Source organism: Streptomyces chisholmiae (assembly GCF_031845445.1).
Taxonomy (GTDB): Bacteria; Actinomycetota; Actinomycetes; order Streptomycetales; family Streptomycetaceae; genus Streptomyces; species Streptomyces chisholmiae.
The window spans coordinates 173,015-216,590 of the sequence record NZ_JAVREO010000014.1 but is presented as its reverse complement, the minus strand read 5'-3'; the positions used below and the strand labels follow the sequence as shown (position 1 = coordinate 216,590).

Annotated in this window: 36 protein-coding genes and 1 pseudogene (1 of these 37 only partly in view); 17 read left to right on the top strand and 20 right to left on the bottom strand. The window is 73.2% G+C overall.

Annotated features, from left to right (window positions below):
• Positions 1-69: 69 nt before the first annotated feature.
• The 5 genes from RM844_RS22865 to RM844_RS22845 form a co-directional block, all read right to left on the bottom strand.
• Positions 70-864 carry an ABC transporter permease gene (locus tag RM844_RS22865; protein ID WP_311669217.1) on the bottom strand — a complete coding sequence of 265 codons (795 nt, stop codon included), beginning with the start codon at positions 862-864 and terminating at the stop codon, positions 70-72.
• Positions 861-1,616, bottom strand: coding sequence for an ABC transporter permease (locus tag RM844_RS22860; protein ID WP_311669216.1), 756 nt, complete (start codon positions 1,614-1,616; stop codon positions 861-863). Before RM844_RS22860 ends, RM844_RS22865 begins: the two co-directional genes overlap by 4 nt.
• Positions 1,613-2,434, bottom strand: a complete 822-nt coding sequence (locus RM844_RS22855) for an ABC transporter ATP-binding protein (RefSeq protein ID WP_311669215.1) — start codon at positions 2,432-2,434, stop codon at positions 1,613-1,615. Before RM844_RS22855 ends, RM844_RS22860 begins: the two co-directional genes overlap by 4 nt.
• A gap of 134 nt (positions 2,435-2,568) precedes the next feature.
• Positions 2,569-3,426, bottom strand: coding sequence for a hypothetical protein (locus tag RM844_RS22850; protein WP_311669214.1), 858 nt, complete (start codon positions 3,424-3,426; stop codon positions 2,569-2,571).
• Positions 3,423-8,663, bottom strand: coding sequence for a caspase family protein (locus RM844_RS22845; RefSeq protein ID WP_311669213.1), 5,241 nt, complete (start codon positions 8,661-8,663; stop codon positions 3,423-3,425). Before RM844_RS22845 ends, RM844_RS22850 begins: the two co-directional genes overlap by 4 nt.
• 186 nt (positions 8,664-8,849) lie before the next feature.
• Here RM844_RS22845 and RM844_RS22840 point away from each other — a divergent pair, with 186 nt between their 5' ends.
• Positions 8,850-9,476 (top strand): DUF1349 domain-containing protein, encoded by a 627-nt coding sequence (locus tag RM844_RS22840; protein ID WP_311669212.1) that lies wholly within the window; start codon positions 8,850-8,852, stop codon positions 9,474-9,476.
• Positions 9,477-9,675: 199 nt separating this feature from the next.
• On the opposite strand, the gene RM844_RS22835 is transcribed toward RM844_RS22840, so the two are convergent.
• Entirely contained in the window at positions 9,676-10,983 is a 1,308-nt protein-coding gene (locus RM844_RS22835) for an aspartate aminotransferase family protein (protein ID WP_311669211.1), read from the bottom strand.
• A gap of 392 nt (positions 10,984-11,375) precedes the next feature.
• Between RM844_RS22835 and RM844_RS22830 the strand changes: the two genes are divergently transcribed.
• From RM844_RS22830 to RM844_RS22820, 3 genes are all read left to right on the top strand, one after another.
• Positions 11,376-12,797 (top strand): RICIN domain-containing protein, encoded by a 1,422-nt coding sequence (locus tag RM844_RS22830; RefSeq protein WP_394814577.1) that lies wholly within the window; start codon positions 11,376-11,378, stop codon positions 12,795-12,797.
• A gap of 348 nt (positions 12,798-13,145) precedes the next feature.
• Positions 13,146-14,255: a non-reducing end alpha-L-arabinofuranosidase family hydrolase gene (locus tag RM844_RS22825; RefSeq protein ID WP_311669209.1), complete on the top strand. Its 1,110-nt coding sequence runs from the start codon at positions 13,146-13,148 to the stop codon at positions 14,253-14,255.
• 249 nt (positions 14,256-14,504) lie between these two features.
• Positions 14,505-14,819, top strand: a complete 315-nt coding sequence (locus RM844_RS22820; protein ID WP_311669208.1) for a hypothetical protein — start codon at positions 14,505-14,507, stop codon at positions 14,817-14,819.
• A 154-nt stretch (positions 14,820-14,973) separates the two neighbouring features.
• Here RM844_RS22820 and RM844_RS22815 read toward each other — a convergent pair whose 3' ends face one another.
• Entirely contained in the window at positions 14,974-16,764 is a 1,791-nt protein-coding gene (locus RM844_RS22815) for a thiamine pyrophosphate-requiring protein (RefSeq protein ID WP_311669207.1), read from the bottom strand.
• 394 nt (positions 16,765-17,158) lie between these two features.
• Here RM844_RS22815 and RM844_RS22810 point away from each other — a divergent pair, with 394 nt between their 5' ends.
• The gene (locus tag RM844_RS22810) at positions 17,159-18,574 is read left to right on the top strand and encodes a DUF6055 domain-containing protein (RefSeq protein ID WP_311669206.1); all 1,416 of its coding nucleotides are present in this window, start codon (positions 17,159-17,161) and stop codon (positions 18,572-18,574) included.
• A gap of 94 nt (positions 18,575-18,668) precedes the next feature.
• A complete protein-coding gene (locus RM844_RS22805; protein ID WP_311669205.1) occupies positions 18,669-19,151 on the top strand; it encodes a hypothetical protein in 483 nt (160 codons plus the stop codon).
• A gap of 18 nt (positions 19,152-19,169) precedes the next feature.
• Here RM844_RS22805 and RM844_RS22800 read toward each other — a convergent pair whose 3' ends face one another.
• Both RM844_RS22800 and RM844_RS33610 read right to left on the bottom strand, forming a co-directional pair.
• Positions 19,170-19,712, bottom strand: coding sequence for a zinc-binding dehydrogenase (locus RM844_RS22800; RefSeq protein ID WP_311669204.1), 543 nt, complete (start codon positions 19,710-19,712; stop codon positions 19,170-19,172).
• Positions 19,713-19,786: 74 nt separating this feature from the next.
• A pseudogene (locus RM844_RS33610) lies at positions 19,787-20,050 on the bottom strand (alcohol dehydrogenase catalytic domain-containing protein); the annotation flags it as partial.
• Positions 20,051-20,507: 457 nt separating this feature from the next.
• Here RM844_RS33610 and RM844_RS22795 point away from each other — a divergent pair.
• From RM844_RS22795 to RM844_RS22785, 3 genes are all read left to right on the top strand, one after another.
• Complete coding sequence (locus RM844_RS22795; protein ID WP_311669203.1) at positions 20,508-21,629, top strand: sporulation protein; 1,122 nt, start codon at positions 20,508-20,510, stop codon at positions 21,627-21,629.
• Between the two features lie 141 nt (positions 21,630-21,770).
• Positions 21,771-22,409, top strand: a complete 639-nt coding sequence (locus tag RM844_RS22790; protein ID WP_311669202.1) for a DUF998 domain-containing protein — start codon at positions 21,771-21,773, stop codon at positions 22,407-22,409.
• Positions 22,410-22,572: 163 nt separating this feature from the next.
• Positions 22,573-23,166: a 3'-5' exonuclease gene (locus tag RM844_RS22785; protein ID WP_311669201.1), complete on the top strand. Its 594-nt coding sequence runs from the start codon at positions 22,573-22,575 to the stop codon at positions 23,164-23,166.
• 30 nt (positions 23,167-23,196) lie between these two features.
• Here RM844_RS22785 and RM844_RS22780 read toward each other — a convergent pair whose 3' ends face one another.
• From RM844_RS22780 to RM844_RS22765, 4 genes are read right to left on the bottom strand one after another with little or no spacing between them, the layout of a single operon-like run.
• On the bottom strand, positions 23,197-24,459 hold the full coding sequence (locus RM844_RS22780; protein WP_311669200.1) for a sugar ABC transporter permease: 1,263 nt from the start codon (positions 24,457-24,459) through the stop codon (positions 23,197-23,199).
• Between the two features lies 1 nt (position 24,460).
• Entirely contained in the window at positions 24,461-25,222 is a 762-nt protein-coding gene (locus tag RM844_RS22775) for an ATP-binding cassette domain-containing protein (protein ID WP_311669199.1), read from the bottom strand.
• Positions 25,219-26,433: a substrate-binding domain-containing protein gene (locus RM844_RS22770; protein WP_311669198.1), complete on the bottom strand. Its 1,215-nt coding sequence runs from the start codon at positions 26,431-26,433 to the stop codon at positions 25,219-25,221. The genes RM844_RS22775 and RM844_RS22770 overlap by 4 nt, the downstream gene beginning before the upstream one ends.
• Positions 26,430-27,617 (bottom strand): ROK family transcriptional regulator, encoded by a 1,188-nt coding sequence (locus tag RM844_RS22765; protein ID WP_311669197.1) that lies wholly within the window; start codon positions 27,615-27,617, stop codon positions 26,430-26,432. Before RM844_RS22765 ends, RM844_RS22770 begins: the two co-directional genes overlap by 4 nt.
• 276 nt (positions 27,618-27,893) lie before the next feature.
• Between RM844_RS22765 and RM844_RS22760 the strand changes: the two genes are divergently transcribed.
• The 4 genes from RM844_RS22760 to RM844_RS22745 all read left to right on the top strand — a co-directional run bounded on the left by RM844_RS22760 (position 27,894) and on the right by RM844_RS22745 (position 32,919).
• Positions 27,894-29,189, top strand: coding sequence for an ABC transporter substrate-binding protein (locus RM844_RS22760; protein WP_311669196.1), 1,296 nt, complete (start codon positions 27,894-27,896; stop codon positions 29,187-29,189).
• Between the two features lie 119 nt (positions 29,190-29,308).
• Complete coding sequence (locus tag RM844_RS22755) at positions 29,309-30,208, top strand: carbohydrate ABC transporter permease (protein ID WP_311669195.1); 900 nt, start codon at positions 29,309-29,311, stop codon at positions 30,206-30,208.
• Complete coding sequence (locus tag RM844_RS22750; protein WP_311669194.1) at positions 30,208-31,110, top strand: carbohydrate ABC transporter permease; 903 nt, start codon at positions 30,208-30,210, stop codon at positions 31,108-31,110. Before RM844_RS22755 ends, RM844_RS22750 begins: the two co-directional genes overlap by 1 nt.
• Before the next feature lie 141 nt (positions 31,111-31,251).
• Positions 31,252-32,919 (top strand): serine/threonine-protein kinase, encoded by a 1,668-nt coding sequence (locus RM844_RS22745; RefSeq protein ID WP_311669193.1) that lies wholly within the window; start codon positions 31,252-31,254, stop codon positions 32,917-32,919.
• A gap of 82 nt (positions 32,920-33,001) precedes the next feature.
• Here the strand turns inward: RM844_RS22745 and RM844_RS22740 are convergent, their stop codons facing one another.
• Entirely contained in the window at positions 33,002-33,376 is a 375-nt protein-coding gene (locus RM844_RS22740) for a hypothetical protein (RefSeq protein ID WP_311669192.1), read from the bottom strand.
• Positions 33,377-33,960: 584 nt separating this feature from the next.
• On the opposite strand from RM844_RS22740, the gene RM844_RS22735 reads away from it, so the two are divergent.
• Positions 33,961-34,308 (top strand): MerR family transcriptional regulator, encoded by a 348-nt coding sequence (locus tag RM844_RS22735; protein WP_311669191.1) that lies wholly within the window; start codon positions 33,961-33,963, stop codon positions 34,306-34,308.
• Positions 34,309-34,544: 236 nt separating this feature from the next.
• Here RM844_RS22735 and RM844_RS22725 read toward each other — a convergent pair whose 3' ends face one another.
• Positions 34,545-35,270, bottom strand: a complete 726-nt coding sequence (locus RM844_RS22725; RefSeq protein WP_311669190.1) for an alpha/beta fold hydrolase — start codon at positions 35,268-35,270, stop codon at positions 34,545-34,547.
• 177 nt (positions 35,271-35,447) lie between these two features.
• Here RM844_RS22725 and RM844_RS22720 point away from each other — a divergent pair, with 177 nt between their 5' ends.
• Positions 35,448-35,846 (top strand): winged helix-turn-helix transcriptional regulator, encoded by a 399-nt coding sequence (locus RM844_RS22720; protein WP_311669189.1) that lies wholly within the window; start codon positions 35,448-35,450, stop codon positions 35,844-35,846.
• A 50-nt stretch (positions 35,847-35,896) separates the two neighbouring features.
• Here RM844_RS22720 and RM844_RS22715 read toward each other — a convergent pair whose 3' ends face one another.
• The 3 genes from RM844_RS22715 to RM844_RS22705 all read right to left on the bottom strand — a co-directional run bounded on the left by RM844_RS22715 (position 35,897) and on the right by RM844_RS22705 (position 40,204).
• Positions 35,897-37,369, bottom strand: a complete 1,473-nt coding sequence (locus tag RM844_RS22715; RefSeq protein WP_311669188.1) for a DEAD/DEAH box helicase — start codon at positions 37,367-37,369, stop codon at positions 35,897-35,899.
• A 369-nt stretch (positions 37,370-37,738) separates the two neighbouring features.
• Positions 37,739-37,942 (bottom strand): cold-shock protein, encoded by a 204-nt coding sequence (locus tag RM844_RS22710; RefSeq protein WP_006143946.1) that lies wholly within the window; start codon positions 37,940-37,942, stop codon positions 37,739-37,741.
• A gap of 348 nt (positions 37,943-38,290) precedes the next feature.
• Positions 38,291-40,204: a rhamnogalacturonan lyase family protein gene (locus RM844_RS22705; protein ID WP_311669187.1), complete on the bottom strand. Its 1,914-nt coding sequence runs from the start codon at positions 40,202-40,204 to the stop codon at positions 38,291-38,293.
• Positions 40,205-40,562: 358 nt separating this feature from the next.
• On the opposite strand from RM844_RS22705, the gene RM844_RS22700 reads away from it, so the two are divergent.
• Positions 40,563-41,699 carry a substrate-binding domain-containing protein gene (locus RM844_RS22700; RefSeq protein ID WP_311669186.1) on the top strand — a complete coding sequence of 379 codons (1,137 nt, stop codon included), beginning with the start codon at positions 40,563-40,565 and terminating at the stop codon, positions 41,697-41,699.
• 113 nt (positions 41,700-41,812) lie between these two features.
• On the opposite strand, the gene RM844_RS22695 is transcribed toward RM844_RS22700, so the two are convergent.
• A complete protein-coding gene (locus RM844_RS22695; protein ID WP_311669185.1) occupies positions 41,813-42,601 on the bottom strand; it encodes a class I SAM-dependent methyltransferase in 789 nt (262 codons plus the stop codon).
• Positions 42,588-42,986: a beta-galactosidase trimerization domain-containing protein gene (locus RM844_RS33605; RefSeq protein ID WP_394814576.1), complete on the bottom strand. Its 399-nt coding sequence runs from the start codon at positions 42,984-42,986 to the stop codon at positions 42,588-42,590. The genes RM844_RS22695 and RM844_RS33605 overlap by 14 nt, the downstream gene beginning before the upstream one ends.
• Positions 42,987-43,341: 355 nt before the next feature.
• Here RM844_RS33605 and RM844_RS22690 point away from each other — a divergent pair, with 355 nt between their 5' ends.
• Positions 43,342-43,576, top strand: the 5' portion of a protein-coding gene (locus RM844_RS22690) for a rhamnogalacturonan acetylesterase (RefSeq protein ID WP_311669184.1). Its footprint extends 836 nt past the window's final position; only the first 235 of its 1,071 coding nucleotides appear in the window; it begins with the start codon at positions 43,342-43,344; the stop codon falls past the right edge of the window.

Sequence of the window (43,576 nt, the reverse complement as noted above, 5' to 3'; positions counted from 1 at the left end):
CGGGGACGGGGGCGGGGGTCGTCGGCGGCGGGTCAGGTTCGGGGGCGCCGGTCAGGGTGGGGGCGGGGGTCAGCCGGGGGCGGCGAGGCGGGTCCGGACGGCCCGCTCGACCAGGGCGATCAGCTGGTAGATGGCGACACAGACCACGGTCAGCACCACCACCGAGGCCCAGAGCCTGGCGAACTGGAACTCGTTGGCGTCCCGCATCATCTGGCCGCCCAGGCCGGCGCCCGAGGCGAGCCACTCGGCGAGCAGCGCGCCCACGATGGAGGTGGTCACGGTGATCCGGGCCGCGGTGAACCAGGTGGGCACGGCGTGCGGCAGCGTCACCTTGAGGTACGTCTGCCAGGCGGAGCCGCCGAACGCCCGGCAGACGTCCAGGTCGGTGCGGGACGCCGAGCGCAGCCCCTGCAACATGGTCAGCAGCGCCGGCACGAACACGATGGCGGCGCCGATCAGGGCGGTCGCGGCCGGGCCCCGGCCGAGCGCCAGCACGATGATCGGGGCGAGCGTCACCATCGGGATGGCGCGCAGCGTGGTGAGCGTGGGCAGGAACATCTGCTCCAGCGGGCGGGAGAAGGCGAAGAGCGTGGCCACCGTGGCCGCCATGGCCAGACCGCAGACGAAGCCGAGCCCGGCGTCCGCGAGGGTGCGGCCCAACAGGGGCCACAGCACGGCCCGGTTCTCCGCCACCGCGAGGTGGCGCCACACATCCAGGGGCGACTTGGCGACATAGGGACTCACGTCCACCGTCGCCAGGAACAGCAGCCAGCCGACCAGGATGGCGGCGGCGCTGGCGGCCAGCACCAGCACCCCACGGGCGAGGCGGCGCAGGGCGGCCGGCGGGCCGAGGTGGGCACTCATCGGGCCTCCCCGGCGGTCGCGGACCAGGGGGTGACAAGCCGTTCGGCCAGGCCGACGGCGAGGAAGGCGAGCAGCGCGACGGCGGCGCAGACCAGGGTGATGCCCCAGGTGCGTTCCACGTCGCTGGTCTGCTGGGCGACGACCAGGGCCGCGCCCAGGCCGCGTTCCTGCCCCATGAACTCGCCGATCACCGTGCCCAGCAGGGCGGCCGGCACCGCGATCCGCAGCGCGGTCAGCACGCTGGGCAGCGCGGCCAGCGCCCGTACCTTGCGCAGCACCAGGTACCGGCCGCCGCCGTAGGCGCGGACCAGGTCGACGCTGGTGCGGTCGGCCTGCCGCAGCCCGTTGACGGTGCTGACCAGGGTGGTGAAGAAGACCGAGACGGCGGCCATGATCACGGCGGTCTCCGGGCCGCTGAAGATCGCCGCCAGGATGGGCGCGACCGCGATCAGCGGGACACAGGCGGAGGCGATGCCCACGTGCAGGATCACCTTCTCCAGGGAGGGCAGCACCACGACGGTCGCGGCGCAGACGATGGCGGCGAGGTTGCCCCACAGGTAGCCGACGCCGGCGGAGTGCAGGGTGATCGGGATGTGCAGCCCGTAGAAGTCGCCGCCGTCGTCGGCCAGGCCGGCGACGATCCGGCTGGGCGGCGCGATGCCGGCCCCCAACAGGCCGCTGGCGCCCACCAGTTGCCAGACCAGCAGGACCAGCGCCGTGCCGGCCAGCCGCAGCGGCAGGGCGCCGCTCACCGGACGCCGCCCGCCTGGCCGGCGGCGGCCGGGCGCGGACCGGCCTCGGCGTCCTGGAAGAGGAGCGCGGAGAGCCGGTCCACATAGCCGTGGAACTCGGGGGTGCGCAGCAGCTCGGCGGTCCGCGGGCGCGGCAGCTCGATCCGGACCTCCTCCAGCACCCGGCCGGGCCTGGCGGTCATCACGACCACGGTGTCGGAGAGGAAGACGGCCTCGGCGATGCTGTGCGTCACCATCAGGGTGGTGGCCGGCCGTTCGGTCCAGATGCGCAGCAACTCGCGGTTGAGGTTCTGTCGGGTCATGTCGTCCAGCGCGCCGAACGGCTCGTCCAGCAGCAGCACCCGCGGTTTGACCACCAACGCCCGGGCGATCGCCACCCGTTGCCGCATCCCGCCGGAGAGCTGACCGGGGCGGGCGTCCTCGAAGCCGGTGAGGCCGACCAGGTCGATCAGCTCCTGGAGCTGGCCCTCGTCGACCCGGGTGCGGGAGATCTCCAGCGGCAGCCGGATGTTGGCGCGCACCGACCGCCAGGGCAGCAGCGCGCTGTCCTGGAAGGCGATGCCGAGATGGTGGTGCCCGCGCATCTCGGCGGGCGTCTCGCCGTGCACCAGCGCGGTGCCCTCGGACTGGGCCTCCAGGCCGGCCAGGATGCGCAGGATGGTGCTCTTCCCGCAGCCCGAGGGGCCGAGGAGGGAGACGAACTCGCCCGCCCCCGACCGGATGTGGATGCCGTCCAGGGCGCGCACCGCGCGGCGCCCGACGCGGAACGTCTTGGTGAGGTTGTCGATGTGAATCCCGGGAGCCGATCGCGTAACCATGTCCCTCCTCGTTTGGATCCAAGTTCGGATCCAAACGCTAGGCGCGGGGTGTTACGGCCGGATGACGCCGGCGCTGGAGTGGGTAACGTTCTGCGCACAGGGAGCCGTTGGGCCCACCTTCGGAACGCGCGGGTTCAGTCCCCGGGCTGCTTCAGCCCGTCCGTGATCGCCTGGCCGGTCTCCCGGGCGGTGAGATAGGGGCGCACGTCGTGGGCCTTCGCGCCGTTGTGGACGCCGAGATCCACCACCCGCTCGCCGAACCGCGGAGCCAACTCCGCGACCAGCGCCACCGCGTCGCCCCGGTCGGCGACGTTGGTCCACTCCCGCACCGCCCCGGGCCAGCTGGCCCGCCCGTCGGCCGGCGCCGGGTCGAGCCGGTCGAAGACCAGGTTGCGGATGCCCAGCGGCGAACCCAGCGTCACCAGGGCGAGGTCACGGTGCCTGGTCTCCGCGCACAGCGCCTCGTAGGCCACCACCGTGCCCAGTGAATGGGCCACCACCACCCGGGTCTCGGCCGTGAGTTGGGCGGCCAGCCGGTCCCTGATCCGGGCACGCAGCGCCGGCTCGGTGAAGTAGCGCCGCACCTGCCGGGCGCTGAAGACCAGCAGCCGTTCGCTCACCCCGGCGAAGAACGCGGAGCCGCTCAGCGCGTTCAGCGCCCGCCGCACCAGGTGCGGGGTGCGCGCCCTGGCCCGCGCCTCCGGCCCCGGCACGGCCGGCTCGGCCGCGGCGGCGGCCCGCCACCAGGCCAGCAGCAGCTCGCGCTCCAGCTCGTCGGTGACGTCGGCGGCGGTCAGCTCGGGCACGCCGAGACCCCGGTGGCCGGGGGCGCGGAACAGATCACCGTAGAAGGCCATCGAGACCTCCTCCCGGGCGACCCGCCCCCCGGCCAGCCCGACTCCGTCGGCGAGCGCCGGGTACCAGTCGGCGAGCAACGTCTCGCCGCCCCTGAGCTGTTGGGCTATGCCGTGTACCAGGACCACCCGGCTCATGACGCGCTCCCGTTCTCGACGCCGGTCAGGTTGAGCCGGAGCAGCACGCCACCCATGGCCGTCGCGACCGCGACCCGTCCCGCGTCGTCCACCGCGATCCCGGAGACCGCGCTACCGATGTCGAGCTCCATCGTCCAGGACGGGGAGCGGGTGTCCCACACCCGCAGCAGCCCGTAGCTGTCCGCGGCGACCAGCACCGGGGCCCCGGGCACCTCCGCCGCCCGAACGTCCCGCACCGCGCCGGGGAACGGCGGCAGCTCGACCGCCAACTCGGACCGGTCGGCCACGTCGTATACCCGCAGCCGCCCGTCGCCGGCCCCGGTGACCAGCACGTCCCGGCCGTCCAGCCGGGTGAACTCCACGGCGAAGGCGCCGAGTTCCTGCCCCGCCAACGGCGCGTCCAGCGGCGTTCCGGTGGCCAGGTCCCACAGCCGCACCGTGCCGTCCCTGGAAGCGCTGGCCAGTGTGTGGACCTGGTCCACCACGGCCGTGCGCAGGGCGGTCACCTGCGCGGTGTGCCCGGCCAGGGGCGGACAGACCGGGCGTTGGGTCGCCAGCTCCCAGGCCTGCACCAGGAACTCGCTGTCGGCGGAGACCACGACAACGGTGTCCCCCATGGGATGCGCGGTGACGCTCCACGCCGTGCCCATCCGCCGACCGCGCAGCCGGCGGGACGTCAGGCCCCAGACTTGGGTGTCCCGCCAGGCGCCGCGCACCACCAGCGGCTCCTCGGGGGTGTCGACCACCCGCACCTCCAGCAGGGGGTCCTGGGCGGTGGTCAGGTGCGCGGCCACCTGCGCTCCGGTGTCCAGGGCGTGGGTGCGGGTCACCCCGTCGGCGCTGCTCGTGACAACGACGCCGGTGCCCCGGGAGTGGACGATCTCCACCGAGGTCAGCGACCGGTCGGCCCCGCAGAGCGGTTCGCCCCGGGGCACCATGGCGCGGAGATCCCAGACCCGCACGTCCCGTTGGCCGGCGATCACCGCCACGGGGACACCGGCCGCCCGGCCGAAGACCGGCGCGGGCCAGCCGAACTCGGAGAACCGGCCGTGGCTCGGCGCCTCCAGCAGCGGACCGAGCCGCTCCGCGCTCGCCAGGTCCCAGACACACACCGTACTCGTCCCGGTGAGCGCGGCGACCACAGGCCGCCGGCCGATGGCCCCGACACAGGCGGAGCGGACGTAGTCGGTGTGCCCCTGGTACGGGCCGCCCACCCGCTCGCGGCTGGCCACGTCGTAGGCGTGGACGTTGCTGTCCCCGACCTTGGCCAACACCAGCGGACGCCCCTCGTGCCAGGCGACACCCAGCGCGACCGCCAACGGGTTGAGGTCCTCCACATTGAAGTGCGCCTGTGGGCAGTTGGGTTGGGGGTCCTCCGGTGCGGTCAACCGCCAGTGGTAGGCGTGGTCCAGGGTGGTGGCCACCACGATCTCCAGGCCCCGGCCCACGCTCCGGACGGCCAGGTCTCGAACCCCGCCGATGTGCCCCGTCAACGGTTCTCTAACCGGCGTCCCCGAGGGCAGCTCCCAGAGCCGGACGGTGCCGTCCTCGCTGCCGCTGACCATCACGGGCGTGCCGTCCCAGGAGACGAATCTGAGGGCGCGGACGGCGTTGGTGTGCCCGCGGAGCGGTGGCCCCAGGGGCACGCCGCGGAACGGGTCCCAGAGTTGGAGCAGGGTGTCCGCGCCGCCGGTGGCCGCGACGAGCGAGCTAGCGACCCCGCCCAGGGCGATGGCCGGCACCGCGCCGGCGTGCAGGTCCATGGACTGTTGGCCGACGCACTGGCCGGTTTCCAGGTCCCACAGCTCGGCGCTGCCGTCCTCGCCGCCCGTGACGGCCAGCGACCGCCCCCCGAACTCGGCGACGGCCAGCGAGGAGACCGCACCGGTGTGCCCCTCCCAGGGCTGGTCGGCCGTCAGGTCCCAGATCCGCGCGGTGCGATCATCGCCGACGGTCACCGCCAGCGCGGTGTCGGAACGCGCGGTCAGAGCCCCGGCGTTGATGTCGGCGACATGACCGCGCAGCGGCGGGCCGAGCTGCTGGAGCGTGCGCAGGTCCCACAGGCGGGCCTCGCGGCGCCCGGCGGTCAACGCGACCGGTCGGCCGCCGTACTCCCCGACCACCGCCGAGGCGACACCACTCCCGACGTAGTACACGTGGGCCGGCACCGACTCGCCGAGCTGGCGGCGGGCGCCGAGGTCCCAGCGGCCCAACATGCCCGTGTCGTCGCCCACCAGGGCCACGGTCATCCCGTCCAGCTGGGCCAGACTGACGGCGGTGATGGCGCCCGCCGGGCCGATCAGTGGCGCCCCGTCCAGGCGAGCGTCGCCGCCGGCCAGCACCTCGCCCAGGTCCCAGACGTGGACGGCCTTGTCGTCGCCGCCGGTCACCGCGACCGGGCGGCCGGCCAGCTCGCCCAGGTCGACGTCGCGCACCGTCCGGCGGTGCGCCGCCAGTTCGGCGCCGAGCTGCCGCCTGGTCGCCAGGTCCCAGAGCCGCGCGGTGCCGTCCTCGCTGCCGGTGAGCACCACCGGGTGGCCGTCCAGCGCCCCGACCGCGACGCTGGTGACGCTGTTGGTGTGGCCCCGCAGCGGATCGCCCAGCTCCTGGCCGGCCGAGAGGTCCCAGACCCGGACCGTGCCGTCCTCGCCGCCGGTTAGGGCCACCGTGTAGTCGCCGAGGTCGCCGATGGCGATGGCGCTGACCGCCACGCCCACTGGCAGCGGCTCGCCGATGCCCCGCTGGGAGACCAGGTCCCAGACCCGCGCGGTGCCGTCGACGCCGCCGGTGACGGCGATCGGGCGGCCGTCCAGGTCACCCACCGCGACCGAACCGACGGCCTTGGTGTGGCCGCTGAGCAGCCGGTGCACCCCGCTGGTCGACCACCAGGCCCAGCACGCCGTCCACGGCAGGTCGATGGCCAGGTCGTCGATCCGCTCGGCGAGTTGGTCGGCGCCGCAGCGGCGGGCGGACAGCTGGAGGTCGGCGGCCCGCTCGCCCAGTGGCCGGTCGCCGTGCAGCCGGTGCGCCACCTGCTCGTAGGCGCCCCGCACCTGCCGCACGCCCGCCCCCTCGGTGGCGGCGAAGGCGCGCAGCAGCGCGAGCGGGTCGCTGGCCAGCAGGAAGCCCGGGTCCTCGACGAGCGCGTCCAGCACGCCGGCCTCGGCCGCGTGGGTGGCCAGGTGCTGCCGCACGTAGGGGGCGGCGGCGAACCAGTCGCGCCGTCCCTGGGCGGTGCCCGGCACCAGCGACAACAGCGCCTCGACGCTGGCCTGTTGGACGGCCCGCGCGGGCCGGTCGGCGGTGGCCCGCAGGTGCTCGGCCAGGGCCTTGTGGTAGAGGCGGTAGGCGGAGCGCCGGTCGTCGTCGATCACCTCGGCGATGTACGCCTCGGCGACGTCCAGCACCCAGGAGACGTCCTCCTCGGTGCACGGCACCCCGGAGAGCACCGTGCTGAGCGTCGTCCACACCCGGCCCCTGGGCAGCCCCTTGCCCTCCGAGAAGGCGAGGGCGAGCAGCATCCGGCGCACCCGCTGCTCGTCGGGGCCGAACCGGGCCAGGTAGTCGTCGAAGGCCTCGCCGACCTCGCTGGGCAGCGCGTCCGCCCAGCCCGGCCGGGTGACGTCGACGGCGACCCGGTCCGAGCGCAGGGTGCGGGCCGTGGTGCGGGCGTAGAGGTAGACGCCGGCGGCCTTGCGCGCCACGCCCCTGGCCACCTCGGCGGCGAGCGCGGGACGGTTCCGGTAGGGGGTGGGCACGTCCGGCTCGTCGGAGGCGAGCAGCACCCGGCCGACGTAGCCGGCGACGTCGTCCTCCGCCGCCCGGTAGCCGGGCTGGTCCAGGTCGAGGCAGGTGAACGTAGGGCCGAGCGGGGCGACCAGCTCGTGCCGGGTGCCGACCAGCAGCCGCACGCCCCGGATCTCGGCCATCGGGCGCAGCAACTCCCGGGTGATGCGCCGGGGTTCGCCGTGGCCGCCGGCGTCGGCGGCGGTGTCGGAGCCGGCCTCGTCGACCGCGTCCACGACGATGACCAGCGGCGGGCCCTGTCGGCCGCGCCGGGTCAGCTCCTGGAGCAGCGCGGCGGCGCCGTCGGCCTCCGCGTCGATGGCGGTGGCGATCCGCTCGACGATCTCCTCCAGCCGCTTGTGCCGGGCGTGCACGGCGGCGGTCACGCAGCCGGCGGGGACCACGGTGCGCGGGTCGACGTCCCGCAGGTCCAGGCGGGCCCGGTAGGGGCCGTCGGAGAGCGCCACCACCCGGCCCAGCACGGCCGACTTGCCGCAGCCCGGGCTGCCGGTCACCACCCGGCCCCGGCCGTCCTCCTCGGGCGCGGTCAACCAGTCCACCAGCTCGGACAGCACCCGGACCCGGCCGCTGAAGTACAGGCCCTGCTCGGACTCGAACTCGACACCGCGGGACCTGGGCCCGAAGTGCTCCGCCAGGTCGCGGGCCACCACCCGGCGTTGCACCTCCAGGTCGGTGCCGAGCGGCGGCAGCTCCTCCCGGTAGCCGGAGTTGGGCAGGAACGGGGCCAGGCCGGTGACCAACCCGCTGGCCAGCTCGGCCCGTTGACCGCGCCCCTCGGCGTCGAAGCCCTCGTTGACGGCCTTCACCAGCTCGGTCAGGTCCAGGTACTTCTGGCGCTGGCCGGTGCGGCCGGTGGTGGTCTCCAGCGCGGCCTGGAAGGTGGCGACGAAGGCGCCGTCCTCGGCGATGTCCCGGCGGCGGGCGGAGGCCAGGAACCACATGCCGGTGGCGGTGCCGCCGCCGGTGTTGCGGTAGGCGATGGTCTGGAGCGCGAGGGCCGCCGCCTCGGCGCTGCCGGCGCCGCCGGCGCAGGTGTCGAGGATCAGCAGCAAGTGGCGCAGCCCGCCCTTGCAGACGATCCGCACCAGGTCCTCGGTGGCCAGCGCGGTGGCGGCCAGGTCGGTGTCGTCGGAGTCCCAACAGAGCAGGTAGTGACGGTCGCGCTCCTCGACCGAGCCGTGGCCGGCGAAGTACATCACCACCACGTCGTCGTCGGTCAGTTCGGCGTCCGTGGTCCAGTGCCGCAGCTTCTGCCGGACCTGGTCGGCGCCGTCGTACTCCCCCAGCCCGGGCAGTACGGCGGCGTAGCCGAGCCTGTCGAAGAGCCGGGCCATGGCCCGCAGATCCGCCGGGACGCTGGGCAACTGCTCGTCCTCGCCAAGGCGTTGGTAGCGCCCGCTGCCGAACCCGATGAAGAAGCGCCGCCCCAACCGAACCGCCCCACTGGTCTGAGTTTCCCGCGTCCCGCCCCGTCACGCGAAGCCACCCCACTGTAGCGATCCGCGAGCGGTCCGTGGATACCGCGGCCCGGGCCGGCGAACGGACCGGCGGCGGGGCAGACTTGCCCGGGGCCCGCCCGCGGGCCCGCCCGTCGCCCACCCGCCAGGAAGGCCCCCATGTCCACCACGCACCAGGTTTCCGGCGTCCCGTTCCCGCTCACCACCCCCCAGGACAACGACTGGCACGTCGCGCCCGAGACGGGCACCGTGCGGGTCACGGCCGCGCCGCGGAGCGACATCTTCATCGACCCGGGCGCGGACCCGGCGCTGGCCACCGGGAAGGCGCTGAACGCGGTCACCCTGCTCGGCGACGCGCCGGCCGGCGACTTCCAGTTCCGGGCGCGGGTGTCGGTCGACTTCCAGGCGACCTTCGACGCCGGGGTGCTGCTGCTGTGGTTCGACGAGCGGCACTGGGCGAAGCTCTGCTTCGAGTACTCGCCGGACGGCGAGGCCATGGTGGTGTCGGTGGTGAACCGGGAGGTCGCCGACGACGCCAACGGCTTCGTCGTCGAGGGCGACGCGGTGTGGCTGCGTGTCTCGCGGATCGGCGGGGCCTTCGCCTACCACGCGTCGCTGGACGGCGAGAGCTGGCGGCTGATCCGCTACTTCGCCCTCGACGCCCCGGGCCGGCCGCTGCGGGTCGGCCTGGAGGCGCAGGCGCCCACCGGCGAGGGCTGCGCGGTCACCTTTGAGCGGATCGCGTTCACCGCTGATCGACTGGCCGAGCTGCGCGACGGTTCCTGACCGAACGCGCCCGCCCCGGGCCGGGGACGGGCCCGGGCGCGCCGGACGACGGCCGGCCCCGCCCGGCGAGCCGGCGGCCAGCGCCGGCCCGGCGTGCCGGCCCGGCGTGCCGGCGCCGCGTGCGGGCCACGCGTCGGGGCTCCCGGTCCAGGGCTCTCGGTCAGGGCCCCCGGCCTGGGCTCCCGGTCCGGGCCCCGGGTCAGGCTCGGCCGGCGAGGACCGACCGGAGGGCGTCGCCGAGGATGTCCATCCCGGTGTGCAGCTCGTCCTCGCTGACGGTCAGCGGCGGGGCGATGCGGAAGATGCCGCCCATGCCGGGGAGTTGGACGATGTTCAGGTGCAGCCCCCGGTCCAGGCAGGCCGCCGTGACGGCCTGGCCGAGGGCGTCCGCCGGGGCCTTGCTGGCCCGGTCGCGCACCAGCTCGATGCCGCGCAGCAGGCCGCGCCCCCGGACGTCGCCGACCACCTCGTGCTCCGCGCGCAGCGCCAGCAGCCGGGCCGCCAGCGTCTCGCCGAGTTTCGCGGCCCGCTCGACGAGCTGGTCGCGCTCGATGACGTCGAGGACGGTCAGCGCGACGGTGGCGGCCAGCGGGTCGGAGACGTGGGTGGTGAAGAAGAGGAAGCCGCGGTCCCGGCAGACCTCCTCGATCTCGGCGCCGGTGACCACGGCGGCGACCGGCAGGCCGGCGCCGAGCGTCTTGGAGAGGGTGAGGATGTCGGGCGCGACGCCGTCCCGCTCGAAGGCGTACAGGTGGCCGGTGCGCCCGAGTCCGGTCTGCGCCTCGTCGAGGACCAACAGCATGCCGCGCTCGTCGCACTTCTCGCGCAGCCGGGCGAGGTAGCCGGGCGGCAGGTCGATGATGCCGCCGGAGGAGAGGATCGGTTCGACCAGGCAGGCGGCGAGCGAGCCGGTGGACTGCTGGTCCACCAGGGCGAAGCCGTAGTCGAGTTCGGCCGCCCAGTCGTAGGAGCCGTCGGGCCGGCGGAACGGCGAGCGGTAGGCGTTGGGGGTGGGCAGGGTGAGGTTCCCCGGCAGGGTCGGGCCGTAGCCGCGGCGGCCGGCGGAGAAGGTCGCGGCGGCGGCGCCGGAGGTCATGCCGTGCCAGGAGCGGTCGAAGGAGACGATCTCGTAGCCGCCGGTGTAGAGCTTGGCCAGCTTGATGGCGGCCTCGTTGGCCTCCGCCCCGGTGGTCAGCAGCAGCGTCTTGCCCAGGGTGTCGGGGAGGGTGCCGGCCAGCCGGCGGGCCAGGTCGACGACCGGGCGGCTCAGCATGCCGCTGAACAGGTGGTCGAGCGAGGCGACGGAGGTGGAGACGGCGCGGACGATGTCCGGGTGTCCGTGGCCCAGGATCGCGCTCATCTGGCCGGAGGTGAAGTCGAGGACGGCCGCGCCGTCGCTGTCGTAGACGTACGCGCCGGCCGCCCGCTCGATGACGCGTGGGGTGAACGTCGCGCCGTAGCGGACCACGTGGCGTTCGACGTCGTCCCAGAAGTCTTCGGTGCCCACGGTGGTCTCCCGGTTGGTTCCGCACCCGCGGGCACCGCGGCGGTTCCGGGGTGCGGGTGTCCGTGCCCGGCGCAGACGGGCGTCCGTGCCTGGCTCAGCAGGTTAGGGCATCGGCGGCGGCCCGACGAGAGGGGCGACGCGTTGGTTTCTCACCGAAGTTGCTTGGTTCTGAGGGGTTTTGCCGCGCGAGGGCTTGACGCTCCGGACGGCCGCCGCATACTGAACGACACCCCCGGTTGTTTACGTAAACATCCGGGCCGACGCGTCTCCTGACACCTGATCCAGTCGCACCCGCTTCGAGAGAAGGCAGGACTCCTGTGTCTCCCCCCGCCGTGTCCCCACCCACCCGGATCACACCGCGCGGCGCCGGCCGGACCGGCCGCTGGCCGCTCCTGGCGCTCGCCCTCTGCCTGGGCCTGGCCGCCGCCCTGCTGACGCCCGCCGCCGCCCAGGCCGCGCCCGTCACCGTCCCCAACGGCACCCAGTTCACCACCCCGGACGGCGAACCCGTGCACGCGCACGGCGGCGGCGTCATCGAGGTCGACGGCTACTACTACTGGTTCGGCGAGAACCGGCAGGAGGACAGCAACGGCTTCCGCTACGTCTCCGCCTACCGCTCCACCGACCTGCGGACCTGGGAGTTCCGCAACCACGTCCTCACCCAGGCATCGGACCCCGAACTCGCGCAGGCCAACATCGAGCGCCCCAAGGTCATGTACAACGAGGCGACCGGCCAGTTCGTGATGTGGATGCACAAGGAGAACGGCCAGGACTACAGCGAGGCCAGGGCCGCCGTGGCCGTCTCGGACACGGTGGACGGGGACTACCGGTGGCAGGGCAGCTTCCGCCCGCTCGGCCACATGTCCCGCGACCTGACCGTCTTCGTCGACGACGACGGCGCCGGCTACCTGGTCTCCGCCGCCCGGGAGAACTACGACCTGCACATCTACCGGCTGACCGACGACTACACCGAGGTCGACGAACTGGTCGCCAACCCGTGGGCCGGCGGGCACCGGGAGGCCCCGGCGCTGTTCAAGCGGAACGGGGTCTACTTCATGCTGACCTCGGGCGCCACCGGCTGGAACCCCAACCAGCAGCGGTACGCCACCAGCACCAGCCTGGTGTCCGGCTGGAGCGCGATGGCCGACGTCGGCGACGCCACCGCGTTCGGCTCGCAGACCGCCTTCGTGCTGCCGGTGCGGGGCACCGAGACCACCTCCTACCTCTACCTCGGCGACCGCTGGGGCAACTCCTTCGGCGGCCGGGTCAACGACTCCCGCTACGTCTGGCTGCCGCTCAGCTTCCCCAGCGACCGGACGCTGGCGATGAGTTGGGCGCCCGAGCTGCGCATCGACGCCGCCGCCGGCACCGTCGAGCCGGCCGGCGGCCCCTACCGGACGCTGACCGCCCGGCACTCGGGCAAGTGTCTGGACATCCCCGACCAGTCGCAGGTCATCGGGCGGCAGGCGGCCCAGTGGACCTGCAACGGCGGGGGCAACCAGCTCTTCTGGCTCAGGGACACCGGGAACGACCGGGTCCAGCTGGTCACCCGGCACAGCTCGCTCTGCCTGGCGGTCGCCGACGGCTCGACGGCGGCCGGTGCCGCCGTGGTCCAGACGGCGTGCGGTGCCGGCGCCGAACAGCGCTGGGAGATCCGGGAGTCGGGCGACGGCTCCGGCCATGTGCGGCTGGTCGCCGAGCACAGCGGCGGCTGCCTGGACGTCTCCGACGAGTCCACGGCCGACGGCGCCCGGCTGATCCAGTACCCGTGTTCCGACGCACCGCACCAGGAGTTCCGGCCGGGCAACGGCTGACCCCGCCCCCCAACCCGGGCCGGCTCCGGCGGCGACGCCGGGGTCGGCCCGTCGCGCGGTCCGGCTGGGAATTCCGTGGGTTATCGCGGATTTCCGGTTCCTCCTGTCGGTATGTGTAGGGCCGCCGGTCGACGCCGGTGCAGCCGAATTACGGGAACCGGGCCAGGATTTCGTTTTCCGGCGGCTTTCTCGCGGACCGCGAACCGAACGCATTGACGCTCCCCGGCGCCCTTCCTATTCTCTGTTCGCACGGATGAACACCATCCGAAATCCCGAACAGGCCTGATTCCGGCGCCCGCCGCTCCCCGACGGGCGACCGGAAACCCCCCACCCAGCCAGGGAGTTCCCATGCCCGCTTCACGACGCCGCCGACGCGGCCCGCTGCGCACCGTGTTGGCCGCCTGCGCCGGCCTGATCCTCGCCCTGACCGTGGCACCCGCCGCGCCGGCCGCCACCGAACAGCCGGCGGAGCAGCCGGCCGGACCGCCGGCGGCCGCCGCGTTGCCCAACGAGTTCCAGTGGACCTCGCCCGGCCCGGTGGTGTCGGTCAAACCCGACGCCGGCCACAACGTGGTCTCCGTCAAGGACCCCACCGTGGTCCACCACAACGGCGCCTGGCAGGTCTACTTCACCGTCGCCAACACCGCCGGCGCCTGGAGCCTGGCCCACACCAGCTTCACCGACTGGTCCCAGGCCAACAACGCGCCCCACACCTACCTCGACACCAACCCCAACATCGGCAACCGCTACGCCGCCGCCCCCCACCTCTTCTACTTCGAGCCCCGCGACGAGTGGCACCTCGTCTACCAGACCGGCCTGCCCTCCTACTCCGTCTCCAACGACCCCAGCGACCCGATGAGTTGGTCCGCACCGCGCAACTACCAGGACGAGATGCCCGACATCGTCCGGGACAACATCGGCAACGGCCACTGGCTCGACTACTGGGTGATCTGCGACGACACCATGTGCTACCTCTTCTCCGCCGACGACAACGGCCACCTCTACCGCGCCGAGACCACCGTCGCCGAGTTCCCCGAGGGCTTCGACAACACCCGGATCGTGCTGGAGGACACCCCCAACAACCTCTTCGAGGGCGAGGCCGTCTACTACGTCGAGGACACCGACAGCTACCTGCTGATCATGGAGGCCATCGGCAACGACGGCCGCCGCTGGTACCGCTCCTTCACCGCCGACACCCTCGACAGCCCCTGGCAGCCGCTCGCCGACACCCCCGACAACCCGTTCGCCCGGGCCACCAACGTGACCTTCCCGCAGGGGGCCTGGACCCAGGACATCAGCCACGGCGAACTCCTCCGCAGCGGCCACGACCAGCGGATGACCATCAACTCCTGCCAGCTGCAACTCCTCTACCAGGGCCTGGACCCCGCCGCCGGCGGCGACTACTCACAACTCCCCTGGCACCTCGGCCTGGCCACCCAGACCAACCCCACCTGCTGACCGGACGGCCCCCGACCACGCGCGATCGGCCCGCCGACACTGGGCGGCGGGCCGACCCGATCCACCGCGGGGCGGTCGGTCGAACACCACTGCCCGACATCGCGCCGCCGGACATCGGCGGTTGTCCAGTCTTCGCCCAGCGCATTCGGCCATCCGCACGCGCGCCCCTTACCTTCCCGTCCCGTCACCGATGGGAGGGGTGTGGGCATGTCAGACCCATGCGGCCAAGGGCTGTGCAACATGCGGACGATGCAACAGGCACGCGACGCCGTCCGGCAGGGATCACCTTCCTGGCGGAAGCTCGAACCGCCAGAAGTGCCAACCGGCAGCTACACCGTCCCGATCGGTCTCATCGGGATCGGCGCGCTCGCCGTCGGTCAGGGCCCCGGCGGAGTCGCCCTCGGCACCCTGCTCATCGCGGCCGGCATAGTCCTGGCCACGGCCATCCGCAATCGCGTCGAGGCGGCCGAAGCCAGGCTCGCCGAATGGAGCGCGTCGCGCTGGTGCGTCGCCTGCGACACGAGGCGACCCCCCGACTGGCAGCGCCCGACCGAAGCCGCGTAGACGCCGACGCGCGGAACCCGGGCCGGGGGACCGGGCCGGGGGTGGCGGAGGCACGGGATTGCGCCCTCCAGCCGCCGCACGTCCAGCCCGACCAGGTCCGCGGGCCGCGGCTCCCGCACCGGCCCCGGGGACTCGGCGGCCGGTCCCGGCGCCGTCACCGCGGCCTGCCGGGCAGGAACTCCTGGAGCTTCTGCTTCAGGCCGGCCCGCACCACGTCGGCCCGGTCGGGGTCGCCCTGCAGCAGGGCGGTGGCGGTCGACTCGGCCTGTTCCCAGGTGGCGTGCGGCGGGATCGGCGGGATGGCGGGGTCGGTGACGAACTCCACCACGCAGGGCCGGTCGGCCGCCAGGGCCTCCCGCCACGCCTCGGTGACCCGCCCCGGGTCCTCGACCCGGATGCCACGCAGGCCCATCGAGCGGGCGATCTCGGCGTAGGGCACGTCGGGGATCCGCTGCGAGGGCTCGAACTGGGGGGCGCCGTTCATCGCACGCATCTCCCAGGTGACCTGGTTGAGGTCCTGGTTGTTGAGGACGCCGACCACCAGCCGCGGATCGCGCCACTCCCCGTGGTACTTGCCGGCGGTGATCAGCTCGGCCAGGCCGTTCATCTGCATCGCGCCGTCCCCGACCAGGGCCACCGCCAGGCGGTCCGGGTGGGCGAACTTCGCGCCGATCGCGTAGGGCACCCCGGGGCCCATGGTGGCCAGGGTGCCGGAGAGGGAGCCCCGCATCGTGCCCCGCATCCGCACATGCCGGGCGTACCAGTTGGCGCTGGAGCCGGAGTCGGCGGTGACGATGGCATCTTCGGGCAGCAGCCCCGAGAGGGCGTGCGCCACGAACTCCGGGTTGACGGGCTTGGCCTCGGTGCCGGCGCGCCGCTCCATCGTGCCCCACCAGCGGGCCACGTTGTCCTCGATCGTCTCGCGCCAGGAGCCGTGTTCCTTCGGCGTGAGCAGCGGCAGCAGCCGCCGCAGGGTCTCGCCGGCGTCGCCGACGAGGTTGACCTCGAACGGGTAGCGCATCCCCACCAGTTGCGGGTCCAGCTCGATCTGCACCGCCCTGGCCTGCCCGAACTTCGGCAGGAACTGGCTGTAGGGGAAGCTCGTCCCCACGGTCAGCAGGGTGTCGCAGTCGCGCATCAGCTCGTAGCTGGGGCGGGTACCCAGCAGGCCGATCGCGCCCGTGACATAGGGGAGTTCGTCGGAGAGCACGTCCTTGCCGAGCAGCGCCTTGGCCACGCCGGCGCCCAGCCGGTCGGCCAGCTCGCGCACCTCGGGCGCGGCGCCGGCCGCGCCCCGGCCGACCAGCACCGCGACCTTCTCCCCCGCGTTCAGCACGTCGGCGGCGCGCCGCAGGTCGGCGCCACCGGGGACGGTGACGCTGGTGGACAGGCCGAGGCTGGAGGGCACCATCTTGAAGGCGTGCGCCGGCGGCGTGTAGTCGAGCTCCTGCACGTCGGCGGGGACGATCACGGCCGTGACGGTGCGTCGGGCCAGCGCGGTGCGGAAGGCCCGGTCCAGGACGTTGGGCAGCTGCTCGGGCACGGTGACCAGCTGGCAGTAGTCGGCGGCCACGTCCTTGTAGAGGCTGAGCAGGTCGATCTCCTGCTGGTAGGAGCCGCCCAGCGCGGTGCGGGCGGTCTGCCCGACGATCGCCACCACCGGGACGTGGTCGAGCTTCGCGTCATAGAGGCCGTTCAGCAGGTGGATCGCCCCGGGCCCCGAGGTGGCGGCGCACACCCCGACCCGGCCGGAGAACTTCGCGTAGCCGACGGCGGTGAACGCGGCCATCTCCTCGTGCCTGGCCTGGATGAACCGGGGCTGGTCGGCGGCCCGGCCCCAGGCGGCCAGCAGCCCGTTGATGCCGTCCCCCGCGTAGCCGAAGACGTATTCCACCTCCCACTCACGCAGTCTGCGCAGCAGGTAGTCAGCTACTTTCTCGCCCACGAGACAGCCCCGTCCGGTTCTTTTTCCAAGGCTTCCCCTTGATAACACTCCGGCGGCTTGGTGAGCTTTATGCCACTGGCTCCGGCGAGCCCTTTTCGGGAATCCGGGAAAAGGGCCGGTGCGGGTGCGTGGTCTCGCCGTTTCCCGCCGTCTCTCGCTGTTTCGCGCTGTTTCTCGCCGTTGCGGGCGGGTCGGCGGCGGGCGCCGCCCGGTGGGTCGGACGGGCGCGGCAACGTCGGGCGGGGCGGCGGCGACTGAGGGGGTGGGACCGGACCTCGGCGGCGCGCACCCGCCGGGGCCGGCCTCGACCGGACGGGGCGGCGACGCCGCTCCCGGCCGGTGGCGGCCCCGCCCCGCGGGACCGTCCGACACCTCGTCACGGGAAGGCAGACGCATGGTACGAAGACTGCGCACAGCCGGCGGCCGGGCCCCGCGCCGGCGCCACCGCGCCCTCGCCGCCGCACTCGCCACGGCCTGTGTGCTGCTGGGCTCGGCCGGCGCCGCCGCCGACACCGGGCCCACGGCGGCCGGCCAGGCCCGGGACGGCCAGGTCAGCCAGGCTCGGGACACCCAGGTCCGGGCCGACAAGCAGACCCGGGTCCCCCGGTTCATGACCGACGCGGGCGCCGAGACCGGGAACGTCGCCGAGTCGGAGCACTTCGCCGTCCGCTGGGGCGACGCGGTGGACGCCGTCGCCTGGGGGCGGGAGCACCACGGCATCGACAACTACCCGCAGTGGGTCGCGGACCACATGGACGAGATCTACGCCTACTACGTGGACGAGGTCGGCTTCGTCGACCCGGCCGACCACCCGGTCGGCTCCCAGTACCGGATCAACCTGCATCTCTGCGGCACCTGGTCCGGCGACTTCCTGCCGCCGGCCAACTGGGCCGGCGGCGACGACATCGGGCTGGGCCACATGTGCCTGCCCTACGACAAGATCTGGGACGAGTGGGTCGAGTCCCACGAGTTCAACCACATCCTCCAGATCTACGCCGTCGATCTGAACATCGCGGCCGGCCACGGCGGCGGCTGGGGCGCCGGCAACACGGCGGCCGGGCCGGTCTGGGAGGCGCACGCCAACTACATGGCGCGGATGAAGCGACCCGAGGTGGTGGTTGGCTCGGGCTACCTCCTCGACCGCCAGCACCGGCGTTGGCTGTCCCAGGAGACGTACTACGGCGACTGGATGCTGTTCAACACCATCCGGGACCTGTACGGGCCCGAGGTGATCGACCGGTTCTGGTACGAGGCCGAGCAGGGTGAGCATCCGATCGACACCATCAAGCGGATCCTCGGCCTGGAGCACGAGGCGTTCGCCGAGCTGATCGCCGAGTACACCTCCCGGCAGGTCGCCTACGACTTCACCGACGGCGCGGAGATCCGCACCGACCTCTGGCGCGCCGGGGAGAGCTACCGTCCGCTGCACACCGACCCGCTGACCAGCCTCGGCGGCGACCGGTACCGGATCGTCGACGGCGAGGCGCCGCACCAGTACGGGCACAACACCATCGAGCTGGACCCGGACGGCGAGCAGGTCTCGGTGCTGCTGCGCGGGGCGTCGGAGCTCTCGGGCGCCGACTGGCGGTTCCGGCTGGTGGCCGTCTCGCCCGACTTCTCCGCCCGGTACAGCGAGTCGTTCGGGCCCGGCGAGACGGCGGAGTTCGGCCTCCAGGGCGGCGAGACGCACCTGATGCTCGTCGTCGCGGCCACCCCGTCGGAGCACCGCGACTACCCGCCCGGGCAGGTCGAGGTCGGTGACCCGTTCCCCTACGAACTGACCATCCAGGGCGCCACCCCGACGACCTGACGGGGAGGGGGCTCGTCCGGCCGGCCGCCGGGCGAGCCCCGCCGGGCCCCCGCTACGCTGCCCGTCGGGTCAACGCGCTCTTGGGGGTGGGGAGATGGACGAGGTCGTGGGGCTGCTGGTGGCGCTGGGTCGGCGTCCGGCGCTCGACCGCGCGGAGGTCGCGGCGGCGCTGGCCGGGCGTGGCTGGCGGCCCGTTCCCCGGCCCGGCACGGCGGGCGCACCGCGCGGCTGGGAGCTGGACGACCACCTGCTGGGCATCCAGGGCGACGCCCCGCACCTGCGGGTCGAGATCACCCTGCGGTGCTGGGAGTACGACGAGCGGGCCGCGGCCGAGGCCGAGGACTTCGCCTGGCTGGAAGCCGCCTGGCAGCGGGCGACGGACGAGGCCCGCCGGCTGGCGGCCCGACTCCAGGCGGCCGGCCCGCCGTTCCCCGGCGCGCCGGTGACGCTGCCGGCGGACGAGGCCGAGGAGTTCCTCTGGCACGCCGCCTGGTCCCTCGCCGGCCGCCAACTGGTCGTCGGCGCCGAGCACCAGGACCGGGAACTGCCGATCCGGGTGCTGGCCGCCATCAGCTGAGCCGGGCGGGGGCCGGGCTCAGAAGAGCAGGACCACCTTGCCGAGCAGCCCGCCCGCCTCGAACCGCTCGTGCGCTCGGCGCACCTCGGCCACCGGATGGTAGGCGGCGACCCGGAGCCGCAGCTCCCCCGCGTCGACCGCGGCGGCCAGCGCGGCCAGGTCGGCGGCGTCCTCTTGGACGTAGCTCTTGGTGGCCCCCGGCAGCATCGGCAGGGGCGCGTCCGCGACGGTGACGTAGTCGGCGCCGGGCGCTGCGGCGGCCGAGACGTCGACGCCGGCGGTGTCGAACACCGCCGCGTATCCGTCCGGCGGCAGCGCGGCCGCGTCGCTGACGGCCAGCTCGGCGCCCAACGTGCGTGCGTGGGCGCGGTGTTCGGGGCGTGAGACCAGGGCGTCGACGGTGGCTCCAGCACGTCGGGCGAGCTGGATCGCCAGCCCGCCCACGGCGCCGGCGCCACCGGTGACCAGCAGCCGCCGGCCGCCAGCGAGACGCAGCTTCCGCAACGCCTGGCGGGCCGTGACCCCGGCCAGCGGGAGGCTCGCGCTCTCGGCGAGCGACACCGTAGTCGGGCGTGGGCGACCAACCGGGCGGGCAGGGCGACCAGTTCGGCCCAGGTGCCGAGGCCGGTGGCGACCTGCGCGGAGAGGGCGATCACCCGGTCGCCCACCGCGAAGCCGGGAGCCGAGCCGCCGACCACCACGCCGGCCAGGTCCCAGCCGAGGGTGGCCGGCGGGGTCGGCCCGGTGTCCGCCCAGGCCCGGGTCTTCCAGTCGACGGGGTTGATGCCGCTGGCGACGGTGCGCACCAGCAGCTCGCCGTCGGCCGGCCGGGGGTCGGGCAGCTCCCTGAGGGTGAGGATCTCGGGGTCACCGTGGGCGTCGATCCGCACTGCTCGCATGGTGGTTCCTCGCTTCTCGTCGGGCGCGGCTGACGCGCCGAAAGCTAGACTCTGACATCGATGTCAGAGTCAAGCCCAGCCCCTGCCCGTCGGCCGCGCTGGGCCGTCCGGCGGCCGGCCGGGGCCGCTGGTTTCGGCCGGATCACCGGGCTGGGCGAGTGGGTTTCGGCCACCTTGGACGGGTCTTGGCCCGGCCTTGACCCCGCCTTGACCGCGCCCCGGGAAGCGCCGGAAACGGCCGGAACTGGCCCCGGCCAGTGTCCTCCCGGCGGGGTGGCGGACCGGGCGGGCGGAGAAACGCCCCCGGGGGCGGCGGTTCGGCAGGGCCCGGGAACGGCCGGATTCGCACCCGGGGAACCGGCCACGGGAACCGGGCTCGCCGACCGGCAAGTTGAGGTGACGTCCCGCGCGCGGTCGCGCGTGGTCGAGCATCACGAGAGAGGAAGTGAGCACCACGATGGTGTTCAAACGCCTGCTGGGTGCCCTGGGCGTCGGTGGCCCTTCGGTCGACACGGTCCTGGACGAGGGGGCCGTCCTCCCCGGCGGGCCCCTGCGGGGGCATGTGCGGCTGGAGGGCGGTGACTCGGACGTGGAGATCGAGCACATCACCCTGGAGCTGGTCGCCCGCGTCGAGGCCGAGTTCGAGGAGGGCGAGCAAGAGGGCTACGTGACCTTCGAGCGGTTCACGGTCGGGGGCGGCTTCCGGCTGGGCGAGGGGCAGCACCACAGCGTGCCGTTCGCCTTCCAGCTGCCTTGGGAGACGCCGATCACCGAGTTGTACGGGCAGCCGCTGGGCATCGTGCTCGGTGTCCGCACCGAGCTGGGCGTCGCCGGCGCCCGGGACAAGGGCGACCTGGACGCGCTGGCGGTGCGCCCGCTGCCGGTCCAGGAGGCGGTGTTGGAGACGCTGGGCCAGCAGGGCTTCGGCTTCACCAAGGCCGACCTGGAGCTGGGCCAGATCCACGGCACGGGCCAGCAGCTGCCGTTCTACCAGGAGATCGAGCTGACGCCTTCGCCGGCCTACGCGGGCGCGGTCAACGAGGTCGAGGTGACGTTCCTGGCCTCCCCCGGTGGCGTGGAGATCGTGCTGGAGGCGGACCGGCGCGGCGGGCTCTTCTCCGGCGGCCACGACGCGGTGAACCGCCATGTGGTCGGCCACGACAGCGTGGCGCACACCGACTGGGCGGCGCAGGTCGACGCCTGGATGCGGCAGTTGGTCGAGTTCCACGCGAACCGGATGGCGCAGCTGCCGCACCAGGGCGGGTACGGGGGGCACCCCGGCTACGGCCAGCCCGGCTACGGCCAACCGGGATACGGCCAGCCCGGGTACGGCCAGCCCGGCTACCCCGGCGGCCCCGGGTACGGCGGCCCGCACGACGGCGGCTACGCGCACAAGGACGACGGCTACGGCGAGCACCACGGCGACTCGTCGGGGCCCGGGATGGGCACGGTCATCGCGGCCGGGGCGGCCGGGCTCGCGGTGGGCGCCGTGGGCGGCTACGTGGTCTCCGAGATGCTCGACGGGGACGACGGCGACGGTGGCGAGGACGACGGCGGTGGCGAGGAGGAAGAGGGCTGATCCTGCCGGGGGTTCCCCACCCCCCTGACGGCGGTTCGTTCCGGGGCCCTCGTGGCCCCGGAAGTTCTACACCGCAGTCGAGACAAGCATCGACCGCGGTCGCCCGACCAGCCTAGGATTCGCAGTCGTGACGCATGGGGCATGGAGTGGGTCCGGGGCGATGTCCGAGGGGTGGTCGTGGTGAACGTCCTGCTGTGGCTGGGGGCCCTGGGCTGCTGGCTGTTCATCGCCACCTTCCTGCTGGACGGCTGGACCCGGCCGGGCTACCGACCCGTTCGGCAGCCGGTCAGCGCGCTGGCCCTCGGGCCGAGGGGCTGGCTCCAGGGGGCGAACTTCATCGTCTGCGGCCTGGCGATCACCGCGGGCGCGGTCGCGCTCGCCGGCGCCCTGGACAGTCCGCTCCTCGCCCTGCTGGTCGGGGTGTTCGGCGCCTCGGTGGTCGCCTCAGGGGTGTTCCCGATGGACCCGATGCGGGGCTATCCGCCGGGCACGCCGGAGGGGAGCCCGGCGGAGTTCTCCACCCGGCACACGCTGCACGACTGGGCCGGTGTGGCGGTCTTCGGCCTGCTCCCGGTCGCGGCGGCGGTCGCGGCCTTCGTGCTGCCGGACGCCGGCTGGCAGTGGTACTCGGGGCTGACCGCGGGCGCCGCGTTCGTCGGCTTCCTGGCGTTCGGCACGGCCTGGGAGCGGGACAGCCCGCGGGCCGGCCTCGTCCAGCGGGTGACCATCGCCGTCGGCTGGCTCTGGCTCGGCGCCGTCTTCGCGTACGCGACCGGTTAGCCCGGGGACGGCCCCCGGATCGCGGTCCGGGGGCGGAGGCCATCACCAGCCGATAGGTCCGGCGCCGCCACCTCCACCACGCCACGCGACGCCCGAGGCCCGGCGGCCGGGTGTGGTTCACTGGGCGCCGGACGCGGGACCGGTGGGAACGAGGGTGCGCTCAGTGTCGACCTATGTCGTCTTCGACCTGGAGTTCACGACCTGGCGCGGCGCGCTGGAGCAGGACTGGGAGGCGCCCGGGCAGCTCCGGGAGATCGTGCAGATCGGCGCGGTGCGGGTGACCGGGTCCCACGAGGTGGTCGACTCCTACGAGGCGCTGGTACGGCCGGTGGTCAACCCCGAGCTGTCCGGGCACTTCACCGAACTGACCGGGATCGACCAGGAGTCGGTGGACCGGGAGGGCCTGCCGCCGGCCGAGGCGCTCGGCGGCTTCCTGGAGTTCTGCCGGGGACGGACCGCGCTCTCCTACGGCAACGACATGGTGGTCGTCGGCGAGAACGTGGGCTGGGCACGGCTGCGCGGCGAGGAGGTCAAGCCCGGCTTCCTGGACGTCGCGTTCCTGAACATCCGCCCGTGGATCAACACCCTCGCGCCGGCCACCGCCGCGGCGAACTCCGGCCGGCTGTGGCAGGTGCTCGGCCTGCCCAGGCCGGCCGCCGGGGCGGAGCACTCGGCGCTCTTCGACAGCCACTCGGTCGCGGCGGCGATCCGGCACCTCTGCGCCACGGCGGCGCCGCTGCCGCCCGGCTGCCTCTGACCACGCCCCATCCCGCCGGGTGTTCGCCGGCTACCACCGGGGGCGGGCGCCGCCGCCGCGGATGCCGGAGTCCAGGTCGGGGCGGGCGGGGCCGCCCCTGAGGTGGATGTCGGCGGCGAGGGCCAGCGCGAGCACCAGGCCGGTGACGATGTAGCGGGACGCGGTGTCCAGGTCCAGCAGGGTGAGGCCGCTGGAGATGGACGTGATGACCAGGACGCCGACCAGCGCCGACCAGGCGCTGCCCCGACCGCCGAAGAGGCTGGTGCCGCCGATCACCGCGGCGGCGATGGCGGTGAGGTAGATCTCGGCGCCGCCGGTGCCCTGGTTGGCGGCGGCCAGCCGCCCGGCGGCGAGGACGCCGCCGAGCGCGGCCAGCGTGGAGCAGGCGATGAAGCAGGACATGGTGGTGCGCCGGACCGCGACGCCGGCCAGCAGCGCGGAGCGCCGGTCGCCGCCGACCGCGCGGACCGAGCGCCCCCACCGGGTGCGGCGCAGCGCCACGTCGACCAGCGCGACGAGCGAGACGAACAGCACCACCGGGTAGCCGATGCCGCGTTCGGTGCCCAGGTAGGCGACGGTGGCGGCGAGGACCGCGGCGAGCGCGGCGACGCGCACCAGGAACTCGGTGAGGCTGGCGCTGGGCAGGCCGGCCCGCACCCGCCGGGCGCGCCGCGCCCACTGGGTGGCGGCGACCACCGCGACCGTGCCGGCGACCAGCGCCCACGCCACCAGCGGCGGCAGGAAGCTTTGTTGGGCGAAGGACACCAGCCGGGACTCGAAGGGCAGGTTGATGGAGCCCTGCGGGCCGAGGACCCGGAGCTGCACCCCGGCGAGGACCAGCAGCCCGGCGAGGGTGAGGACGAGGCTGGGCAGCCCGAACCGGGTGGCGCACACCCCGTAGCCGAGGCCGACCAGGACGCCCACCGCGAGGGCGAGCAGGATGCCGATGCCGACCGGCCAGTCGTGCAGGCCGGTGGTGACCGCGACGACGGCGGCGGCCAGGCCGCTGACCGAGCCGACCGAGAGGTCGATCTGGCCGACGAGCAGGACGATGACCACGCCGAGCGCGATCATGCCGGTGGGCGCGGCCTGCAGGGTGAGGTTGACGAGGTTCTCGGCGGACAGGAACGCCGGGTTGACGATGCCGAAGACAGCCCAGATCAGGAAGAGGACGCCGACCGCCGGCGCGGCGCCCAGGTCCCGGTCCGGGAGGCGGCGTAGCAGCCCGGGCAGGGTCTCGCCGGCCTCGGCCGCGGTCGGTTCGCGCACCGCGGGCGCGGTGGGGCGGTACATCTCAGGGTCTCCTGCCGCTGGGTCGGCTCACCCCGGTCATCGCGGCGAGCAGGTCCTCGTATCCGGCGCTGGCCGCGTCCAGTTCGCCGCCGACCCGGCCCAGGCGCAGCACGACGAAGCGGTCGGCGACGGCCTGGAGGTCGACGGCCTGGTGGCTGATGAGGACGACGGCCAGGCCGCGTTCGCGGAGCCGTTCGACCAGGTTGAGGACCTCGGCGGTCTGCCGGATGCCGAGCGCGGCGGTCGGCTCGTCGAGGACGACCACCCGGGGCGAGCCGAGCAGGGCCCGGGCCACGGCGACGACCTGCCGCTGCCCGCCGGAGAGGGTGCGGACCGGCACCCGCACGGAGGGCACGCTGGTGGCGAGCTGCCCGAGCAGCTCCCAGGCCTCCCGTTCCATGGCGACCTCGTCGAGGAACCCGCCGCGGGTGGGTTCGTGGCCGAGGAAGAGGTTTTCCACCACGTCGAGGTTGTCGCAGAGGGCCAGGTTCTGGAAGACGGCGGCGATGCCGTGGCCGCGGGCGGCGGCGGGCGAGTGGAGGGTCACCTCCTCGCCGTCGAGCAGTAGCCGGCCGGCGTCCGGCCGGTAGACGCCGGCGATCACTCCGGCCAGCGTGGACTTGCCGGCGGCGTTGTCGCCGACGACGCCCAGCACCTCGCGCGGGCGGATGTCGAGGTCGACGCCGACCAGGGCGCGCACGCCGCCGAAGTTCTTCGAGACGCCGCGCAGGGACAGCACGGGGGCGGGGCGGGCGGCGGTCACGGCGTCCCCCCGTCGGCCGTCTCGTCGTCGCCATCCGTGTCGTCCTCGTCGACGCCGATGCCGAGCCGGGCGCAGTGTGCCGCGTAGTGGCGGGTGCAGATCTCCTCGGTGGTGTGCACCCCGCCGACCACCAGGACGCGTTCCACGTCGCCGGCGCCGACCGCCCGGGGGGCGAGCAGCAGGCTCGGCACCCCGTCGATCACCGCCGTGGTGCGCGGCGTCTCGCCGCGCAGCACCCGGACCGCCAGCTCGGCCGCGCTGCGGGCCTGTTCGCTGGTGGCCTTGTAGACGGTCATGTGCTGGTCGCCGGAGATGATCCGCTGGGCGGCGGCCAGCTCGCCGTCCTGCCCGGTGACGGGCGGCACGGGGTCGAAGCCGGCGGCCTTCATCGCGGCGATGGCGCCCCCGGCGATGCCGTCGTTGGCGGCGTAGACGCCGTCGACGCGGTCGGCGAACTCGGTCAGCCGGCTCTCGACCCAGTCGGTGGCCATGTCGGGGCTCCAGTCGGGGGTGTGGTACTCGGCGAGCACCTCGATGTCCGTTCCGTCGAGCGCCCGGCGGACTCCGGCGGTCAGCTGCGCCGAGTTGGGGTCGGTCGACGAGCCGTGCACCAGCAGGACGCCTGGTGGGCGTCCGTCCGCGCGGGGACCGCGCTCCCTGACGGCGCTCACCAGGGCGGTGCCCTGGAGGTAGCCGATCAGTTCGCTGTCGAAGGAGACGTAGTAGTCCACGTCGGCGTCCGCGATGAAGCGATCGTAGGCGATCACCGGCACCTGGTGGCGTCTGGCCTCGCGGACGATGCTGACGGCGGCGACGGTGTCCACCGCGTCGAGCACCAGCACGTCGGCGCCGCGGGCCAGCATCGACTCGGCCTGCTGCTGTTGGGTGGCGGCGTCCTGGTCGGCGTTGGCGTAGTAGACGGCGCAGCCCGGGCAGCGCTGCTCGACCACGCCGAGGAAGGCGGGGCGGTCGGTGGTCTCGTAGCGGGCGGTCTTCACCTCGGGCAGCAGCAGCGCGATGGCGCCCTCGGCCGGCTCCTCGTGGGTGGCGGCGGAGACCAGCAGGGCGGCGGTCAGCGCCAGCACCAGCGCGGCGACGGCCGCCGCCGGGGCGGCGCGGCGGGCGCGCGCGGTCCGGCCGGTGCGGCGGGGGCCGCTGGCGCGGGGGTCGGCGGGGCGGGTGGGCGGCTGGTCGGCGGGGCGCCCGCTCATCCGCCGCCCGCCAGCGGGGCGCTGCGGACGCCCGCGGTGTCGAGGGCGATGGCCAGGGCGCCCCGCACCTCGGCGGCCGAGCCCAGCTCGGCGGCGACGACCTCGACCCGGCCCGCGGTGCTGGCCACGGTGCGCTGTTCGACGACGGTCCGCATCGGGCCGAGCAGGATCTCGCCGGCGGCCGCGAGCTGGCCGCCGACCACGACGATCTCGGGGTCGACCAGGCTGCACAGGTTGGCGGCGGCGACGCCGAGGTGTTGGCCGGTGTCGGAGAGCACCCGGCGGCAGCCGGGGTCGCCCTCCTGGGCGCGGGCGATGACGTCGCGCAGGGTGAGGTGGCCGTGGCTGGCGGCGAGCATGGCGAGCAGTGCCGGGGCGCCGACGTAGGTCTCCAGGCAACCGCGGTTGCCGCAGCGGCAGATGGGGCCGCTCTCGTCGATCGTCACGTGCCCGATCTCGCCGGCGCCGCCGGCCCGGCCGTGGACCAGCTGGCCGCCGAGGATCAGGCCGCCGCCGACCCGGTGGGAGACCCGCAGGTAGGCGACGGCGTCCCGGCCGGTGGCCGCGCCGAAGCGGGTCTCGGCCAGGGCGCCGAGGTTGGCGTCGTTGTCGATGCCGACCGGGACGGCCAGTTCGTCGGCGAGGATCTCGGGCACCACCACGTCGTCCCAGCCGCGGAGCATCCCGACGGCGGTGACCCGGCCGGTGCGCCGGTCGACGGGGGCGGGCACGCAGACGCCGACGGCGAGCAGCTCGTCGGGGCTGGCGTCGACCGACTCGATCATCTCCATGATCAGCAGGGCGGCGCGGCGCAGCCCGGCGTCGGCCCGGTGGTCGGGCGCGAGCGGCATGGACTGGTCGCCGATGACCTGCATCGAGGCGTCGGCGATGGCGACGCGCAGCGAGCGGGTGCCGAAGTGGACGCCGGCCACCAGCCCGAGGTTGCGGGCCAGGGTGACCTGGAGGGCCCGCCGGCCGCTGCGGGTGGAGGGCGAGGTGTGCAGCACGCCGCCGGCCGTCAGCTCCTTGACGATGTTGGAGACCGTGGCGGGGGACAGGCCGGTGACGCCGGCCAACTCGATCTGCGTGAGCGAGCCCCGGCGTTGGACCGCGCTCACGATGCGGGCCCGGTTGGCCTCACGTAGTGAAGTCTGCGAGCCCGGGGTGACCCGGTCCGCGCGCACGGGGAGAAGGATAGCCGCTGCCGCGCCCGTTGGGGACCCCCTGGCGGCGGAGTCGGGCGGCGGGGCCGGGCGGGCTTGAGTATGTGATCCGACTGCAACCAAGCGGGGAGCGTCTCTTTGGATTTACTTCTTGACTTCAAGGCCGGTGGGCTCTTTGATGAGCGCCGGACGACGCGGGCGCCGGGGCAACGGGCGCCGCACGGCGCTCGGTTCGGCGGGGCTCCCCCCGTGCCCCGCCGACCCCCCGATACGGCAACGATGGCGTAAGGATTTCTCATGCGGGTCAATCGCAGAACAGGCGTGCTGGTGGCGGGCGCCGCCCTCACCGCCCTGACACTCTCCGCGTGCAGCGGCAGCTCCAACGGCGACGGCGGCGGCTCCGGCGGCGGCAGCGAGTCGGCTGCCGAAGTCGAGGTCTTCACCTGGTGGGCCGCCGGCTCCGAGAAGGCCGGCCTGGACGCCCTGGTGGCCGTCTTCGACGAGCAGCACCCGGACATCGAGTTCGTGAACGGGGCGGTGGCCGGCGGCGCCGGCTCGGCCGCGAAGGACCTGCTCCAGTCCCGCCTCCAGGCCAGCGACCCGCCGGACACCTTCCAGGCGCACGCCGGCCTGGAGCTGCTCGACTACATCAACGCCGGCCAACTCCAGGACGTCTCCCCGCTGTACGACGAGTTCGACCTGCGCGAGGCCTTCCCCGCGGACCTGGTGGAGCGGCTCACCCACGAGGGCCAGATCTACTCCATCCCCTCCAACATCCACCGGGCGAACGTGCTGTGGGCCAACCCGGCGGTGTTGGAGGAGCACGGGCTCGACCCGCAGGCCAGCTACGACTCGCTGGACGACTGGTTCGCCGACCTGGACGTGCTCCAGGAGGCCGGGGTGACCCCGCTGTCGGTCGCCACCGCCTGGACCCAGGTGCACCTGCTGGAGACCATCCTCCTCGCCGACCTCGGCCCGGACGCCTACAACGGGCTGTGGGACGGCACCACGGACTGGGAGGGCGCGGAGGTCACCGCCGCCCTGGAGGACTTCGAGCGGGCCATGAGCTACACCAACGGCGACCGGGACGGCCTGGACTGGCCCGAGGCCACCCAGCTGGTGATCGACGGCAACGCCGCGTTCAACGTGATGGGTGACTGGGCGGTCGCCGCCTTCGAGGAGCAGGGCAAGGTCTTCGGCACCGACTTCACGGCCGCCCCGGTGCCCGGCACGGACGGCGTCTTCGACTTCCTCGCCGACTCGTTCACCCTGCCGGTGGGCGCCCCGCACGAGGGTGGCTCGCACGCCTGGCTGGAGACGGTCGCCTCGCTGGAGGGCCAGACCGCGTTCAACGCCGCCAAGGGCTCCATCCCGGCGCGCACCGACGCCGACCCGGCGGACTTCTCCGAGTACCAGCGGACGGCCATCGAGTCGTTCGCCCAGGACACCATCGTCTCCTCGCTGGCCCACGGCGCCGCGACCCCGGTCGCCACGCTGAACGCCGTCACCGACGCCACCAGCAAGTTCACGTCGGGGGCCTCCGACCTCTCGACGTTCCAGTCGGAACTCGCCACCGCGACCGCCGCCGACTGAGCGTCGGGCGTCCGGTCCCCGGCTGACGCCCGCGTCGGCCGCGGGACCGACCCGGACCGCGGGGTGGCGCTTCGTCGGACCCCCGCCGACGAAGCGCCGCCCCGCCTTGGGAGACATCGATGAACAAAACCGTCAAACGAGTCGGGCCCCCGCTGTTGCTGCTGGCCCCGTCGCTGATCCTGGTGGGCGTCTTCGTCTACGGGCTCATCTTCGTGAACTTCGGGACGTCGACCACCGACATCCACACCGCCGCCCAGACCACCGGGCAGGAGCCGTCCAGCAACGTCGGGTTCGACAACTACTTCGAACTCCTCGGCAACGAGGCGTTCCAGCACTCCCTGAAGAACCTGCTGCTGTACACGCTGCTCTTCCTCGCCGGCACCCTGCTGATGGGCTTCCTGTGGGCCTGGCTGCTGGAGGCGCCGATCCGGGGCGAGGGCATCTTCCGCTCCATCTACCTCTTCCCGATGGCGGTGTCCTTCATCGCCTCCGGCGTGGTGTGGCGGTGGCTGCTCAACTCCGGGCAGGACGAGAGCGCGACGGGCCTGAACCGGCTGTTCCAGATGGTCGGCCTGGACTTCCTGCAGAACAACTGGTGGAACAACGTCGACTACGGCATCACCGCGATCGCGATCCCCGCGATCTGGCAGCTGTCGGGCTACGTGATGGCGCTGTTCCTCGCGGGCTTCCGCGGCATCCCGCACGAGCTGCGGGAGGCCGCCCGGATGGACGGCACCACCACCTGGCAGCTCTACCGGCACGTGCTGTTCCCGCAGCTGTCGCCGGTGGCGCTCTCCGCGCTGATCATCATCGGCCACATGTCGTTGAAGTCCTTCGACCTCATCATGTCCATCTCGAAGCCGGCGAACTACCAGACCAAGGTTCCCGCCATCGACATGTACATCTTCAAGTCGAGCTTCGACTACGCCAACGCGGCGGCCGTCGGGTCGATCCTGCTGGTCCTGGTGGCCCTGGTGGTCGTGCCCTATCTCATCCGCACCAACCGCAGGGAGAAGTGATGGCCACCCGCTCCGCCCAGGCGGCTCCGCCGAAGGAGACCGCGGGCCAGCCGGCCGGCCGGGACGGTGGCAGGCGCGGCAAGGGCTTCAGCCCGGCCCGCACGCTGCGCTACGCCGCGCTGCTGTTCTTCCTGCTGATCGTGCTGATCCCGGTCTACGTCCTGCTGGTGACGAGCTTCAAGGGCCCGGGCGACGCCTCGCCCGAGCGCGCCTGGAACCTGCCGTCCAACTGGACGCTCGACAACTGGCGCACGGCCTGGGACGCGCTGGCCCCGGCGATCTGGCGCACCCTCCAGATGGTGGTGCCCTCGGCCATCCTCGCCGCCGTGCTGGGCTCGCTCAACGGCTTCGTGCTCTCCCGCTGGTCCTTCCGCGGCGCCAACCTGGTGTTCACGCTCATCCTGTTCGGGATGTTCATCCCCTACCAGGCCGTGATCATCCCGCTGAACGAGCTGGTGCTGGACCTGTCGCTGCCCAGCGGCATCCCCACGCTGATCCTGCTGCACGTGGTGTTCGGTATCCCCATCACGACGCTGATCTTCCGGAACTACTACCAGACGATCCCGCACGAGCTGATCGAGGCGGCCCGGATCGACGGCGCCGGGCTGCTGCGCACCTACGCCTCGGTGATCCTGCCGCTGTCGGTGCCGAGCTTCGTGGTCGTGCTGATCTGGCAGTTCACCTCGGCGTGGAACGACTTCCTGTTCGCGGTCTTCTTCTCCTCCAGCCAGAACGGCCCGGTGACGCTGGCGCTGAACAACCTCGCCAACGGCGCGCTGCTGCAGAACTACGGCGTCTCCATGGCGGGCGCGCTCTTCGCCTCGCTGCCGACCCTGCTGGTGTACATCGTGCTCGGCAAGTACTTCATCGGCGGCCTGATGTCGGGATCGGTGAAGAGCTGAGCCGGCGACGAGCCGAGCAGGAAACCGAGCCGGGCCGCCGACGAGCTGACCGAGCGCCCTCCGAGCCGCCGCGCCCCCGCCGGACTTCCCCCCGGCGGGGGCGCGTGCACGCCAAGTCGGCCCGCCACTAGGCTCGTTGACATGGTCGACGGGGATGCTGGACGAGTCGTCGGAGAACGCTTCGAGCTGCGGGAGCCGCTGGGCGGCCCCGGGCGGGACGGGCTCTGGCGGGCGCGGGACCGCGCCGTGGAGCGGGATGTCGTGGTCAAGCGGGTACCGCTGGGCGCCGCGCCAGCGGCCGGCCCCGAGCCCGGCTCGGCGGCCAGAACCCTGGCCGGGCTCAGCCATCCGCACCTGGCGACGGTCCTGCACCTGGCGGCGGAGTCCGACGGCTCGGCGCTGTGGGTGGTGTGGGAGTTGGCGGCGGGGCGCACCCTCGCTGACCGGCTCGCCGAGGGGCCGCTGCCGCCCGCCGATGCGGCCACCCTCGGCCGTCAGCTGCTCTCCGCCCTGCGCGCCGCGCACGCCGCCGGGCTGTGCCACGGCGACCTCCGGCCCGAGCACGTGCTGCTGCACCCGGACGGCGGCGCCGTGCTCACCGGTTTCCGCCTCACGGGCGGCGCGGAGGCGGACTCCCCCACCGCGCCCGAGTACCTGGCGCCGGAGCGGATCAGGGGCGGCGCGGACAGCCCGGCCGCCGACCTGTGGTCGCTCGGCGTGCTGCTGTACGTGTGCGTCGAGGGGCACCACCCGCTGCGCCGGCCCACCGCGCTGGCCACCGCGGCCGCGGTGCTCGACGGGGCGGTGCCGCCGCCCGCCCGGGCCGGCCAACTCGGCCCGGTCCTGAAGGCGTTGCTCGTCCAGGACCCGGTGGCCCGGCCCTCCGGCGAGCGGCTGGACGGCCTGCTGGCCGGCGGCGGGGCGGCCGCCGCCCCGGCCGCGCCGGCGGTGCCCGCGGTACCGGCCGCCCCGCCGGCCCCGGCCCCGCCGGCCCCGGCCCCGCCGGCCGTGGCACCGGCGGCGGCACCGGCCGTGGGGCCGCCTCCGCCGCCCGGCTTCGCGCCGGCCGCGCCGGCGGCCGGCCGGCGCCGGTCCCGGTGGGTCGTCGCCGCGACCGCCACCGCCGTGGCGGTGGTCGCCGCGGGCACCGTCTACGCCGTGACCGCCTCGTCCGACGACGACGGCCGGGCCGACGACCCGGCGCAGACCCAGCCCAGCCCGTCGGCCGAGGAGACCACCAGCCCGCCCGAGGAAGAGGAGCCGCCCTCGCCGGAGGACGAGGAGCCGCCCTCGGGCGAGATCGACGGGATCGCCACCCTGCCACCCGAGGTGTACCGGTACCAGCTCGGCGAGACCAGCGACCCCGTCCCGTACGAGCCGTCCCCCGGTGAACAGGCCGCCCTCAGCGTCACCGTCGACCAGGTCGAGCCGGGCGAACACGCCGACCTGACCGGCCTGATGGACCCGATCCAGTCCGAGGGCCTGAGGTCCGTCGCGGTCCGGGTCACCCTCACCCACCTGGGCGGCGCCCCCCTGACCCTGACGTCCGGCTCCTGGGTCGGCACGCTCGGCACCTTCGGCGTCTTCGACGAGGCCAGCCCCACCGCCAACAACATGTACGCCTTCGGGGTGGAGGGCGAGCCGGGCGGGTTCCTCCCGTGGACCGGCGACCAGTTCCTCCGGGCGGGCGAGTCCTTCGAGACCTGGGTCGTCGCCGCGGTCCCGGAGGGCGAGGACCCCACCCTGGTCTACTGGAAACCCGACTGGGACCCGCTGGCCAACGGCTGGCTGCTGTGGGAGACCGGCTGACCCGGGCGGCCGGCCGCCGGCTCAGAGCAGGCCGCCGACCGCCCAGCCGGCGGTGCCGGTGACCAACCGGAGACCCGCAACGTCAGGCCGGCGCGCGGCATGAGCAACACCCGCACGTGGCGGGCCCGGTCGTGCCAGCCAGCGCACGCCTCGGTGCCGGGGAAGACCATCCGGGCCGGCGCCAGCGGCTGACCACCGGCCGGTCGATGACGAAGGTGTCCAGCGCGGTGGACAGGGCCACGGCCACCAGGCCGATCGCCGCCGCGTCCGGCCAACCGGCGTCCTGCCGGCCGGCGACCCAGCTGGCCCGCACCGCCGCCATGACGACCAGGAACGTCAACGGGAAGCAGGTCGCCCTCACCGTTCCGGCGCGCCGTTGGCGCGCGGTCGGCGGTGGGGCGGCGCGCCGGATGTCCCTGGGGAAGTCGTCCAGGAAACCGTGGGGCGCGGCGAGCACCCCGCGCGTTCCCCCTCCCTGACGCGCTCCCACCGGGATCGATTACCTCGCTACCGCGCTGCCAAAAATCTATGCTGGCGAGAGTAGACATTGCCCAGTGGCGTGACTATGGTTTCTTCCGTAACGTAGAGAGAAAGCAAGGCCTGGCAGAGACGAACTGCCGGCCAGCAGGACCCGCGGCAGCAGTGCGCGGGACGGTACGGCGGTGGGGTTCCGAAGCCAGGCTTGTCATGAGGGCGACGGGGCCGACGGCCGGACCGGGTGGCCCGCGGTGATCAGGGGCCGCCACGAGCAGGACGCATCACCAGCAGTAGGCAAGTGATCGATCCAGAGGGAAGAACGGAGGAGCCAAGCACCATCAGGATCGCCCGGGCGAGATCCCGGGTACCGCAGGACATCGATAGTGAGGTGGTCTCCGGTCAGGCAATCGCGATCCCCGCACCCCCGGCAGCGTCTCGGTCGGGTCTGCGGAGACAATGAGCCGGCGCACTACCAGAGCCGGCGGATGGTGTAGCAGTTTCTTCGGGGCCTTGGTGCCAGTTGGCACCAAGGCCCCTCCACGCGTTTCACACAGAGAGATACAGATGACAGCAGGCGACTCGTACGACCGTCTCGACGATGACGACTATCCGGCCTACACCATGGGCCGGGCCGCCGAGATACTCGGCACCACCCAGGGCTTCCTCCGCGCCATCGGCGAAGCCCGCCTCATCACCCCGCTGCGCTCGGCCGGCGGCCACCGCCGCTACTCCCGCTACCAGCTGCGCATCGCGGCCCGCGCCCGGGAACTCGTCGATCAGGGCACCCCCATCGAAGCCGCCTGCCGCATCATCGTCCTCGAAGACCAGCTCGAAGAGGCCCAGCGCATCAACGCCGAATACCGCCGCGCGGCTGAATCCCCCGAATCGCCCGAATCACCTCCCGCGAGCTGAGCCGCTCGGGCTCGCGGCCGGGGCAGTCCTGGCCGACAAGGGCCACGACTCCCGAGCGACACGGGCCTGGCTGCGACGCCGCGGCATCAGCCGCACCATCCCCGAGCGGTCGGACCAGATCCGCCACCGGCTTCGGCGCGGCGGCCGGGACGGGCGCCCGCCGGCCCTCGACACGCGGCTCTGCAGGCGGCGCGACGTCGCGGATGTGGGCGTGACACCTCGACGAGAGCCCCCGGCTAGGAGAGTTTGAGCAGCAGTTCGCTGAGTTCGCGCGGCATGGTGATCATGCAGTCGTGGCCGGTCGGCAGCTCCCAGACCTGGGCGGCAGTGCCGTTGGGTTGGATCGAGGGGACGGGGCGTCGGGTGACGCCCGCCGGCATGGCGCCGGCATTGTGGATGTGCGTGCGCGGGATCGCGTCGACGGCTGGGTTGCCCAGTCGCACCGGCTGTTGCAGGCAGCGCACCGGCTGGTCCGAGAGCATCCCGCGCAGCCAGGCGATGTCGGCCGGGTCGGTGACGCCGAACAGGCCGAAGGGCGCGGGCTGTTCGGGCATCGGTGGCACGCGCCAGCCGCTCTCGGACTGCTCGGCGAGCTCGATCAGTTGCCGCGTCACGGGCTGGACGTCGACCGCGGACTCGCCGTCCTCCGGGACCATCGCGTCGAGGTAGACCAGGTGCCCGACGCGTTCCGGAATCCGGTTGGCCGCGGAGGAGATCACCAGCCCCGCGTAGCTGTGGCCGACGAGGACGACGTCGCTGAGGTTCTCCTCGGTGATCAGCCCGACCACGTCGTCGACGTGCGTATCGAGACCCACCTCCGGTCCGAGCAGGTGCGCCTTGTCGCCGAAGCCGGTCAGGGAGGGCGCGCACACCCGGTGGCCGGCGGCCTCCAACAGCGGTACCACCCGCTCCCAGCACCGTCCGTTGTGCCAAGCACCGTGTACCAGCAGGAATGTGGACATCGATCTTCCTTCGCAGGAGCAGCAGAAGAGCACGGTCACGCGCATGCCGCTGGTTCGCGGCTCTGGTGGTTACCTTTTGCGCCTCGGTACTGTTTGAGTACCAAGAGCATGCTGGTGCACACGACGCGCCGCGGGCAATAAGGCACTTTTCGGTGCCCCGGTTCTCTGGAGGTAACCATGGGCGCGGCACAGGGCGATCCACGGTCGGCGGCGCGGTCCAGCGACGCGTGCCGGACCCGGGTGGTGCTCGACATCGTCGGAGACAAGTGGTCGCTGCTGGTCGTGCGCCATCTCCGGGATGGACCGCGCCGTTTCACCGAACTCAAGAGGGCCATCGACGGGATCAGCCAGCGCATGCTCACCGTGACGCTGCGCAGCCTGGAGCGCGACGGAATCCTGACCCGCACCGTCCACGGCGTGATGCCGCCCCATGTGAGCTATGAGCTGACCGAGATGGGCACCACCCTGCGCGAGGCCACCGCGCCCCTGCTCGAATGGAGCGTCGCGCACCTCGCCAGGATCGACGACGCCCGCGCCGCCTACGATGCCCGCACCGCTCCCCCGACGCCCTCGTAGCGGGACGGCGGGCCGAGTGTCACCCGACCGTCCCGCTTCGCGGACACGGCCTACGCCGCCGCGTCGAGGCTGCCGCGTGCGGACGCGCGCCGGGGGGCCGAGGCCGACCGGCGGCGGCCACGGGAGGCGGCACGGCGCTTGGGGCGTTCGACCACCGGTGCGGTGATGACGACCGGAACACCGGACGGGGTCTGGGCGCCGGTGATCCGGCGCAGGGCCTCGCCCCCCGAGTTGACCTGGGTGGTGTGCGGTCGGATCCCCGCGTCCGCCATGAGCCGGGCCATGTCCCGGCGCTGGTTCGGTGTGACGAGGGTGACCACGCTGCCGGACTCGCCGGCGCGGGCGGTGCGGCCGCCCCGGTGCAGGTAGTCCTTGTGGTCGGTCGGCGGGTCGACGTTGACGACGAGGTCGAGGTGGTCGACATGGATGCCGCGCGCCGCGACATTGGTCGCCACCAGCACGTTGACGTGCCCGTCCTTGAACTGCGCCAGGGTGCGGGTGCGTTGCGGCTGGGACTTCCCGCCGTGCAGCGCGGCGGCCCGGACGCCGCTGGCGAGCAGGTCCCGGGTGAGCCGGTCGACGGCGCGCTTGGTGTCCAGGAACATGATGACGCGGCCGTCGCGGGCGGCGATCTCGACCGTGGCGGCGTGCTTGTCGGCGACCTGGACGTGCAGGACGTGGTGTTCCATCGTCGTGACCGCACCGGCCGACGGGTCGACCGAGTGCACGACGGGATCGGTCAGGTAGCGGCGCACCAGACGGTCGACGTTGCGGTCCAACGTGGCGGAGAACAGCATCCGCTGCCCCTCCGGACGGACCCGGTCAAGCAGCGCGGTGACCTGGGGCATGAACCCCATGTCGGTCATCTGGTCGGCCTCGTCGAGCACCGTGACGCCCACCTGGTCCAGCCGGCAGTCGCCACGGTCGATGAGGTCCTTGAGCCGGCCGGGGGTGGCGACGACGACCTCGGCCCCGCCGCGCAGCGCGCTGGCCTGCTTGCCGATCGACATCCCGCCCACCACCGTGGCCACCCGCAGCCGGACGGCCCGGGCGTACGGCGTGAGCGCGGCCGTCACCTGCTGTGCCAGCTCACGCGTGGGCACGAGGACCAGCGCCAGCGGCTGCCGGGACTCGGCACGCTGTCCGGTGAGGCGCGCGAGCAGGGCGAGGCCGAAGGCGAGGGTCTTGCCGGAGCCGGTGCGCCCGCGACCCAGGACGTCGCGACCCGCAAGGGAGTTCGGCAGGGTCGCGCCCTGGATCGGGAACGGCTCGCTCACCCCCTGTCGGCCGAGTTCGGCCAGCAGCTGCGCGGGCATGGCCAGCTCGGCGAAGTCCGAGACGGCGGGCAGTGCGGGGGTGGTCGTGGTGGGGAGCGCGAACTCACCCTGCGGTGCCGGGCTCCGGCGGCCGTGGCCGCCGGACCCACGTGCTCCCGGCTGGCCGGGGCGACGGCCGCCACCGGCCGCGTTGGCGCCGCCCCTCCGGGCGCGGGGTGAGCGTTCGTTCGTGCGTGAGCGATTCATGTACGGGACCTTCCTCGATACGGCGCATATCAAGGACTCCCGCAGCGGTGAGCGGCACGGAGAACAGCAAGTATGGGCCGATGGCATTCAAGAGCACACGGGCCGACGGAAAACCACGCGGATGTGTGCGGGAACAGATGACGCCAGGGCACGGAATCCCGGGCGTCGAATTCAGGTGTAGTCGAATTCGGGTGTCGTCGAGTTCGGGTGGCACTTCTCGGGAGAATCGCGGCCACAGGGGACTGTGCGCGTCCGCCGCCCGCGTGGCTCTCGACGCCCCCCGGCCGGCGATATCGCCGTGGGGAAAGCGTGCAGCTGGGGCCCGCACCCCGAAGGATGCGGGCCCCAGCTGCGAAGTGCGCGTCAGCGTCAGGCCGGAACGATGTTCTCGGCCGTCGGGCCCTTCTGGCCCTGCGCGATGTCGAAGCTCACCTTCTGGCCTTCGAGCAGCTCACGGAAACCCTGGGCGGCGATGTTCGAGTAGTGGGCGAACACGTCGGGGCCGCCACCGTCCTGCTCGATGAAGCCGAAGCCCTTTTCCGAGTTGAACCACTTGACGGTACCAGTAGCCATATCATTTTCTCCTTGGGGCAATACACCGGAGTCCACACTGCGCGGACGCCGTGTCGCCGCGATGATTACCCCGCCCCGGAAAATATCCGGAAAAAACAAAACGCTCCCACCGGCGGGAGCCGAGCGGGGGCGCTGAAGTCTTGGGAACCACAACTGCAACTGAGATCGACAGTAGCACACCACGGCGGCCCACACGCTTTTCGTAATTCCGCTCCCCGCACCACGGTAAGAACTCTCACCACACGGCCGGTCAAAGTCTCACCTCGCGAGCACAGATAACCGACCGGCGCCACGCACCCGCCGCGGGCCCGTCCCGACCCGGTGGCGGGTCGGGACGGGTCGGTGGGCTCAGTCGCCCGGGTGGGCGATGTTCGGCCGGGGCGGGGTGGTCATGCCCTCGCCCAGGTAGTAGTCGGTGTGGTGGGACTGCATGTAGCCGTGCAGGGTCATGGCGTTCCGGTAGGCCGGGTTGTGGGCGAGCGTGTAGAGCCGGGTGTCGGTCGGGATGTCCGTGGTGAAGATGATCAGCTCGTTGTACTCACCGTTGGTGTAGACGGCCTCCTCGCGCCAGTCGCCGAGGATGTCGCCGTAGACGAGGGGGTTGTAGCCCCCGCTGGCGTTGACCGCGCCGTGGTTCCAGGTGCTCAGCAGCCGCGACAGGCTGTTGCTCGGCCGCGGGTTCTCCGGGTCCCACTCCTCGAACTTGCCGTCGTTGAGCAGCTCCGCGGTCAGGTCGCCGTCCCAGTGGAAGCCGAGCTGCGGCCAGGGCGCCAGACCGGTGTCGGGCTCGGTGAGTTCGTCGGAGGCGGCGTGGTAGACCCCGGAGAAGGACCACACCTCCATGCCGGGGAAGCGCGGGTCGATGTCGGCGGCCACCCCGCGGCCCACGTCGGCGACCCCGTCGGCGAAGTGCTGCCAGATCATCTCGCCGGTGGCCGCGTCGTAGTAGTACTCGCGCAGCCCGTCGGCCTGGTCCTGCTGCACCCCGTAGCCCTCCAGGCCGGGGCGGTCGGGGTCGATGTCGGCGATGTGGAAGCGGTCGCCGTGCCCGACCCCCTGGTCGGCCAGCGAGTAGCGCAGCGTCCCGTCGCCGTTGAGGACGAAGCCGATCTCGGCGATCTCGTCCCGGCCGTCGCCGTCCACGTCGACGATCCGGGTGTTGTGCCCGTCGGCGGCGGCCTGGTCGCCGCGCAGCCACTTCCACTCCAGGTCCAGCTCGGTGCCGTCGAACCGCCAGGCGGTGTACATCAGGTTGAACCCGCCGTTGCCGATCCGGTTCTTCATGTACGAGACGAGGCTGGGGTTGGTGCCGTCCAGGTGGCCGACGCCGAACCGCGCGGCCAGCGGCCCGTCGGCGAGGTAGTCGTCGGGCACCGGGGCGGTGGCGAGCGCGGCGCCGGTCTGGCCGTCCAGGACGGCGATCGACTGGCGGACCTCGTCGGCCTCCTCGTGGACCGCGCCGTCGCCGAAGACGACGCCGTCGCCGACCCGGACGGCGACCTCGGCCCGCCCGTCGCTGTCGAGGTCGTAGACGGTCACGCCGTCCCAGTGGCCGGTGCTGATGGCCGACGAGCCCGGCTCGATGTTGTCCTGGTTCGCGCTGTTGGGGCCGAGATCGACCGACCACAGGAACTCACCCGTGCTGGTGTAGGCCTCCAGGCCCTGCTCCGGGTCCATCCGGTCGATCACGAAGTCGTAGGCGCCGTCGCCGTCCAGGTCGCCGACCCAGGCGTACTTCACCGGGCCGCCGTCCCGCAGCGGGAGGCGGACGACGGGCTCCTCGGCGCTGTCCGCGGCCAACGTGAAGGCCGCGCTCGGCTCGCCCTCCTCGCCGTCGACCACGGCCCGCACGTGGTACTGGTTCTCCCGCGTGAGGTCGGCCTCGGTGTCGGTGAAGTTGGTGCCGTCCGTCAGCACCTCCGCGTTCAGTTGGGTCCAGGAACCGCCGGCCGTCGACCGGTAGACGTTGAACCCGATCCCGTCCGGGTCGAGCCCGGACAGCCGCCAGGAGACGAAGACGTCGGTGGTGTCGGCCCGGACGGCGACCACGCCGCGGTCCAGCCGCTCCATGGTGCGGGTGGTCGCCTGGGTGGCGGGGTCGCTCCCGGTGCTCGTGGGGGCCGGCTGCTCGGGTCCGGTGGCGCCGGCGACACCGAGGCCGGTGAGGGCGGCGGCGCTCAGCGTGGCGACGAGCGTGCCGACGGCGGCGGTTCGCCGGCCGCGACGCCGGTGGCGGTGATTCCGGACAGGCTGGTGCTGCATGGGGGGGTTCTCCTCGCTGTCAGCTCACGGTGGGGGCGCGTCCCGCGGCGCCCCTCCGGCGATGGGCCGGCCGTTCTGGCGATGACGCAGTTGCACCATCCTGCGAAATACACATGCGGTCAACGCCTCTGACAAGAAAAGAGCAGTAACTTGCACACAGCGCCGACCCGTTGCACATCGAACCATCTCGCTGCGCAACTGCTGCACGGACATGGTTCGTTGACACCCCCGCGGGGAGCCGGTCGCACCCCTCGACGGCGGACCACGCCCCTCCGGCGGCCAACGGCCTGGCCGATTCCCTTCAGGACACGCAAAGTTGACCTAATATGCGCCATAACCGCTCGGGAGAGGTACCTGGATGAGTGAGATGCTGGTCGCGCAACGTCACGAGCTGCTGCTCCGGGAGCTCCGCGCCAAGGGCGTCGTCCGCATCACCGAGGTGGCCGCCCGGTACGGCGTGTCCGGGGGGACGATCCGCCGGGACCTGACCGAGCTGGCCGCCGCCGGGCTGGTGACCAAGGTGCGCGGCGGCGCCGTGCCGGCCGAGCCCTCGGCCTCCTCCGCCCCGCCGGCCGAGCCGGCACCCCAGCACTCCCCCGGCCCCCCGAGCCCGGCCCGGGCGCCGGCCCAGGCGCCGGGCGGCGGGCCCACGCTGGGCCTGCTGGTGCCCTCCGCCACCTACTACTACCCCCAGGTGGTCGCCGGGGTCCGCGCCGCGGCCGAGGAGCGGGGCGCCCGCGTCGTCATCGGCCTCACCAGCTACGCGGAGCCAAGGGACCTGCGACAGGTGGCGGCGCTGCGCGCCTCCGGCACCGTCGGCCTGCTGGTCACCACCACCGGCAACCACCACCTGCCCACCGGGACGCTCGCCCAACTGCGGGCCAGCGGCGTCCCGTTCGTGCTGATGGAACGTCAGCCCGAGGAGCCGTACGAGCCCTGCGAGTACGTCGTCTCCGACCACCGGCAGGGCGCCTACACGGCGGTGCGGCACCTGCACGACCTCGGCCACCGGCGCGTCGCGCTGTTCGTCAACGGCAGCCCGACCGCCCCACTGATCCAGGAGGGCTACCGCGCGGCGGTCGGCCGGCTGGGGCTCGACCCGTCGGCGCCGGTGATGGACAGCGGCCGGCCGCTGCTGGCCCCGGCGGAGGCGGCCAGCCGGTACGACGCCTTCGTCGAGGCGTGCGTCGCCGGCCGGACCCGCGCGGCGCTGGTGCACTCCGACCACGACGCGATCGAGATCATGCACCGGCTGCGGGGGCGCGGGCTGCGCACCCCCGACGATGTCGCGCTCGTGGCCTACGACGACGAGATCGCCGAGCTGGCCGAGGTGCCGCTGACGGCGGTGGCACCGCCGAAGTACGAGGTCGGCGCGCAGGCGGCACGGCTGCTGCTGGACCGGCTGGCCGCCCCGGACGACGGCCTGGCCGAGCGCCAACTGGCGCTGCGGCCCCGGCTGATCGTCCGCCGCTCCTGCGGCGCGGCGGCGGCCTAGGTGTGCTGTCCCGGGACGTTGGTGACGGGCAGCGGCACCTCCTCGCGCGCCGCCAGGGCGCGCGAGGAGGACCGGCGGCCTGACCGCGCCGTTCTGGTCCAGCGTCTCCGTTGCTACTCGGCGCGCAGGACGAAGAACAGGAAGGACAGGAAGCGCGGCATGGCCGCGATGGTCTCGGGGAACCGTTCGTGGGCGGCGGGATCGGGATCCGGCTCGCTGATGACCGCGATCCGGAAACCGGCCCCGGTGAACGCCTCGATCGTCGCGTGCAGCGGCCTGTGCCAGCGACTCACCAGGGCGGTCTGGCTGCCTATGGTCCACTCCGTGGTCCATTGGGTGGTGTCGAAGTAGTCGCATTCGGCCTCGCGGCCGACCTCGCGGTGTATGAGGTTGACGGCGAAGGGATGGTCGACGGAAGCGATCAGCCGACCGCCGGGCTTGAGTACGCGGCGCAGCTCGGCCAGAGCTGGCCCCCAGTCCTCCAGGTAGTGCAGCACCAGAGACGCGACCACATCGTCGAACGTGTCATCAGGGTAGGGAAGCGGGCTGCCCAGCTCCGTCACCCGCAGGTCCGCACCGTCACCGAGCCGCTGCCGGGCCATCTCCAGCATCCCGGCGCTGGAGTCGAAGCCACTCACCACGGCGCCACGGTCGCGCAGCGCGGCAGACAGGAGCCCCGATCCGCAGCCGGCGTCGAGGATCCGCCGGCCGGCCACGTCTCCGGCGAGGGCCAGCATCGCGGGACGCTCGTAGTAGGCGTTGACCAGGTTGGTCTCGTTCACGGCCGTGTACGCCTTGGCGAAGCTGTCGTAGTCGTTGACCTGCGGCGGATCGACACCCTCCGCGGACGGCGGGGCCAGCCTGACGGACATCACGTGCTCTCGGGGCTCACTGGAGACCATGGTGCGGAAGACGTGTGCTGTGGCGGTTCGGTTCCTGGCCGCGGCCAGCCGCCGCGCGGGGTCGTCGGACGGGTTGATCTCGGTGTACCGCTCGGGGCTGTGTGGTCGGCCGGTCAGACGGAGTCAGGAGGGCCGGCGCCCGTCGCCGACCGCCTCCGGCTGCCCGGCTACGGCGCCGCCGTCCTCCGCCAGGCCCGCGCGAGCCTTCCTGCCACAGCGGCCGGTAGTGGTCCAGGACCCGGGTCTCGACATCGAGTTCGGCGGACGGGTGGTTGGGCGCCGCCAACGCCCACCAGCTCGCCCAGTCCCACACCAGGGCGACCCGCGCGCGTTCCGGCACGCCGCCGACCGCCCCGGCCAACCGGCTCAGGTCGGCCCGCCGCATCAGTTCGACGTCCTCCCGCCAGACGCCCCCCGGCCCCTGCTCGGGGTGGTAGTCGCCGCCGTACGCCAACGAGCCGAGCCGGCCGCGCAGCCGGTCGAGCCGCTCGTCGGCGGTGTCCGGGGTGGCTGGTCGGTGCTGTCCTGGGGGTCGCTGGGGCGGCGTCGGCTCCGCACTGTTCATAGCGGCACCATCAGGCGAACTGCCGCACCAGTCAACATTTCTGACGCACAAATCGAAGTTCCCGCTAACTCGCTTCAAACTATTGCACCTTTGAACACGTATGTGCACACTGATCGGCGCCATGGCTCACCCGCGGCGCTCCCCTCGGGGACGCCCCAGCCCGGAGGACCGGACCATGCCGCAGAGATCTCCCGCCCGCCGCCGAACCGCCGGCGGCCTCGTCCTGCTCACCGCCCTGGCCACCGTCGGCACCCTGTTGACCAGCCCCGCCCAGGCGGCCTCCCCGGCCGGCCGGGGACTGCCCGCCGAGTGCGCCGACACCGAGCCACTCACCTGCCACATCGAGGTCGAACCCGGCACCTACCGGGTGACGGTCTGGCTCGGCGGGGCGGAGGCCGGTGCCACCGGCG

Excerpts from the sequence above, each read along its gene's own strand:
- RM844_RS22750 (WP_311669194.1), top strand. The coding sequence starts at position 30,208 with ATGGCCACCCGCTCCGCCCAGGCGGCTCCGCCGAAGGAGACCGCGGGC.
- RM844_RS22795 (WP_311669203.1), top strand. The coding sequence starts at position 20,508 with ATGGTGTTCAAACGCCTGCTGGGTGCCCTGGGCGTCGGTGGCCCTTCG.
- RM844_RS22745 (WP_311669193.1), top strand. The coding sequence starts at position 31,252 with ATGGTCGACGGGGATGCTGGACGAGTCGTCGGAGAACGCTTCGAGCTG.
- RM844_RS22705 (WP_311669187.1), bottom strand. The coding sequence starts at position 40,204 with ATGCAGCACCAGCCTGTCCGGAATCACCGCCACCGGCGTCGCGGCCGG.
- RM844_RS22755 (WP_311669195.1), top strand. The coding sequence starts at position 29,309 with ATGAACAAAACCGTCAAACGAGTCGGGCCCCCGCTGTTGCTGCTGGCC.
- RM844_RS22695 (WP_311669185.1), bottom strand. The coding sequence starts at position 42,601 with ATGGTCTCCAGTGAGCCCCGAGAGCACGTGATGTCCGTCAGGCTGGCC.
- RM844_RS22760 (WP_311669196.1), top strand. The coding sequence starts at position 27,894 with ATGCGGGTCAATCGCAGAACAGGCGTGCTGGTGGCGGGCGCCGCCCTC.
- RM844_RS22850 (WP_311669214.1), bottom strand. The coding sequence starts at position 3,426 with ATGAGCCGGGTGGTCCTGGTACACGGCATAGCCCAACAGCTCAGGGGC.
- RM844_RS22825 (WP_311669209.1), top strand. The coding sequence starts at position 13,146 with ATGCCCGCTTCACGACGCCGCCGACGCGGCCCGCTGCGCACCGTGTTG.
- RM844_RS22840 (WP_311669212.1), top strand. The coding sequence starts at position 8,850 with ATGTCCACCACGCACCAGGTTTCCGGCGTCCCGTTCCCGCTCACCACC.
- RM844_RS22780 (WP_311669200.1), bottom strand. The coding sequence starts at position 24,459 with ATGTACCGCCCCACCGCGCCCGCGGTGCGCGAACCGACCGCGGCCGAG.
- RM844_RS22810 (WP_311669206.1), top strand. The coding sequence starts at position 17,159 with ATGGTACGAAGACTGCGCACAGCCGGCGGCCGGGCCCCGCGCCGGCGC.
- RM844_RS22715 (WP_311669188.1), bottom strand. The coding sequence starts at position 37,369 with ATGAATCGCTCACGCACGAACGAACGCTCACCCCGCGCCCGGAGGGGC.
- RM844_RS22820 (WP_311669208.1), top strand. The coding sequence starts at position 14,505 with ATGCAACAGGCACGCGACGCCGTCCGGCAGGGATCACCTTCCTGGCGG.
- RM844_RS22770 (WP_311669198.1), bottom strand. The coding sequence starts at position 26,433 with ATGAGCGGGCGCCCCGCCGACCAGCCGCCCACCCGCCCCGCCGACCCC.
- RM844_RS22720 (WP_311669189.1), top strand. The coding sequence starts at position 35,448 with ATGGGCGCGGCACAGGGCGATCCACGGTCGGCGGCGCGGTCCAGCGAC.
- RM844_RS22725 (WP_311669190.1), bottom strand. The coding sequence starts at position 35,270 with ATGTCCACATTCCTGCTGGTACACGGTGCTTGGCACAACGGACGGTGC.
- RM844_RS22700 (WP_311669186.1), top strand. The coding sequence starts at position 40,563 with ATGAGTGAGATGCTGGTCGCGCAACGTCACGAGCTGCTGCTCCGGGAG.
- RM844_RS22735 (WP_311669191.1), top strand. The coding sequence starts at position 33,961 with ATGACAGCAGGCGACTCGTACGACCGTCTCGACGATGACGACTATCCG.
- RM844_RS22855 (WP_311669215.1), bottom strand. The coding sequence starts at position 2,434 with ATGGTTACGCGATCGGCTCCCGGGATTCACATCGACAACCTCACCAAG.
- RM844_RS33605 (WP_394814576.1), bottom strand. The coding sequence starts at position 42,986 with ATGCGGCGGGCCGACCTGAGCCGGTTGGCCGGGGCGGTCGGCGGCGTG.
- RM844_RS22865 (WP_311669217.1), bottom strand. The coding sequence starts at position 864 with ATGAGTGCCCACCTCGGCCCGCCGGCCGCCCTGCGCCGCCTCGCCCGT.
- RM844_RS22790 (WP_311669202.1), top strand. The coding sequence starts at position 21,771 with ATGGAGTGGGTCCGGGGCGATGTCCGAGGGGTGGTCGTGGTGAACGTC.
- RM844_RS22710 (WP_006143946.1), bottom strand. The coding sequence starts at position 37,942 with ATGGCTACTGGTACCGTCAAGTGGTTCAACTCGGAAAAGGGCTTCGGC.
- RM844_RS22805 (WP_311669205.1), top strand. The coding sequence starts at position 18,669 with ATGGACGAGGTCGTGGGGCTGCTGGTGGCGCTGGGTCGGCGTCCGGCG.